At 71.9% G+C, this 57,671-nt stretch carries 49 protein-coding genes and 3 pseudogenes (1 of these 52 running past the window's edge); 26 read left to right on the forward strand and 26 right to left on the reverse strand.

Features of this window, described 5'->3' with window-relative positions; translation table 11 throughout:
• On the forward strand, positions 1-321 hold a 321-nt coding region (locus CXR44_RS40685; protein WP_245898903.1), incomplete at its 5' end, for a helical backbone metal receptor.
• 45 nt (positions 322-366) lie between these two features.
• Here the strand turns inward: CXR44_RS40685 and CXR44_RS07060 are convergent.
• From CXR44_RS07060 to CXR44_RS07080, 5 genes are read right to left on the reverse strand one after another with little or no spacing between them, the layout of a single operon-like run.
• Entirely contained in the window at positions 367-1,545 is a 1,179-nt protein-coding gene (locus CXR44_RS07060) for an ROK family transcriptional regulator (protein ID WP_101784049.1), read from the reverse strand.
• Between the two features lie 3 nt (positions 1,546-1,548).
• Positions 1,549-2,397, reverse strand: a complete 849-nt coding sequence (locus CXR44_RS07065; protein WP_245898905.1) for a carbohydrate ABC transporter permease — start codon at positions 2,395-2,397, stop codon at positions 1,549-1,551.
• Positions 2,381-3,298: a carbohydrate ABC transporter permease gene (locus tag CXR44_RS07070; RefSeq protein ID WP_101784050.1), complete on the reverse strand. Its 918-nt coding sequence runs from the start codon at positions 3,296-3,298 to the stop codon at positions 2,381-2,383. Before CXR44_RS07070 ends, CXR44_RS07065 begins: the two co-directional genes overlap by 17 nt.
• A 37-nt stretch (positions 3,299-3,335) precedes the next feature.
• The gene (locus tag CXR44_RS07075) at positions 3,336-4,700 is read right to left on the reverse strand and encodes an ABC transporter substrate-binding protein (protein ID WP_101784051.1); all 1,365 of its coding nucleotides are present in this window, start codon (positions 4,698-4,700) and stop codon (positions 3,336-3,338) included.
• 31 nt (positions 4,701-4,731) lie between these two features.
• On the reverse strand, positions 4,732-5,619 hold the full coding sequence (locus CXR44_RS07080) for a sugar phosphate isomerase/epimerase family protein (RefSeq protein ID WP_101784052.1): 888 nt from the start codon (positions 5,617-5,619) through the stop codon (positions 4,732-4,734).
• Between the two features lie 112 nt (positions 5,620-5,731).
• Between CXR44_RS07080 and CXR44_RS07085 the strand changes: the two genes are divergently transcribed.
• The 3 genes and pseudogenes from CXR44_RS07085 to CXR44_RS42100 all read left to right on the forward strand — a co-directional run.
• Positions 5,732-6,760, forward strand: a complete 1,029-nt coding sequence (locus CXR44_RS07085; RefSeq protein WP_101784053.1) for a zinc-dependent alcohol dehydrogenase — start codon at positions 5,732-5,734, stop codon at positions 6,758-6,760.
• A 3-nt stretch (positions 6,761-6,763) separates the two neighbouring features.
• A complete protein-coding gene (locus tag CXR44_RS07090; protein ID WP_101784054.1) occupies positions 6,764-7,549 on the forward strand; it encodes a sugar phosphate isomerase/epimerase family protein in 786 nt (261 codons plus the stop codon).
• Between the two features lie 20 nt (positions 7,550-7,569).
• Positions 7,570-8,724 (forward strand): annotated as a pseudogene (locus CXR44_RS42100) (MGH1-like glycoside hydrolase domain-containing protein); the annotation flags it as partial.
• Positions 8,725-8,733: 9 nt separating this feature from the next.
• Here the strand turns inward: CXR44_RS42100 and CXR44_RS07100 are convergent.
• The 3 genes and pseudogenes from CXR44_RS07100 to CXR44_RS42105 form a co-directional block, all read right to left on the reverse strand.
• A complete protein-coding gene (locus CXR44_RS07100; protein WP_101784055.1) occupies positions 8,734-9,837 on the reverse strand; it encodes a zinc-dependent alcohol dehydrogenase in 1,104 nt (367 codons plus the stop codon).
• On the reverse strand, positions 9,834-10,466 hold the full coding sequence (locus CXR44_RS40690) for a Gfo/Idh/MocA family protein (protein WP_245898907.1): 633 nt from the start codon (positions 10,464-10,466) through the stop codon (positions 9,834-9,836). Before CXR44_RS40690 ends, CXR44_RS07100 begins: the two co-directional genes overlap by 4 nt.
• A gap of 69 nt (positions 10,467-10,535) precedes the next feature.
• Positions 10,536-10,892 (reverse strand): annotated as a pseudogene (locus tag CXR44_RS42105) (Gfo/Idh/MocA family protein); the annotation flags it as partial.
• A gap of 105 nt (positions 10,893-10,997) precedes the next feature.
• Here CXR44_RS42105 and CXR44_RS07110 point away from each other — a divergent pair.
• From CXR44_RS07110 to CXR44_RS07120, 3 genes are all read left to right on the forward strand, one after another.
• Positions 10,998-11,972, forward strand: a complete 975-nt coding sequence (locus CXR44_RS07110) for a glucosyl-3-phosphoglycerate synthase (protein ID WP_101784056.1) — start codon at positions 10,998-11,000, stop codon at positions 11,970-11,972.
• Positions 11,969-13,108 (forward strand): glycosyltransferase, encoded by a 1,140-nt coding sequence (locus CXR44_RS07115; RefSeq protein ID WP_101784057.1) that lies wholly within the window; start codon positions 11,969-11,971, stop codon positions 13,106-13,108. Before CXR44_RS07110 ends, CXR44_RS07115 begins: the two co-directional genes overlap by 4 nt.
• Positions 13,109-13,329: 221 nt before the next feature.
• On the forward strand, positions 13,330-13,890 hold the full coding sequence (locus CXR44_RS07120) for a phosphatase PAP2 family protein (protein ID WP_180903214.1): 561 nt from the start codon (positions 13,330-13,332) through the stop codon (positions 13,888-13,890).
• Here the strand turns inward: CXR44_RS07120 and pip are convergent.
• The 3 genes from pip to mscL form a co-directional block, all read right to left on the reverse strand.
• Positions 13,844-14,815 (reverse strand): prolyl aminopeptidase, encoded by a 972-nt coding sequence (pip, locus tag CXR44_RS07125; RefSeq protein WP_101784059.1) that lies wholly within the window; start codon positions 14,813-14,815, stop codon positions 13,844-13,846. The genes CXR44_RS07120 and pip overlap by 47 nt on opposite strands.
• 32 nt (positions 14,816-14,847) lie before the next feature.
• Positions 14,848-15,456 carry a hypothetical protein gene (locus CXR44_RS07130; RefSeq protein WP_245898909.1) on the reverse strand — a complete coding sequence of 203 codons (609 nt, stop codon included), beginning with the start codon at positions 15,454-15,456 and terminating at the stop codon, positions 14,848-14,850.
• Positions 15,457-15,547: 91 nt separating this feature from the next.
• Positions 15,548-15,970 (reverse strand): large conductance mechanosensitive channel protein MscL, encoded by a 423-nt coding sequence (mscL, locus tag CXR44_RS07135; protein WP_101784061.1) that lies wholly within the window; start codon positions 15,968-15,970, stop codon positions 15,548-15,550.
• Positions 15,971-16,021: 51 nt separating this feature from the next.
• Here mscL and CXR44_RS07140 point away from each other — a divergent pair, with 51 nt between their 5' ends.
• The 6 genes from CXR44_RS07140 (at position 16,022) to CXR44_RS07165 (ending at position 25,056) form a co-directional block, all read left to right on the forward strand.
• Positions 16,022-16,537, forward strand: coding sequence for a hypothetical protein (locus CXR44_RS07140; RefSeq protein WP_101784062.1), 516 nt, complete (start codon positions 16,022-16,024; stop codon positions 16,535-16,537).
• Between the two features lie 102 nt (positions 16,538-16,639).
• Positions 16,640-18,733, forward strand: a complete 2,094-nt coding sequence (gene glgX, locus CXR44_RS07145) for a glycogen debranching protein GlgX (RefSeq protein WP_101784229.1) — start codon at positions 16,640-16,642, stop codon at positions 18,731-18,733.
• Positions 18,726-20,864, forward strand: a complete 2,139-nt coding sequence (gene treY, locus CXR44_RS07150; RefSeq protein WP_101784063.1) for a malto-oligosyltrehalose synthase — start codon at positions 18,726-18,728, stop codon at positions 20,862-20,864. Before glgX ends, treY begins: the two co-directional genes overlap by 8 nt.
• 1 nt (position 20,865) lies before the next feature.
• Positions 20,866-22,566: a malto-oligosyltrehalose trehalohydrolase gene (gene treZ / locus CXR44_RS07155; RefSeq protein WP_245898910.1), complete on the forward strand. Its 1,701-nt coding sequence runs from the start codon at positions 20,866-20,868 to the stop codon at positions 22,564-22,566.
• A 148-nt stretch (positions 22,567-22,714) separates the two neighbouring features.
• Positions 22,715-23,713 carry a hypothetical protein gene (locus tag CXR44_RS07160; protein WP_101784065.1) on the forward strand — a complete coding sequence of 333 codons (999 nt, stop codon included), beginning with the start codon at positions 22,715-22,717 and terminating at the stop codon, positions 23,711-23,713.
• A gap of 380 nt (positions 23,714-24,093) precedes the next feature.
• Complete coding sequence (locus tag CXR44_RS07165) at positions 24,094-25,056, forward strand: DUF8094 domain-containing protein (RefSeq protein ID WP_144069885.1); 963 nt, start codon at positions 24,094-24,096, stop codon at positions 25,054-25,056.
• Between the two features lie 151 nt (positions 25,057-25,207).
• Here CXR44_RS07165 and CXR44_RS07170 read toward each other — a convergent pair.
• Positions 25,208-26,107, reverse strand: a pseudogene (locus tag CXR44_RS07170) (winged helix-turn-helix transcriptional regulator); the annotation flags it as partial.
• Positions 26,108-26,175: 68 nt separating this feature from the next.
• On the opposite strand from CXR44_RS07170, the gene CXR44_RS07175 reads away from it, so the two are divergent.
• The 3 genes from CXR44_RS07175 to CXR44_RS07185 all read left to right on the forward strand — a co-directional run bounded on the left by CXR44_RS07175 (position 26,176) and on the right by CXR44_RS07185 (position 28,870).
• Positions 26,176-26,967 (forward strand): ABC transporter permease, encoded by a 792-nt coding sequence (locus CXR44_RS07175; RefSeq protein ID WP_219601692.1) that lies wholly within the window; start codon positions 26,176-26,178, stop codon positions 26,965-26,967.
• Positions 26,968-27,897 carry an ABC transporter ATP-binding protein gene (locus CXR44_RS07180; protein ID WP_101784069.1) on the forward strand — a complete coding sequence of 310 codons (930 nt, stop codon included), beginning with the start codon at positions 26,968-26,970 and terminating at the stop codon, positions 27,895-27,897.
• 151 nt (positions 27,898-28,048) lie between these two features.
• Positions 28,049-28,870 (forward strand): ABC transporter permease, encoded by an 822-nt coding sequence (locus CXR44_RS07185; RefSeq protein ID WP_219601693.1) that lies wholly within the window; start codon positions 28,049-28,051, stop codon positions 28,868-28,870.
• 140 nt (positions 28,871-29,010) lie between these two features.
• Here the strand turns inward: CXR44_RS07185 and CXR44_RS07190 are convergent, their stop codons facing one another.
• The 7 genes from CXR44_RS07190 to CXR44_RS07220 all read right to left on the reverse strand — a co-directional run bounded on the left by CXR44_RS07190 (position 29,011) and on the right by CXR44_RS07220 (position 35,394).
• Positions 29,011-29,301, reverse strand: a complete 291-nt coding sequence (locus CXR44_RS07190) for an MTH1187 family thiamine-binding protein (protein ID WP_101784070.1) — start codon at positions 29,299-29,301, stop codon at positions 29,011-29,013.
• Between the two features lie 78 nt (positions 29,302-29,379).
• Positions 29,380-29,703 carry a hypothetical protein gene (locus tag CXR44_RS07195; RefSeq protein WP_101784071.1) on the reverse strand — a complete coding sequence of 108 codons (324 nt, stop codon included), beginning with the start codon at positions 29,701-29,703 and terminating at the stop codon, positions 29,380-29,382.
• Between the two features lie 10 nt (positions 29,704-29,713).
• On the reverse strand, positions 29,714-30,391 hold the full coding sequence (locus tag CXR44_RS07200) for a uracil-DNA glycosylase (RefSeq protein ID WP_101784072.1): 678 nt from the start codon (positions 30,389-30,391) through the stop codon (positions 29,714-29,716).
• Between the two features lie 125 nt (positions 30,392-30,516).
• Positions 30,517-31,425, reverse strand: a complete 909-nt coding sequence (locus tag CXR44_RS07205; RefSeq protein WP_101784073.1) for a carbohydrate ABC transporter permease — start codon at positions 31,423-31,425, stop codon at positions 30,517-30,519.
• The gene (locus CXR44_RS07210) at positions 31,422-32,804 is read right to left on the reverse strand and encodes an ABC transporter permease (RefSeq protein WP_245898911.1); all 1,383 of its coding nucleotides are present in this window, start codon (positions 32,802-32,804) and stop codon (positions 31,422-31,424) included. The genes CXR44_RS07205 and CXR44_RS07210 overlap by 4 nt, the downstream gene beginning before the upstream one ends.
• A 12-nt stretch (positions 32,805-32,816) precedes the next feature.
• Entirely contained in the window at positions 32,817-34,139 is a 1,323-nt protein-coding gene (locus tag CXR44_RS07215) for an ABC transporter substrate-binding protein (RefSeq protein WP_101784075.1), read from the reverse strand.
• Positions 34,140-34,146: 7 nt separating this feature from the next.
• Complete coding sequence (locus CXR44_RS07220) at positions 34,147-35,394, reverse strand: ABC transporter substrate-binding protein (protein WP_245898912.1); 1,248 nt, start codon at positions 35,392-35,394, stop codon at positions 34,147-34,149.
• Positions 35,395-35,521: 127 nt separating this feature from the next.
• Here CXR44_RS07220 and CXR44_RS07225 point away from each other — a divergent pair, with 127 nt between their 5' ends.
• The 3 genes from CXR44_RS07225 to CXR44_RS07235 are packed head-to-tail and all read left to right on the forward strand — an operon-like array spanning position 35,522 to position 39,020.
• Positions 35,522-36,028 (forward strand): PadR family transcriptional regulator, encoded by a 507-nt coding sequence (locus CXR44_RS07225; protein ID WP_101784076.1) that lies wholly within the window; start codon positions 35,522-35,524, stop codon positions 36,026-36,028.
• Positions 36,025-36,753 carry an ABC transporter ATP-binding protein gene (locus tag CXR44_RS07230; protein WP_101784077.1) on the forward strand — a complete coding sequence of 243 codons (729 nt, stop codon included), beginning with the start codon at positions 36,025-36,027 and terminating at the stop codon, positions 36,751-36,753. Before CXR44_RS07225 ends, CXR44_RS07230 begins: the two co-directional genes overlap by 4 nt.
• Positions 36,750-39,020, forward strand: coding sequence for an FtsX-like permease family protein (locus CXR44_RS07235; RefSeq protein WP_101784078.1), 2,271 nt, complete (start codon positions 36,750-36,752; stop codon positions 39,018-39,020). The genes CXR44_RS07230 and CXR44_RS07235 overlap by 4 nt, the downstream gene beginning before the upstream one ends.
• 61 nt (positions 39,021-39,081) lie before the next feature.
• Here the strand turns inward: CXR44_RS07235 and treS are convergent, their stop codons facing one another.
• Together treS and CXR44_RS07245 are read right to left on the reverse strand one after the other, a co-directional pair.
• Entirely contained in the window at positions 39,082-40,770 is a 1,689-nt protein-coding gene (gene treS / locus CXR44_RS07240; RefSeq protein ID WP_101784079.1) for a maltose alpha-D-glucosyltransferase, read from the reverse strand.
• Positions 40,771-41,034: 264 nt separating this feature from the next.
• The gene (locus tag CXR44_RS07245) at positions 41,035-42,669 is read right to left on the reverse strand and encodes an asparagine synthase-related protein (RefSeq protein WP_101784080.1); all 1,635 of its coding nucleotides are present in this window, start codon (positions 42,667-42,669) and stop codon (positions 41,035-41,037) included.
• A 70-nt stretch (positions 42,670-42,739) separates the two neighbouring features.
• Here CXR44_RS07245 and CXR44_RS07250 point away from each other — a divergent pair, with 70 nt between their 5' ends.
• From CXR44_RS07250 to CXR44_RS07265, 4 genes are all read left to right on the forward strand, one after another.
• On the forward strand, positions 42,740-44,596 hold the full coding sequence (locus CXR44_RS07250) for a hypothetical protein (protein ID WP_245898913.1): 1,857 nt from the start codon (positions 42,740-42,742) through the stop codon (positions 44,594-44,596).
• Between the two features lie 4 nt (positions 44,597-44,600).
• Positions 44,601-45,257 (forward strand): DALR anticodon-binding domain-containing protein, encoded by a 657-nt coding sequence (locus CXR44_RS07255; RefSeq protein ID WP_245898914.1) that lies wholly within the window; start codon positions 44,601-44,603, stop codon positions 45,255-45,257.
• Between the two features lie 124 nt (positions 45,258-45,381).
• On the forward strand, positions 45,382-46,764 hold the full coding sequence (gene lysA / locus CXR44_RS07260) for a diaminopimelate decarboxylase (protein WP_101784081.1): 1,383 nt from the start codon (positions 45,382-45,384) through the stop codon (positions 46,762-46,764).
• On the forward strand, positions 46,761-48,062 hold the full coding sequence (locus CXR44_RS07265) for a homoserine dehydrogenase (protein ID WP_219601694.1): 1,302 nt from the start codon (positions 46,761-46,763) through the stop codon (positions 48,060-48,062). The genes lysA and CXR44_RS07265 overlap by 4 nt, the downstream gene beginning before the upstream one ends.
• A gap of 52 nt (positions 48,063-48,114) precedes the next feature.
• On the opposite strand, the gene CXR44_RS07270 is transcribed toward CXR44_RS07265, so the two are convergent.
• Positions 48,115-48,750, reverse strand: a complete 636-nt coding sequence (locus CXR44_RS07270; protein ID WP_101784082.1) for a TetR/AcrR family transcriptional regulator — start codon at positions 48,748-48,750, stop codon at positions 48,115-48,117.
• A gap of 55 nt (positions 48,751-48,805) precedes the next feature.
• Between CXR44_RS07270 and CXR44_RS07275 the strand changes: the two genes are divergently transcribed.
• The 3 genes from CXR44_RS07275 (at position 48,806) to CXR44_RS07285 (ending at position 51,839) form a co-directional block, all read left to right on the forward strand.
• The gene (locus CXR44_RS07275) at positions 48,806-49,471 is read left to right on the forward strand and encodes a lipase family alpha/beta hydrolase (protein ID WP_101784083.1); all 666 of its coding nucleotides are present in this window, start codon (positions 48,806-48,808) and stop codon (positions 49,469-49,471) included.
• Between the two features lie 213 nt (positions 49,472-49,684).
• Positions 49,685-50,404 carry a polyprenyl diphosphate synthase gene (uppS, locus tag CXR44_RS07280; protein ID WP_101784235.1) on the forward strand — a complete coding sequence of 240 codons (720 nt, stop codon included), beginning with the start codon at positions 49,685-49,687 and terminating at the stop codon, positions 50,402-50,404.
• Position 50,405: 1 nt separating this feature from the next.
• Positions 50,406-51,839: an oxygenase MpaB family protein gene (locus CXR44_RS07285; RefSeq protein WP_101784084.1), complete on the forward strand. Its 1,434-nt coding sequence runs from the start codon at positions 50,406-50,408 to the stop codon at positions 51,837-51,839.
• A 4-nt stretch (positions 51,840-51,843) separates the two neighbouring features.
• On the opposite strand, the gene CXR44_RS07290 is transcribed toward CXR44_RS07285, so the two are convergent.
• From CXR44_RS07290 to CXR44_RS07305, 4 genes are all read right to left on the reverse strand, one after another.
• Positions 51,844-53,631 (reverse strand): glycosyltransferase family 2 protein, encoded by a 1,788-nt coding sequence (locus tag CXR44_RS07290; protein WP_101784085.1) that lies wholly within the window; start codon positions 53,629-53,631, stop codon positions 51,844-51,846.
• Positions 53,628-55,709, reverse strand: coding sequence for a glycosyltransferase (locus tag CXR44_RS07295; RefSeq protein WP_101784086.1), 2,082 nt, complete (start codon positions 55,707-55,709; stop codon positions 53,628-53,630). The genes CXR44_RS07290 and CXR44_RS07295 overlap by 4 nt, the downstream gene beginning before the upstream one ends.
• Positions 55,706-57,199: a glycosyltransferase family 2 protein gene (locus CXR44_RS07300; protein ID WP_101784087.1), complete on the reverse strand. Its 1,494-nt coding sequence runs from the start codon at positions 57,197-57,199 to the stop codon at positions 55,706-55,708. The genes CXR44_RS07295 and CXR44_RS07300 overlap by 4 nt, the downstream gene beginning before the upstream one ends.
• A gap of 66 nt (positions 57,200-57,265) precedes the next feature.
• Positions 57,266-57,671: the 3' portion of a hypothetical protein gene (locus CXR44_RS07305; RefSeq protein ID WP_101784088.1), read on the reverse strand. The gene runs 32 nt beyond the window's last position; only the last 406 of its 438 coding nucleotides appear in the window; its start codon lies beyond the right edge, outside the window — the gene reads right to left on this strand; the stop codon is at positions 57,266-57,268.

Raw genomic sequence — 57,671 nt, forward strand, 5'->3', positions numbered from 1 at the left:
GCGGTCGTCCCGATCTGGCGGCGGCCGTGGATGGTCGTCGGCCGTGACACGTTCACCGGCGACGTGCTGGCGCGGCTGGGCGTCGACAACCTGTACGCGGGCCACGCCGAGCGCTACCCCAAGGTGCCGCTGCCGGAGCTGGTGGCGCGGTCACCCGACCTCGTGGTGCTGCCCGACGAGCCGTACGCGTTCTCCGCCGCCGACGGCCCCGAGTGCTTCCCGGACCTGCGCTGCGTCCTGGTGAGCGGCCGAGACCTGACCTGGTACGGGCCCTCCCTCGTCGAGGCGCGCGCCCGCCTGGAGGCGGCCCTCGCCGGGTGACCCGGCCGCCGGCCCGCCGGCGGACCCGGCCGGGCCGCCCGGGCGTCAGGAGGCGGGGGTCCTGGCGCGGCCGCGGGGCAGGCCGCCCGCGGCCAGGGCGGCGTCGACGGACTCGGGGCTGAGCACGTGCTCCATGACGATCACCGCCGTGCCCACGATCCCCGCGCGCCGCCCCAGGGAACTGGTGGCGATCTCCAGGTTGCGGGTCGTGTAGGGCAGGCTGCGGCTGTAGACGCTCTCCCTGATGCCCGTCAGGTAGTGCTCGCGGGTCTCGGCCATGTCGCCGCCCAGCACCAGCACGCCGGGGTTGAGCAGGCTGACGGCCGTGGCCAGGAGGACGCCGAGCGTGCGGCCCGCCTCCTGGGTGCGGGCGATCGCCGTGGGGTCGCCCGCGTGCACCAGGCGCACCACGTCGCTGCTGGCCTGCTGCCCCAGGTCGCGCGCCAGGGCGTGGCCGCTGGCCAGCGAGGCGACGCAGCCGCGCGAGCCGCAGGTGCACACCCGGTCGTCGCTCATCCGCAGCCGGACGTGCCCGATGTTGCCGGCGGCCTCCTCGGCGCCGCGGTAGATCCTGCCGTCGAGGATGACGCCCGTCCCGATGCCGGTGGAGACCTTGACGAGCACCAGGGCGCGGGTGCGGCGCCACGAGGACCACCACTCGCCGAGCGCCATCGCGTTGGCGTCGTTCTCCACCAGGATCGGCACGTCGAAGTCCGCCCGCAGCGCCTCGCCGATGGGGTGGTCGTCCCAGCCCGGCATCAGGAACGACCTGACGACCTTGCCCGCCGTGTGGTCGACCGAGCCGGGCAGGTCGATGCCGATGCCGCAGACGTGCTCCCGGGGCCTGCCGGCCCGGTCGAGCAGCCGCTGGAACGCCTCCCGCACCCATGACAGGACGGCGTCCGGCCCTCGCTCGATGCGCATCTCGATGCGCTCCTCGACCAGGGGGCGGGCCGCGAGGTCGGTGAGCGCGACGTGCGCGTGGCCGGCGCCGAGGTCGGCCACGAGCACCAGCCGGCTGGTGGCGTCGATGTCGAGCACCGAGGGCGGTCGCCCGCCCCCGGAGCTCTCGACGCCCGACTCGTGGATGTAGCCGGCCTCGATCAGCCGGTCGACCCGGTCGGTGATCGTCGAGCGGGACAGGCCGGTGTGGTCGATGAGTGCCTTGCGGGTACGGCAGGAGCCATCGCGGATGAGCTGGAGGATCTGCCCTGCCGTCAGCATCGATTACCCTTTCTCGGCTCCCGCCGTGAGGCCCTCCGTCAGCAGCCGCTCACTGGCGAAGAATATGATCACGATGGGCAGTGTCAGAACCACCGATCCTGCCATGAGCACAGTGGTCGGGATCTCGATACTGCCCGCGAGCTGGGAGAGCCCCAGGGAGACCGTCCAGCTCTCCCGCCTCTCGACGAGGAAGAGCAGGGCGAACAGGAACTCGTTCCAGGCGATCATGAACGCGTAGAGGCCGGTCGCCATGAGCGCGGGCTTGGACAGCGGCAGCACCACCCGCCAGATGGTCGACAGGCGCGTGCACCCGTCGATCGCCGCCGCCTCCTCCACGCTCTGCGGCACGGTCTCGAAGTAGTTGCGGAGCATGTATACCGTGACCGGCACCGTCTGCGCGATATAGACGAGGATCAGGCCGACCAGAGATCCGCGCAGCCCGAGCATCGTGAAGAGCACGAACAGCGGGATGGCCAGCACGATCGCCGGGAACAGGTACACGGCGAGGAACAGGAAATGCACCTGGCGCCGCCCGAAGAAGCGCAGCCGCGCCACCGCGTACGCGCCCGGGATCGAGATCAGCAGCGTGGCCGCCACCGACACCGCCGACACGACGAGGCTGTTGCGCAGGAACGTGAGGAACCCCTGCCGGGTCAGCACGTCGACGTAGGTGTCGAGGGTGAAGGCGCTCGGCCACAGCGATCCGGGGTCGAGGATCAGCTCCTGGATGTCGCGTACCGACAGCATCACCATGTAGACGAACGGGAACGCGGTGACCAGGAAGAGGACGGCGATCACCAGCGGCCGGAGCACCCGCAGCGCCCCGCGCTCGACCCTATCCCTGCTCGGCACGTTCGCCACCTCCGAAGAACCTCAGGTAGACGACCAGGAAGACCACCAGCACCACCGCGAGCACGATGGCCTGCGCGGCCGAGGCGCCGATGTCGTCGCGGGCGGTGAGGAAGTTGTAGACCCGCACGCTGACCACCTCGGTGCCCGCGCCGCCGCCGGTGAGCAGGTAGACGTCGTCGAACTTGGTGAAGGTGAACACGAAGCGCAGCACCGACAGCAGCGCGATGATCCGCCAGAGCTGCGGCATGATCACGTAGCGGAAGCGCTGCGTCGGCGTGGCCCCGTCCACCACGGCCGCCTCGTCCAGCTCGGCGGGCAGCGCCTGGAGCCGGGCCAGGATGAACAGGAACGCGAACGGGAAGTACCGCCACGCCTCGAACGCGATCACGGTCAGCAGCGCCACCGGCACCTCGATGCCGAGGAAGGTGCCCTTGGCCTGGCTGAGGAAGGCGATCGGCTGGCTGAGCCAGGTGTTGACGATGCCGTACTGGGGGTTGAGCATCGTCTCCCACAGGAACGCCACGGCCACCACCGGCGCCACGTACGGCACCAGGATCGAGGCCCTGACCAGGGTCCGGCCGCGGAATTTGTCGCGCAGCGCCAGTGCGGCCACCAGCCCGATCGCGATGGACAGCGCCGTGCCCGCCACGGTGTAGACGAGCGTGTTGACCAGCGCCGACCAGAAGCCCGGCTCGGCCAGCACGTACGAGAAGTTCTCCAGCGTGTAGCGGCCGAACAGGCCCGCCCGCCGGATGTTGATCAGCCGGACGTCCTGGAACGCCAGCATGATCGCCCAGAGCAGCGGCAGCACCACCACGACGATCGTGATGACCAGGGTGGGGGAGATCAGCGCGAGTCCCGCCCTGCCCTCCTGCTCGCGAAGCGTCCGGACACGCCTCACCGGGCACCTCCTCCGAAGGCGCCCCGTACGCGGGCCGTCACTGGCGGATCCCGCGCTTGATGGTCTCCACGTCGGTCTTGGCCTGCGCGGCGGCCGCCTCGGGGGTGAGGGCGCCCTCCACGACCTGGCTGAGCGCCTTCGGCACCGGCAGCTCGCCCATGGTGGCGCCCACGAGCTTGCCCTGGCCCTGCGCGATGCCCCAGCGGGCGAAGGTGTCGGGGCTGGCGCGCAGCGCGTCGAGCACGGCGGCCGGGTAGACGTCGGCGAGCGGCTTCTTGGTGTCCACCCCGGCGGGCAGCTTGTTCCACGTGTCCGCGAAGCCCTTGCGGGTCGGGAACTTGCCCTCGGGCGCCATCCCGATCCACCGCTCGTAGCCCTCGTTCATGGCGAACGAGATCCACTTGGCGGCGGGGTCCTTGGCCGCCTCACTGGTCACCACCCATGAGACGATCTCGCCGTACTGCGCGGGCTCGCTCGCGTCGGGCCCCTTCAGCGCGGTGACGACCCCGGTGTTCTCGGCCAGCCACTCGGGGTCGGCGCGGCACTCCTGGCAGCTCGGCAGCGCGTCCTTCCGCAGCCCGGCCAGCTCGTCGAGGATGAACGAGGACCAGATGGTCATCGCGGCCTTGCCGGAGAAGTACGTCGCGCGGGTGGAGTCGACGTCCTGCTTGCCCTTGACGGAGTAGTCGCGGGCCAGCCCGGTGTAGAAGGAGATCGCCCGGACGCACTGCGGCGAGCCGAGCGTGACGTTGCCCGCGTCGTCCACGAGCTGACAGCCGTTGGCCAGGGCCACGTGCTCGAAGCTCTGCGCCGTGAACGTGTCCTTGGGGGCGATGGCCAGCGTGATGCCGGCCATCCCGGCCGTGTTGAGCTTCTTCGCCGCCGCCTCCACCGCCTCGTAGGTCTCGGGCGGCTGCAGGCCCGCCTTGTCGAACAGGTCCTTGCGGTAGAGGAGCAGCTGCGCCCAGCCGTCACTGGGCACACCGAGCAGCTTGCCGTCGGAGGTGGTGAGTTCGAGGGCGCGCGGTGAGAACGTGTCGCGCCCGAGCTGGCCGACGACCTTGGCGGGCGTCTCGGTGTCGAGCAGGTCGTTGGTCTCCAGCTCCCGCACGGCCGCCAGCGGCAGGGCCCCGATGACGTCGGGCAGCTTGCCGGCCGCCGCGGCCGAGGTGACGACCTGGCTGAACTGGTCCTCGGCGACGCCCACGAGGTTGACCTTGATGCCGGTCTTCTTCGTGAAGTCGGCCGCCATCTGTTTCTGGACGGCCATCCGGTCCTCGAGGTTCTCCTCGGTCCAGACGGTGATCTCGTTCGCGGCCGTCTCACTGTCGTCGCCGCAGGCGGCCAGCGTGGCCGCGGCCAGCACTGCGGCGGAGAGAACGGCGGTGACCTTGTTGGGCATGGCACGCTCCTCCAGAGGGGATATGCCGCCCTTACCCCCTGACAAGATGGCGCAACGTCCCGTAAGCGATACCGAGACCGGTCTGTACTCTCTCCGTGCTGCCGCTGTGGACGTGGTCCTCGTGCTCGACCGAGACCACGCCGTCGTACCCGCCCTCGCGGAGCGCGCCGATCACCATCCGCCAGTCGATCTGGCCCAGCCCCGGCACCCGGAACCGGTACCAGCCCTTCTCGCCGCTGATCGGCCCGTAGAAGCCGAAGCGGTTGATCGTGCCCGGCAGGATCTCGGTGTCCTTCGCCTGCACGTGCGCGATCTCGGAGACGTACGGCATGACGGCCGCCACCGGGTCGATCCCCAGGGCCACCAGGTGCGACGGGTCGTAGTTGAGCTTGAGCCCGAGCGTGAACATCCACTCCCACAGCTCGGGGGAGTAGGCGAGGTTGCCGGGATAGCCGTCGGGGTGCCAGCTCTTCATGACGCAGTTCTCGATCACGATCTCGACCCCGCGGTCGCGCGCGTACGCGACCAGGGGAGGGAACACGCGGGCGGCCCGATCGAGGTTGTCGCGGACGGACAGGCCGGGGTCGCGCCCGACGAACGTGCCCACGGTCGGGCACCCGAGCGCGGCGGCCGCGTCGACGCATCTGCGCAGGTGGGCGTTCACCTGCTCCCCTGCCTGAGGGTGCAGATTGTTCTCGTAGTAGGCGATCGAGGAAAGGGCGAGTCCGGTCTCTGCGAAGATTCGCCCGACTCGCTCCTGTTCAGCTTGGTCAAAAGTATCTACTCTGATGTGATTTCGGTCGTCCGGAGAAGGCCATCCGGCCACCTCCAAAGCCTCGAAGCCCTGGTCGGCCGCCCATCGGGCGATGTCGGCAAGATCATCTCCGGGGAGACAGGCGGTCAGGAAGCCGAGTTTCACAGGGAACCTCCGTCGAAGTCGTAGACTTACGAGTGTTCTTGGCGCAACTATGGTTTGCAAACAAGCACTAAAGCTTTACCTTCTGCATGATCAGCAAACTGAAGTGTGGGAAATGCACGTCATCACCTTTCAAGAGCCGGGCCTCGTCCACCTTGGCCTCGAGCAGCCCGCCCCGCTGGAGCCGGGCAGCGTGCGGGTCCGCACGATCTACTCCGGGGTCTCCGCGGGCACGGAGCTGACCGCCTACCGCGGCACCAACCCCTACCTGACCCGCAAGTGGGACATCGAACGCCGGCTCTTCGTCGAGGGGCAGACGCATGCCTACCCGCTCGCCGGATGGGGTTATCAGGAGGTGGGCGAGGTGGTGGAGGCGGCTCCCGACGTCGCCGACCCGCCCGTGGGCAGCATCGTGTGGGGCATCTGGGGCCACCGCGCCGAGGCCGTCGTCCCGGCCGCCAAGCTCACCGGTCACGTGCTCCCGCCCGGCGCCGACCCGCTGAGCGGTGTCTTCGCCCGCGTCGGCGCCATCGCCATGAACGCCGTGCACGCGGCCGACCTGCACATCGGCGACCAGATCGCGATCTTCGGACAGGGCGTCATCGGCCTGCTCGCCACCCGCATGGCCGTGCTCAGCGGCGCCCGGGTGGTCGCGGCCGACGCCATCCCGGCCCGGCTCGAACTGGCCCGCGACTACGGCGCCGCCGAGACGTTCGACGTGCGGGCGGGCTCGGTCGCGGAGTTCATGCGCAAGCGCATCGAGGGCGCCGACACCGTCATCGAGCTGAGCGGCAGCCACCAGGGCCTGCACGAGGCCATCAGGACGGTCCGCAAGGGCGGCCGGGTCGTCGCCGCCGGCTTCTACCAGGGCGACGGCATCGGGCTGCGCCTCGGCGAGGAGTTCCACCACAACCAGGTGCAGCTCGTCTCCTCCCAGATCGGCGGGGTGGCCTCCTGGCTGGCGCACCGCTGGGACGTCGAGCGCATGCAGCGCACCTTCATGGAGCTGGTGCACCGGGCCGAGATCGACGTCCTCGACCTGGTCAGCCACGTCGTCCCCGTCGCCGAGGCCGCCGCCGCCTACGAGCTGCTCGACAAGCACCCGTCAGATGTACTCCAGCTCGTCTTCCGATTCGAGGAGTGACACGTGAAGCTTTCCGTCCAGGAGCAGCTTCTGCCCGGCCGCACCCTGCAGGAGAAGTTCGCCTTCGCGGTGGAGGCCGGCTTCGACGCCATCGAGCTGCGCGGCAAGGGGGACTTCCACTTCGCCGGTCGCTTGACGGAGCTCAAGCGGGCGCTGGCCGACGGCGTGGTCATGCCGACGGTGTGCGTGGACATGCCGCACTTCATCGGTGACTTCGACCCGGCCAAGCGGACGGACGCGATCCAGCAGCTCCGGTCGCAGCTCACCGTCATCGCCGAGCTGGGCGGCATCGGCGTGATGACCCCCGCCTCCTGGGGGCAGTTCTCCCGCCGGCTCCCCCCGTTCGAGCCGCCGCGCAGCGCCCACGAGGACCGCGAGGTGCTCACCGAGGCCCTCGGCGTGCTCGGCGAGCACGCCCAGCGCAACGGCGTGCTGATCATGCTGGAGCCGCTCAACCGGTACGAGAACCACATGGTCAACACGCTGGCCGAGGCGGTCTCCTACTGCGCCATGGACTCCATCCGGGTGGTCGGCGACACCTACCACATGAACATCGAGGAGGACGACCCCTGCCGCTCGCTGCTGGAGGCGGCGCCCTACCTCGCCCACATGCAGATCAGCGAGTCCAACCGCAACCAGCCGGGCACCGGCCACCTCGACTGGGGCGCCCAGCTCGCCGCGCTGGACGCCGCCGGCTACGACGGCTACCTCGCGCTGGAGTGCCGCCTGCGCGGCGAGCCCGAGATCGTGCTGCCCCAGACCGCAGCGTTCGTCAGGAAGTTCCTGTGATCCTCCGTGACGCCGTGCGCGTGCTGGTCGCGAACTGGGACGGCAGCTACACCGTTCCCTCGCGCCGCCTCTACCCGCACCAGTGGAGCTGGGACTCCGCCTTCATCGCGATCGGCAACGCCCGGTGGTCGCCGCGCCGGGCCAGGGCCGAGCTGCTGACGCTGTTCGGCGCGCAGTGGCGCGACGGCCGGGTGCCGCACATCGTGTTCAACCCCGCCGTGCCCGACCGCGCCTACTTCCCCGGCCCGGAGTTCTGGGACGTGCGCGCGCCCTCCGGCTCGGCCACCTCGGGCATCGTGCAGCCGCCGGTGCACGCGCTGGCCGCCTGGCGGGTCCACCTGGCCGAGCCCGACCCGGCGTTCCTGCGCCGGATCTATCCCCGCCTGGTCGCCCAGCAGGAGTTCCTGCGCGGGGCGCGCCGCTCGGCCGAGGGCCTGATCTCCATCGTGCACCCCTGGGAGTCGGGCATGGACAACAGCCCGGCCTGGGACGAGCCGCTGGCCGCCGTGCAGGTGGGCACGTCCGACGTCCGGCGCAGGGACCTCGCCCACGTCAGCGCCGACGAGCGGCCCACCGACCGCGACTACGCGCGTTACGCCGCGCTCGCCCGCGGCTACCGCGACACCGGCTACCGCCGGGCGGGTGCCTTCCGCGTCGAGGACCCCCTGTTCAACGCCGCGTACGGCGTCGCGGAGCACGCGCTGGCCAAGATCGCGCAGGTGTGCGGAGGCGACCCTGAGCCGCACCGGCGCGAGGCCGCCGCGATCACCGAGGCGATGGTCGAACACCTCTACGACGACGGCCTCTTCCACGCCCGCGACGTGCTCACCGGCTGCCTGCTGCGCTCCAACAGCGCCGCCGGACTGGTGCCGCTCATGCTGCCCGGCCTGCCGCGCGACCTGGTCAACGAACTGGTCGGCACCGCGCTCGACAGGTTCGGGCTCAAGGACGGCGTCGTGCCGAGCTTCGCGCCGGCCGCCCCCGAGTTCGACCCCGTCCGCTACTGGCGCGGCCCGAGCTGGATCAACCTGAACTGGCTCATCTGGCAGGGGCTGCGCCGCCGCCGCCCCGACCTGGCCGGGCCGCTGGCCGAGGGCATGGTCAGGGCGGTCACCGAGTCGGGCTTCCGCGAGTACTTCGACCCGTTCAGCCTGCAGGGGCACGGCTGCCACGACTTCAGCTGGTCAGCCGCCCTCATCCTGGACGTTGTCGCAGAGCACGGCCTGGACGGCGTGCCTGCGCCGGGCCGCGAGGTCGGCGAACAGCTGGGGCGCCTCCGGGAAACCGACGACATCGGTGATCACGTGCTCACGTAGCAGCGAGCCGCGCCGCCTCAGCAGCGCGATCGTCTCGTGCGAGAGCCGCTCGCGGTCCCACGCGTGGGCCAGGCCGCGCGGCACCCTGCCGATCTGGGCGCAGCGCAGCGTCAGCCCGTTGTGGTGGAACTCCTCGCCCAGCCGCACCTCGTCGGCGCCCCGGGTGTAGAAGGCGAGGTCCACCACGGTGCCCTGGGGCCGCAACACCCGCAGGGCCAGGGCCAGCGCCCTGGTCTGGCCGCGGCACTGGAACACCACGTCGGCGCCCCGGTCGCCCAGGCCGTGCCGCCAGCGCCGTTTCAGCTCGACCGCCGGGTCGTCCTCGAAGTCCAGCGTGCCGGCGCCGAGCGCCTCGGCGATGGCCAGCCGCGACGGGGTCTCGTCCACCACCACGACCTCCGCGGCGCCGTACTGGAGGGCGAACGAGGCGACGAGCAGGCCCACCACGCCGGCGCCGACCACGACGACCCGCCGGCCGCGCACCCCGTCGCCGAGGTCGCGGACGGCGGGGCCGTGCAGGTCGGCGGCGGCGTGCAGCAGGCCGTTGGCGCAGATCGGCCCCATGTGCGCGACGTAGACGCCGAGCAGCGGGTCGAGGTCGTCGGGCAGCTCCACGAACCGGTCGGCCATCGGGTCGGCCACGTAACCGGTGCGGTGGCCGTAGGTCATGGCCACCAGCGTGCCCTCGCGCACGGCCCGGCTGCGGGTCTGGACCACCATGCCCACCTGCATGTAGCCGATGCCGCGCACGGGGTAGGTGACCGACGGCCGGCCGGGCACGAACAGGCCGAGGGCCTGGTCCCAGGAGGCGTTCAGGTAGGGGTTGTCGCCCTTGACGTAGGTGAGCTCGGTGCCGGCCGAGATCCCGCTGTGGGTGGTGGCCACCCGGAAGCCGCCCTCGGGCACCTCCGGCAGCGGCTCCTCCACCAGCGCCACCTTGCCCGGCTCCTCGATGCTGAGCACCTCGATCATGCGACCCCCTGCCCGCCGAACCTTCCGTCGCGCTGCCCGTGCAGTTGCCCGTCGAGCTGCCCGTCGAGCTGCCCGTCGAGCTGCCCGTCCGGTGGGCCGTCCAGCACGACGGGCCTGCGCTCCGCCGCCGACCGGGCGACCGCCAGCGCGAGCTCGTGCGTCCTGAGCGCCTCGCGGTACGTCACGCGCACGTCGTCGTCCCTGCCCCGCACGGCGTCGATGAACGCCCGGGAGACGCGGGTCTTGGCCTGGCCGTCGTCCTGGACGATCGTCTCGCCGTCCACCGTGAGCCGGGTCTCGGTGAGATCGAGCGCGATGCCGTCGGCGTGCACCTCCAGCCCCACCCGGTGCTTGTGGTGCAGCAGGCAGGTGGTGGCCAGCATCCCGGCCGCCCCGTCGGAGAAACGCAGCACGGCGGCGACCGCGCGGTCCACCTCGCCGTCCGCCCCCTCTCCCGGAGGGTTCGCCGCCGGCACCGCGTGCACCATCTCCACCTCGCCCACGAGCAGCCGCGCCAGGTCGAGGACGTGGACGGCCTGCTCGACGACCTGCCCGCCGGACAGGGCGGGATCGAGCCACCACCCGACCGGCGGCACCTTGTCCAGCCAGTGCCCGATGGCGAGCCGCACCGGGCGGCCGTCCAGGAGGTCGCGCGCCCGCTCGACGATGTCGAGGTAGCGCCAGTGGTGGCCGACGGCCGAGGGGAGTCCGCGCCTCTCGATTTCGGACGCGATGTTTTTTGCGGTTTCGAGGTTAAGTGACAGTGGCTTTTCTACGAAGATGGGCAGGTCGCAGGATAGAACGTCGTGTTCCGGTTTACCGTGCGCAAAAGGTGGCACACATACGTATACAGCGTCCAGATCGCCGGCATCCAGAAGATCGGCATGGCCGCCATAAGCGGGGGTGCCGTGCCGTAAGGCGAGGGCTTCGGCCCTTCGCAGATCAGTGTCGGCGATCCCAGCGATCGTCACATCGGGAAAGCCGGACAGTACGTCTGCATGGCGAGCGGCTACGTTGCCGGCACCGATGATGCCGACTCGGATGATTGGGGACACGTTCCGGCATATCCCACGACAGCGCGCGCTCAAACAACGATGTTCGAACTCTCGCCCTCAGGGAATATGTCGCCGACCGTGACGACGTCAGATCGGGGCTACTGCATGGAGAGAGATCTGCGGGCCTTGGCCAGGGCAAGGGAATGGTACGGACCTCACTCGAGCACCGCTGAGGACTGGTCTCCCGACGCCCTCCTCCGAGCCAAGGGCACGACCACGGTGAGCGTCGTACTACCGGCTCGTAACGAAGAGAGCACAGTCGGTGACATCATCACCGTGATCCGCCGCGAGCTCGTCGAGCGGACACCGCTCGTGGACGAGATTCTCGTCGTCGATTCCAACTGCACCGACGCGACCGCCGCCAAGGCGGCCGCGGCGGGGGCGCGGGTGGTGGCGCAGGACGCGGTCCTGCCGCACCTGCCACCACTCACCGGCAAGGGAGAGGCGCTGTGGAAGGGGCTGGCCGCCTCCCACGGTGACATCGTCGTGTTCGTCGACTCCGACCTGCGCGACTTCGGCGCCCACTTCGTGACCGGCCTGCTCGGGCCGCTGCTCACCGATCCACGCATCCACTTCGTGAAGGGCGCCTACGAGCGGCCCCTGATCGGGGAGGACGGGATCGCGCGGCGCGGCGACGGCGGGCGCGTCACCGAACTGGTCGCCAGACCGCTCATCAACCTGTTCTGGCCCGAGCTGGCCGGCTTCCACCAGCCGCTCGGCGGAGAGTACGCCGCCCGCCGGGACGTCCTGGCCCAGGTGCCGTTCGTCACCGAGTACGGCGTCGAGTTCGGGATGCTGGTCGACCTGCTCGACCTGGTCGGCCTGGACGCGATGGCCCAGGTGGACCTCGGCACCCGGACGCACTCCCACCAGTCGACCACCGCGCTCGGCCGGATGGCCGGGCAGATCACGCTCACCGCCTGGTCGCGGCTGGAACGGCAGGGCCGGGTCCTGTCGTCGGGGCCGCCGTCCCGGACGCTCCTGCAGTTCGGGATCGACGGCCGGCCGGACCTGGTGGACGTGTCCGTGGCCGAGCGGCCTCCGCTCGCCTCCCTGCTGCTCGAGGAGGATGTCGCGTGAACGTGCTCATCAACGCGGGGCCCTGGCTGGAGGTCCCGCCCCCCGGTTACGGCGGGATCGAGAACGTGGTCGCCACCCTCGTGCCCGCCCTGCGCGAGCGGGGCGTACGGGTCATCCTGGCCTCCGTCGGGGCCAGCGACCTGGAGGTGGACGAGCTCCTCAGCGTCTACGACACCGGCCAGTTCGGCGACCTGCAGAAGCCGTACAACCAGGTCATGGGCATCGCCCACGCGCACCAGGCCCGCCTGGTCGAGGAGTTGCGCCGCCGCGACGACGTGGACCTCGTCCACGACCACCTGGAGGTGGTCGGGCCGGCCGTGCTGTCCGCGTTCGACGGGCCGCCCGTCCTGCACACCCTGCACTGGGACCTGCGCAAGCATCCGGCGTTCTACGGAAGCTTCCCGCAGTCGATCGCCGTCAACGGCGTCTCGGAGTCGCAGTTGCGCCGTGCCCCCGAGGCGCTGCGCGACGCCGCGCTGGGCGCCGTCCACCTCGCCACTCCGCTCGCCGGCCGCGACGTGCGGGCCGAACGCGGCGAGCACTTCGTGGTCATGGGCCGCGTCTGCCGGCTCAAGGGCCAGCACGTCGCCGCCCGCGTCTGCCAGAAGCTGGGACTCCCGCTGGTCCTGGCCGGGCCGGTGAGCGGTCTCGGCACGCAGGCCGACCTGGAGACCGTGACGCAGGACCCCTACCACCCGCTGCACGGGCATCCTGACGTGCGCTACCACGCCGACGTGGTCGCGCCCTACCTCGACGGCGACATGGTCAGGTGGATCGGCGCGGTCGGCGGACAGGAACGCGACGACCTCTACGCCTCCGCCCGTGCCGCGCTCTTCCCCATCCAGTGGGACGAGCCCGGCGGCACCGCCGTCGTGGAGGCGCTGGCCCTCGGCGTGCCGCCCGTGGGCCTGCGCCGCGGCTGCCTGCCCGAGATCGTCGAGCACGGCCGCACGGGGCTCCTCGCCGACACCGAGGAGGAACTCGCCGAGTGGCTGCTGCGGGTCGACGAGATCGACCCCGAGGAGTGCCGCCGCGAGGCCCGGCGCCGCTTCTCGCCGTCCGTGATGGCCGAGCGTTACCTGGAGCTGTACGAGCGGACCATCAGCCGGTCGCGCTCGCGGCGGGGCTCCGCCTGAGACGAGTCCGGGCCCGCAGGGCGGTCGCGACCGGCGCGGGCGCGCCCGCGACCGCCCTTCGGCCGCACCCGGGACCCCGAGCCCCACCGCCACCCTGTCGATCGTCAGCCTGGAGCGCACCCGGGATCGGCCGGATGGCCGATCCCGGCGGCGGCGGAATGAGCCGGTGAGCCGACGCGACCACTCATGATCTTTCGTAAGGTCGTGTCCACGCCTCATTCATGGATTGGACATCTGTGTACCGCGACATCGTCGACTTCGCCCTGAGCACTCCCGGTTGGCTCCACACCTTCGCCGAGGTGGGGACGGACGCGGGGCTGTTCGTCTTCGCGGGGTTGTTCCTGCTGTGCTGGTGGCGGGCGCGCAACGCCCCCGCGCGCGACCTGGCCATCGCGATCGCCGGGCCGGCCGGCATCGTCGGCGCGTACGTGGTCAGCGAGCTGGTGAAGCTCGTGGTGCGGGAGGACCGGCCCTGCCGGGGCGTCACCACGATCGCCGTCTGCCCGCCGACCGACGACTGGTCGTTCCCCAGCAACCACGCCGTGATCGCCGCCGGGGCGGCCGGCACGCTCATCCTGGCCCGGCGGGCCCTGGCCTGGGTGGTGCTGCCGCTGGCGGCGGTCATGGCGTTCTCGCGGGTGTTCGTCGGCGTGCACTACCCGCACGACGTGGCCGCGGGCTTCCTCGTCGGCCTGACGCTGGCGCCGCTCTTCGCACTGCTGCTGGTCGGTGCCGTCACACCGGCGGTACGGCTCGCGCGAAGCCGTCTGTCGCCTCGATGAGCCGGTGCACGATGCCCGGCTCGGTGGCGGCGTGCCCCGCGTCGTCCACGACGCGGAACTCCGCCTCCGGCCACGCCCGGTGCAGGTCCCAGGCGGTGGTCATGGGAGTGCAGGCGTCGTAGCGGCCCTGCACGATCACCGCCGGGATGTGGCGGATCTTGCCGACGTCGCGGATGAGCTGCTCGGGCTCGAACCAGCCCAGATGGGTGAAGTAGTGGTTCTCGATCCGCGAGAAGGCCAGCGCCATGCGCTCCTCGCCGAACTGCTCGACCAGCTCCGGATCGGGCAGCAGCGTCACCGTGGCGGCCTCCCACTGCGCCCACGCCCTGGCGGCCGTCAGTCGCGCGTCGAGGTCGTCGCCCTCCAGCCGCCGCCGGTAGGCCGCGAGCAGGTCGTCGCGCTCCTCCTCCGGGATCGGCGCCGTGAACGCCTCCCACCGGTCGGGGAACAGGTAGGAGGCGCCCTCCTGGTAGAACCAGCGCAGCTCGTGCGGGCGCAGCGTGAAGATGCCGCGCAGCACCAGCTCGGTCGTCCGTTCGGGGTGCGTCTGGGCGTAGGCCAGGGCGAGCGCGCTGCCCCACGACCCGCCGAAGACCTGCCACCGGTCGATCCCGAGGTGCTCGCGCAGCCGTTCCATGTCGGCGACCAGGTGCCAGGTGGTGTTGCGCGCCAGCGAGGTGCCGGGGTCGGCGGCGTGCGGCCGGCTGCGCCCGCAGTTGCGCTGGTCGAACAGCACCACGCGGTAGCGTTCGGGGTCCCACTGGCGGCGGTGCGTGGCCGTGCAGCCGCCGCCGGGCCCGCCGTGCAGCATGACGGCCGGCTTGCCGTCGGGATTGCCGCACACCTCCCAGTAGATCTGCTCACCGTCGCCGACGTCGAGCAGCCCGGAGTCGTACGGCTCGATGGGCGGGTAATGCGTTCTCATGCCGCCCGATCCTGCCACGCCACGGCGGCGGGTCAGGACCACGCGTGGCGTGACAGGAACGCCCGGTCCCCGGTGGCGTACTCGTGGAAGGCCCGCCGCACGTCGGCCAGGTCGGTCAGCACCGCGCGGACCATCGTGCCCTCCTTGTACTCCACCTCGTAGCCCTCGGTGTGGTCCCCGCCGAGGTGCCCGCCGTCGAGCGGCGACACCTGCAGGAAGTGCCGCCCGAAGGCCACCAGCGCCGCGAAGGGGTTCTGCGCCGAGAGCGTCCCCAGGACGTCGTGCACCAGGCCCAGGTCGGGATCGTGCACGATCATGCCGTCGCCGGTGTGGAGCTGCATGCCCTGGTAGATCCCGAGCGGCCCCACGTTGTGCACGAGGTCGCGCTGCGGGTCGTAGCAGACCATGCCGTGCGCGCGGGCCACCGCGAACACCTGACCGGAGATCTCGTCCATGGCCTCCAGGTCCATGGACACCAGCACGTGCCCGGGGAAGACGGTGACGAGCCCCGGCAGCTCCTTGGCCACCTCCGGCACCGCGTCCGTCACGGGGCGGCTCTTCCTGACCGCCAGGTAGGTGGCCCGCGCCTGATCCCTGGTGATCGGCACGGGCTCGTCCCAGACCATCAACTCAACGCTCACCCCGCCCATCCTGCCCAACCCTTGGTCGCCTTGAAGCCCACAACCTGCCAAAAGCCCCCATCGCCGGTATGGCAGGCGATCCCGCTGCGAACTAGGCGAGAGGTTTCTCCGACCGGGGCACCAGCTCGACCGTGCAGTGAGCGCACCTGCTCGCCTCCGCGGGCACGTCGCTCAGGCACTCCGGGCACTGCTTGGTCGTGGCTTCCTTGTCCCGGTCGAACAGGCTGACCAGCCGGGTCATCGGCAGCACGACGAGCCAGTACACCACCGCAGCGATGATCATGAAGCTGATCAGGTGGTTGAGGAAGTCGCCGTACTTGAACTCGCTGCCGTTGACGGTGAAGGAGTACTGGGCGAAGTCGGGTTCCCTGCCTCCGGTGACCGCCCCGATCAGCGGGGTGATGAGATCGCGGACGAGGGCCTGCACCAGCCCGCTGAACGTGGCGCCCACGATCACCGCGACGGCCAGTTCGACGATGTTGCCGCGTAACAGAAACTTCTTGAAACCTCCCATGGCGTCGTAAGTGACCTGTCATGGCAGGGTCAAACCGGGGAAGGCGGGCCCGTGCTGACGCCGCTGCTGGAGGAGCTGACCCGCGCCACCACCCCCGTCTCCCGGCCGAGCCCCCTCGTCGTCCTCTGGCGGTGGCGGTACGAGGCCGGCGCGCTCGTGGGCGTCCCGCTGACCGGGCACGTCCTCGTGGACGCCTACGGCCCGCTGTCCCTGGCGCTCCTGCTCCTCCCCGCCGCGGTCACCGCCTGGCCGCCGGCCCGGACCGAGGCGTGGGGACGGATCCGGTGCGTGGTGGTCGCCCACAGAGTCCGCGTCGGGTTCGCCGAGGCATACGTCGTCAGCAGACGCGGCAGGATCCCGGTCGTCGTGTGGTGCGCGCCCACCCCGTACGGCGAGCGTGTCGGGGTGTGGTGCCGGGCCGGGACGACCGCGGCGCAGATCGAGCGCGGCCGCGAGGTCATCGCCGCCGCCTGCTGGGCCGCCGACGTGGTGGTCCGGCCGTACGACGGAGGCTCCCACCTCGTGCTGCTGGAGATCGTCCGGGGTGCGTCCCGGCGATCGGGCTAACCCGCCGACTTCGGGGGAAGAACCTGTTCGGCCCACGGAGCTGGGGGCTTGTCGGGCAGAGCAGAGGAACACACCATGGGGAAGAACGGCAAGGGAGCCTCGATGATCGAAGTGTGGCCGGGAGACCCCTATCCTCTCGGCGCGACCTACGACGGCGCCGGCACCAACTTCTCGCTCTACACCGAGGTCGCCGACCGGGTGGAGCTGTGCCTGTTCGACGACGACAACACCGAGCGCAGGGTGACGCTCACCGAGGTCGACGGCTTCATCTGGCACGGCTACCTGCCCGGCGTCGGCCCGGGCCAGCGCTACGGCTACCGGGTGCACGGCCCGTACGACCCGGCGCGCGGCCTGCGGTGCAACCCCGCCAAGCTGCTGCTCGACCCCTACGCCAGGGCCATCGAGGGCGACGTCACCTGGAACGAGGCCGTCTACGGCTACCGCTTCGGGCACCCCGACTCGCGCAACGACCTCGACTCGGCGCCCTACATGCCGCGCTCCATCGTGATCAACCCGTTCTTCGGATGGGGCCACGACAGGCCGCCGGCGGTGCCGTACCACGACACCGTCATCTACGAGGCGCACGTGCGCGGCCTGACGGTCCGGCACCCCAAGATCCCCGAGCACCTGCGCGGCACGTACGCCGCACTCGGCCACCCGGAGATCCTCGACCACCTCACCAAGCTCGGCGTCACGGCGCTGGAGCTGATGCCGGTGCACCAGTTCGTCACCGACCACGTGCTGGAGGAGCGGGGGCTCACCAACTACTGGGGCTACAACTCGATCGGCTTCTTCGCCCCGCACAACCGCTACTCCAGCCAGGGGCAGCGCGGCGGCCAGGTGCTGGAGTTCAAGGCCATGGTCCGCGCGCTGCACGAGGCGGGCATCGAGGTGATCCTCGACGTCGTCTACAACCACACGGCGGAGGGCAACCACCTCGGGCCGACGCTCGGGTTCAAGGGCATCGACAACCCCGACTACTACCGGCTCGTCGACGGCGACCCGCGCCACTACATGGACACCACGGGCACCGGAAACAGCCTGCTCATGCGCTCCCCGCACGTGCTCCAGATGATCATGGACTCGCTGCGCTACTGGGTGACCGAGATGCACGTCGACGGCTTCCGCTTCGACCTGGCCTCCACCCTGGCGCGCGAGCTGCACGAGGTCGACCGGCTGAGCGCGTTCTTCGACCTGGTGCAGCAGGACCCGGTGCTGTCGCAGGTCAAGCTGATCGCCGAACCGTGGGACGTGGGGCCGGGCGGCTACCAGGTGGGCAACTTCCCCTCCCGCTGGACCGAGTGGAACGGCCGCTACCGCGACACCATCCGCGACCTGTGGCGCGGCCGGCCGGCCACGCTGCCCGAGTTCGGCTCCCGGTTCACCGGCTCCAGCGACCTCTACCAGGACGACACCCGCCGCCCGGCCGCCTCGATCAACTTCGTCACCTGCCACGACGGCTTCACCCTGCAGGACCTCGTCTCCTACGACCACAAGCACAACGAGGCCAACAAGGAGGGCAACCGCGACGGCACCGACGACAACCGCTCCTGGAACTGCGGGGCGGAGGGCCCCGCCGACCTCACCATCGAGTCGCTGCGCGAGCAGCAGAAGCGCAACTTCCTGACCACGTTGTTCCTGTCGCAGGGCGTGCCGATGCTCTCGCACGGCGACGAGCTGGGCCGCACCCAGCACGGCAACAACAACGGCTACTGCCAGGACAACGAGCTGACCTGGGTCGACTGGTCCGACGTGCGCGAGAACTGGCTGCTGCTGGAGTTCACGCAGCGCCTCGCGGAGCTGCGCAAGAAGCACCCGGTGTTCAGGCGCAGGAGGTTCTTCTACGGCAAGCCGGTACGCGGGCTGAGCGACATCGCCTGGCTCACCCCCTCCGGGGAGGAGATGACCGACGCCGACTGGAACGTCGGCTACGCCAAGTCGCTGGCCGTCTTCCTCAACGGCGACGCCATCACCGAGCCCGACCGGCGGGGCCGGCCCATCCGCGACGACTCGTTCCTGCTGCTGTTCAACGCCCACCACGACACGATCGCGTTCACGATTCCCAAGGACTACGGAGACATGTGGCAGACGGAGATCGACACGGCCATGCCGATCACCCTGGACATCCGGCTGAGCCGGGCGGGCGAGGCCGTGGACGTGCCCGGCCGCAGCGTGCGGGTGCTGCGCCGTGTCTAGGCCCATCTCGACCTACCGGGTGCAGCTGACCCCCGACTTCGGGTTCGCGCAGGTCGCCGAGATCGCGGGCCACCTGCGCGACCTCGGCGTCAGCCACGTCTACCTCTCGCCGATCCTGCAGGCCAATCCCGGTTCGTTGCACGGCTACGACGTCACCGACCACTCCCGCATCCGCGAGGAGTTCGGCGGCGCCAAGGGGTTCCGCGAGATGGCCGAGCAACTCGCCGCCCACGACCTGGGCGTGGTGGTCGACATCGTGCCCAACCACATGAACACCACCAACCCGCGCTTCTGGGAGGTGCTGCGCGACGGGCCCGACTCGGCGTACGCGAGCTGGTTCGACATCGAGTGGGACGCCGGCAGGGTGGCGCTGCCGGTGCTGGGCGACGACACCGAGCCCGTCGTGGACGGCGACGTGCTGCGCTACCACGAGCACACCTTCCCGCACCCCGGCCACTACCGGCTCGTCGACTGGCGCGAGGGGCCCGGATACCGGCGCTTCTTCGACGTCTCCACGCTGATCGGGCTGCGGGTCGAGGACCCGGCGGTGTTCTTCGCCACCCACGAGGTGATCTTCTGGCTGCTGGACGAGGGCCTGATCGACGGGCTGCGCGTCGACCACCCCGACGGCCTGGCCGACCCGCGCGGCTACCTGCGACGGTTGCGCGCCCGCACGGGCGGCGCCTGGACGGTGGTCGAGAAGATCCTCATCGGTGACGAGCGGCTGCCGGCCGACTGGCCGTGCGACGGCACCACCGGCTACGAGGCGCTCAACCGGATCAACGGTCTGTTCGTCGACCCGGCCGGAAAGGAGCCGCTGGTCGAGCTGTTCACCCGGCTGACCGGCGAGACCGGCGACTACCGGCAGGTGGTGGCGCGGGCCAAGCGCGAGGTGCTCGACCTGTTCTTCGGGGCCGAGGTGAAACGGCTGGCCCAGCTCGCCTCGTGCGAGCCGGACACGGTCGCCGAACTGCTCGCCGCCATGCCGGTCTACCGCGCGTACGTGGTGCCCGGCGAGCCGCCGCCGCCCGAGTCGGTCGCGATCGTCGAGCAGGCCGCCGCCTCGTGCTCGCCGGCCGCGCGCCGGCTCGCCGAGCAGGTCCTGCACGGCGAGCCCGAGTTCGTCACCCGGTTCCAGCAGGCGTGCGGGCCGGTCATGGCCAAGGGCGTCGAGGACACCGCCCTCTACCGGTGGTATCCGCTGTCCTGCCTGAACGAGGTCGGCGGCGAGCCCGACGCGTTCGGGACCGACGTGGCGGAGTTCCACGCGTTCTGCGCCGCCATGCCGCCCCACTCGATGACCACGCTGTCCACGCACGACACCAAACGGTCGGAGGACGTGCGGGCCCGGCTGTCGGTGCTGTCGGAGCTGCCGGGCGAGTGGGCGGAGACGGTCACCCGCTGGTCCGGGGCCGTACGGCTGGACCCGCGCCTCGACTACCTCGCCTGGCAGAACCTCATGGCCGCCTGGCCCATCTCCGCCGAGCGGTTCGCCGGCTACCTGCTCAAGGCGGCCCGCGAGGCCAAGACCGCCATCTCCTGGGTCAACCCCGACCCGGCCTACGAGGAGCGGCTGCGTGAGTTCGCCGAGGCGGCCGTGCGGCTGCCCGTCGGCGAGTTCGTCGAGCGGATCGAGCCGTACGCGATGTCCAACTCGCTCGGAGCCAAGCTCGTGCAGCTCATGATGCCCGGCGTGCCGGACGTCTACCAGGGCAACGAGACGACCGACTTCTCGCTGGTCGACCCGGACAACCGGCGGCCGGTGAGCCACCCCCGCTCGCCCGTCTCGGCGTGGGACGCGGCCAAGCTGCTGGTCACCGGCCAGGCGTTGCGGCTGCGGCGCAGGCTCGGGCCGGCGGCGCCGTACACGCCGCTGCGGGCGGACGGGGAGGCGGCCGAGCACGCCGTCGCCTTCGCCCGCAGCCAGGGGGAGCGGGCCAGGGCGGTGGCGGTGGCCACCCGGCTCCCCGTCGGCCTCGAACGGCGTGGCGGATGGGGGGCCACCACGCTCACCCTGCCGCCGGGCAACTGGCGTGACCTGCTCACCGGCGGCCTCTACACCGGCCGGGTGCCGCTGGCTCACCTGCTCCACCAGTATCCCGTCGCACTCCTGGAGAGACATGATCTTTGAGGTGTGGGCACCGAAGGCCACAGCCGTCGACCTCGACGTCGAGGGCGCTCGCAGGGCCATGTCCCCGCTGCCGGACGGCTGGTGGGCGCTCGACGTCCCCGAGGCCGCCCACGGCACCCGCTACGGGTACGTGGTCGACGGCGGCGGGCCGTATCCCGACCCGCGCTCCCGCCGGCAGCCCGAAGGGATCTTCGGACCCAGCGCCGTCTACGACCACGACCGCTACACCTGGTCCGACGACGAGTGGACCGGCCGCGACCTGCGCGGAGCCGTCATCTACGAGCTGCACATCGGCACGTTCACGCAGGACGGCACGTTCGAGGCGGCCGTCGACCGGCTGGAGCACCTGGTCGAGCTGGGCGTCGACTTCGTCGAGGTCATGCCGGTCGCGCCGGTGCCCGGCGGGCGCAACTGGGGCTACGACGGGGTCGACCTGTACGCGGTCAACGAGACGTACGGAGGGCCCGACGGGCTCAAGTCGTTCGTGGACGCCTGCCACCGCCACGGGCTGGGCGTCATCCTCGACGTGGTCTACAACCATCTCGGACCGTCGGGCAACTTCCTGCACCCGTTCGGGCCGTACTTCTCCGGGTTCGCCGGGAGCTACTGGGGCGAGGCGGTCAACCTCGACGGGCCCGGCTCCGACGAGGTGCGCCGCTACTTCATCGGCAACGCGATCCAGTGGCTGCGCGACTACCACATCGACGGGCTGCGGCTGGACGCCGTGCACGCCCTGCACGACAAGCGGGCCACCCACCTGCTGGCCGAACTGTCGCAGGAGGTCGACGCGCTCGCCTGCGCGGTCGGCCGCCCGCTGTCGCTGATCGCCGAGTCCGACCTGAACGACCCGCGCATGGTACGGCCGCTCGACGCCGGCGGGCTCGGCATGACCGCGCAGTGGAACGACGACGTCCACCACGCCCTGCACACGGCGGTCAGCGGCGAGACGCACGGCTACTACGGCGACTTCGCCGGCCTGCACACCCTGGCCAAGGTGCTCACTTCGGGCGTCCTGCACGACGGCGGCTACTCCAGCTTCCGCCAGCGCGCGCACGGCAGCCCGTACACCGGCGTGCCCGGCCACCGGCTCGTCGCCTGCCTGCAGAACCACGACCAGATCGGCAACCGCCCGGCCGGCGACCGGCTGCCGCACTCCGCGCTCAAGCTCGGTGCCGGACTGCTGCTGACCTCGCCGTTCACTCCGATGCTGTTCATGGGGGAGGAGTGGGGGTCGCGCTCGCCGTTCCTGTTCTTCTCCGACCACGTCGAGCCGCACCTGCGCGAGAGCGAGGGCGGGCGCAGGGAGACGGAGTTCGAGGGCTTCGGGTACTCCTGGGAGGCGCCCGACCCCTCCGACGAGGGGACGTTCCTCATGTCGAAGCTCGACTGGTCGGAGCTGAAGGAGGAGGCGCACTGGTCGCTGCTGTGCTGGTACCGCGACCTGATCGCGCTGCGCAAGGCGCTGCCGGAGCTGTCGGACCCGCGCCTCGACCGGGTACGGGTGGAGACGGACCCGGCGGGGGAGTGGCTGGTGATGTGGCGCGGGCCGGTGTGCGTGGCGGTGAACCTCGGCGTTGAGTCGGCGACGGTGCCGGTGCCCGCGGGGACCGTCCTGCTCGCCTCGGACGATCCGGTCTCCCTCAACGAGCACGGCCTACGGCTCCCCGCCCAGAGCCTCGCCATCTGCCGCCCCGCCTCCTGACCAGGGCGGGGCCCCGCATCGGATGGCCCGGAGGGTCGTCCACAGGTGACGCCTCGCCGCCGCCCGCCATCCACAGAACCGCGTTCGCCCACATCGCCCCGCCCGCACGTTCCCCATGCTGAGGCCCTGACACTTCCCGGAGGCCCCCATGAGGATCGCTCTCGCACTGCCCCGCACGCTGCGCTGCCTCTTCGTCGTCGCGGTGCCGCGCCTGCCCTGTCCCGTCGAGTCCGTGGTGCCCTGGCGCGTCGGCCCGCCCTACCGGAGGGCGGCGACGAGCGCCTTCGGCACCCCGTGGCTCAGCGTCACCCACCACCGCGTCCCCTGGACCCCCGGCGACCTGGCGCTCACCGACGACGAACGGCGCCTCCTGCGCCGCACCCGCCAGCACGTCGTGGTCACCTCCACGGCCGCACCCCGCACGCTGCCCGCCAGCGCCCAGGTCGCCCGTGCCGCGGCCCGCGCTCTGGCCCACACCGGCGGCGGCCTGGTCATCGACCCGCTGACGGGCACCACGGTGCCGCTGTGCGGCCACTGCCCGGACGAGCCGTCCGGGTTCCGGCCTGCCGACGACTGGCTGGGCTGGGACGTCCGCCCCGCCTCCGCGCAGGGCCTGCGCGTCACCTCCCGGGGGCTGCGCCGTTTCGCCCTTCCCGAGATCACCCTCGACGGCGGCGCGTGCTCCCACACCCTGTGCGCGACAAGCCTGCTGGGGGCCGTGGCCGACCGGCTCCTCGGCGGGCACCTGGCGTTCCTCACCGCCCACCCGCACGCGACGACGCGGCTGATCGACGACCACCTCCAGATCGCCCCCGTGGACCCTCCCCGCCCGCCCGGCCTGCCCCCTTCGCCCTTCCCGGACGGCACCGCCTCCTTGAGGATCCGCCTCACTCCCTGCGACGAGCACCCGCTCCTCCCTTCCCCCGGCGCCCGCGTCCGCCGATCCCTGCCGGCCGGCGCAGGCCCGGCCCGGATCACGCGCCTCAGGGTGGACCCGCTCCCGGGCACGGGCCAGGTCACCTGTCTCAAGGTCGGCCCGGCGGCCGGTTCGCCGACCAGGCTCACGTCGGATCGGCGTCCGTCGCGCAGACCCGCGATCCCGGTCGCCCACCACCCCCGCGACCCCTCGCAAGCCTGGGCCGCCTGAGGAGCCATCCTCGGTCCGCTCGTCCCTTGTTGCCGGTTCGCCCGTCGCTCGTTGCCGTGGCTCGTTGCTCGTCGCTCGCGGCTCCTTACTTGTCGCTCGTCGCTTGTCGCTCGTCGCTCGTCGCTCGGGGGTCGTGGGTTGTGGGTCGTGGCAAGGGGGTGCCGCCCGCGCGTGCGAGCGGCACCCCGGGGCGTCGCGTCAGACGAGCTTGCGGTAGATCGGGGACGGGGGTTGCCTGGGCCGTGCCCTCCCGTCCGGCCTCCTTCAGCGCGTTCACTCAGAACTGCGACTGCAGTCGTCTCGGCGATGCTGTCCCAAAACCCGTCCGGTACGGTCTCTCTATTGTCGTTTGTCGCAATAATCCGGAAGGGACGTCCACCGTGCGAGGCACGAACACCGCGCGTAAGGTGCCGCTCATCGTCGCCTTGACCCTCGGCCTCGCCGGTTGCTCAGTGGCGGACAACCCCGTCGTCCGATGGGCCGCCCCCGCGAAGAGCCCCACGTCACCGCCCTCCCCGCAGGTGTCCCGCGAGTCCGGCGCCGCCCAGGAGTCCGGCACCCCCGTCCCCACTCCGTCGCCGTCCAGCCCGGCGGCGGGCGTCCGGCTGACCGTCGCCGACGCCAAGAAGGAGGTGGCGGCCTGGGTGGCCAGGCACAACAAGCTCATCAAGGACCCTGACTGGTGGGACGAGCAGGCGCGGGCCGACACCCTGTTCGCGGAGGGGACCCGGCACGAGGTCGTCATCGACCGCGGCCATGTCAGAGACGGCAGGAAGGGCCGCGCGCGCAAGCCCATCCGGCTGACCGGCAGGCAGACCTACTACGTCCCCCGTGACCAGCCGGACATCGGCGAGTGGTTCATGCTCCAGGCGACCTACCAGGGTCAGGACCGGGCGCACCTGCTGGCCTTCTGGCGGGCCAGGGGCGAGTCGTTCAAGCTGGCCGCGAAGACCCCGCTCCACTACGGTCAGCGGGTGCCCGCACCGCGCCTGGACGCCGAGGGCTACGCCACCGCCGCTCCCATGGCGACCGGAGGGGCCGTCGCCCGCGAGTACATGATCTTCTGGGACTACGACCAGCACAAGCGTGCAGGCAGAAACGGCTACCGGCTGGCCAGGGACAACTTCAGCCGCAAGGCCTACGCCACCATCTCCAAGGGGGTGTACGCGGGCTACCAGTCGTTCAGCACCCCCTGGGGCTTCGTCACCCGCGACGGCGGCTCGGTCTTCCTGTTCAGCCTGCTCAACCACCCGAAGTCGATCTGGCAGGTCCTCACCGTCGCCACCTACGTCCGCAAGGGCAGCGAGGAGATCCAGGAGCTCGCCGGCGACTGGTACGCCTGACCTGCCCGCACCGGTCCGGTCCGGCGGGACAGCGGCGGCGGGTCACGCCGACCCCGGCGGCCGGTCAGTGGAGCAGAGACCGGGCGGCTCGCAGGGACTCCTCGACCGCCTGGGGGATGTCGAGGACCGGAAACGCGACGTGCCGGATCACCCGGTGCCGGTCGATCACCAGGACGGTGCGCTTGAGCCGGAGCGCCTGCCCGGCCCGGAACGTGGGCAGCCGGAGCGCCGCCGCCAGCCGCAGGTCCATGTCCGAGAGCAGCGCGAACGGGATGTCCTCGGCGGCGGCGAAGACCGCCTGTTCGTCGGGCCGCTGCGTGCTCACCCCGTGGACGGCGACCCCCATGGCGGCGAACTCGGACGCTCTGTCCCTGAACAGCCGGTTCTCCAGCGTGCAGCCCACCGCGCCCGGTACCTGGTCCCAGCCGGGCGGCAGGGGGGCGGGCACGCCCGTCGCCGGGTAGCAGAACAGGACGGTGGCCGCCGCGTCCGCGACCACGTCGAGCGCGAGAGCCGCCCACGTCCCACTGGCCGCTCCTCGGTCGGCGGTGTCTCCGGCACCGGCCGCCCCGCCCGCGCGGGCGCCGTGTTCCGCCTCGCCGGCTGAGCCGCCGGACGTCCTGCCGTGGGCAGGGAGGGTCAGGGGAGCGGGTACGCGGGTGCCGAGAAGCGCGTGGACGCGGGTCGCCTCGGCGCTCGCGGGTTCGGCCAGCCCGGTCAGGGAGCCGTCGCCGAGCAGCCACCGGTCCGCCCAGTCCTGCATGGTGATCAGCAGGGGCGCCAGCGCCCAGCCGGCGTCCGTGAGCACGTACTCGTGGCGCACCGGCCCCACCTGGTACGGCTCGCGGGCGAGCACCCCGTGCTCCACCAGGTGGCGCAGCCGTTCGGTCAGCACCTTGCGTGAGATGCCGAGCTCCCCGAGCAGTTCATCGAAGCGGCGATGCCCGCGCGCGACCTCGCGCACGACGAGCAGGCTCCACCAGTCGCCGACGACGGCGGCCGCCTGGGCGATCGAGCACCGGGTGTCCTGGACACGTAGCTCACGGGGCATGACCGAACTTTACCCCGTTGTGAGTCTCTGATAGAAACTCAGTCAGTTCCCAAAGGAGACTTATGGTGGTGGCGTGGGCGACCCTCAGACGGTCGTGGCTGGTGACCAGGCGGGCCTACCCCTGGTCGTACTTCATCGGCACCCTCTTGCTGGGTGTCTTCACCATGGGGGTGGCATACCTCGGACTGCGGGCCATCGCCGGAGACCAGGTGTCGGCGGAGTTCGCCGGCCGGGCGGGGACCGCCGACTATCTCGGCTACATCGCCGTGGGCGCGACGGCCTACATGTTCGTCGTGCACGGCATCCTCTGGATCGGCAAGGCGCTGATCCAGGAGCAGCGCGAGGGCACGATGGGCGCTCTGGTCGTCGCACCGGCGCGCCGGCTGCCCTACCTGCTGGGCTTTGCCGCGTTCGCGTTCACGGCGGTCGCCCTGGAAGTGGCTGTCCTGCTGGGATTCGCGCTGCTGCTCGGGGTACGGCCGACGGCCACGGGCGCCGTGGACGCCGTCCTGGCCGTCGCCGCGCTGGCCCTGGCCGTGTTCGGGATGTCGGTCGTGCTGAGCAACGTGATGATCGTCGCTGGGGAGGCGCACATCACGCAGAACACCGTCTTCCAGGCGATGGCCGTGCTGTCCGGCTTCACCTTCCCCAGGGACTACCTGCCAGAGGCGCTGCGGTGGCTTGGCGAACTCATCCCGATCACGGCCGCCATGGACGTGATCCGGGGGGTCTTCACCGCCGGCACCGGCCTGGACCCCGCCCGTCTCGGCGTGGCCGCGCTGATCGGCTTCGGCTACGCCGCCGCGGGGCTGCTCACGATGCCCTGGGCCGAGCGCAGGGCCATGGAAAGGAGCTTCTGAATGATCGAGACTGTGCACCTGCGCAAGGAGTTCGGCACCAAGGTCGCCGTGCACGACCTGAACCTCACCGTCCCACTCGGCCGCGTCACCGGGCTGCTCGGCCTGAACGGAGCGGGGAAGACCACCACGATCAAAATCCTCGCCACCCTGCTCAGGCAGACGTCGGGCACCGTCAGCGTCGGCGGGCTCGACCCGGTCCGGCAGCCGCGCGCCGTACGCAGGAGGATCAACCTCATCGCCGGCGGCGAGCGCATGGTGTACGCACGGATGACCGGCCGGGAGAACCTGTGGTACTTCGGGCAACTCTACGACGTTCCCGGCAGAGTGCTCCGGCCGCGCGTCGCCGAGCTGCTCGACCTCGTCGGGCTGGCCGAGGCCGCCGATACCAGGGTCGAGCGCTACTCGCGCGGCATGGCGCAGCGGCTGTCCATCGCCCGCGGCCTCGTCAATGACCCCGACTACCTGCTGCTCGACGAGCCCACGCTGGGCCTGGACGCGCCCATCGCCCGCGACCTGCGCCGGGTGGTGGCAGCGCTGGCCGAGCGCGGCAAGGGCGTGCTGCTCACCAGCCATTACCTCGCCGAGGTCGAGCAGCTCTGCGCGCACGTGTACGTGATCGGCGACGGCCGGCACCTGGCCGAGGGCACCCCGGCCGAACTGGTGGCCCAGAGCGGCTGCCACCGCACGGTGCGCGTCGCCGTCGTCGAACTCACGCCCCGGGTCGAGGCCGCCGCGCGCGCCTTCGCCCCGGCAGTCCGGATCGCGCCCGGCGGGGTCGTCGAGCTCAGCGGCCCCGGAGACGTCGCCGGAGCCCTGACCTCGACGATCATCGAGGCGGGCGGCGCGCTGAAGGGCCTGGAGATCGCCGAACCGACCTTGGAGGACGCCATCCTCGCGCTCAACGACCGGCCCGCGGCGGTGATCGCGTGAAGTGGCGGTGGCGGCGCCCGGCGGAGACGGACGAGGTCAGATCGCACGTGCGGGCCTGGAGCCCGCGGCGGCTCGGCGCCGGGTGCGCGAGCTGTGCCCTCGACCCAGGTGAGCCCTGCCCGTGCCTGATCCGGCTCTGGCAGGTGACCCGGTGAGGCACGCCGCGCGGATCTTCCGGGCCGAGGCGCTCAAACAGCACCGCAGGGTCTTCGGCAGCAAGCTCGTGGTCTTCTCGATGCTGATCTGGCCGCTGCTCACGCTGGCGCAGTCGTACTACACGCTCCGCCCGCTGGCGGCCACGCCCGGCATCGCCGAACGCTGGCCGCTCGCCGCCGACCCGGAGCGGCTGCTGGCCTTCCTCGCCACGGGGGCGCTCGGGTTCACGTTCTTCTTCTCGTTGGTGCAGTCGGCCTGGCACTTCACCTTCGAGCGGCAGACCGGCACGCTGGAGCTGCTCTTCCTGTCTCCGGCCAACCGCCTGGTCGTGGTCGTCGCCAACGGGTTCGGCGCGCTGGTGCAGAACGTCTGGTTGTTCGCCTGCTTCGCGGTGGCCGGGTTCACGCTGTTCGATGTGGCGCGCGTGGCCCACCTCGGCATGTACGCGGTCGTCTTCCTGGCCCTGCTGGTGCCCGCCGTTGCGTGGGGGGCGCTGTTGAACAGCCTGTTGATCTTCTCCAGGGACGCGGCATTCCTCTACACGCTGCTGGACGATCCCATGTGGTTCGCCGCCGGGGTGCGGCTGCCGACGTTCGCGCTGCCGGGCTGGCTGCGGGCGGCCGGCTCGGTGCTGCCGCTCACCGGGAGTCTGGTGGTGGTGCGCGGGGCGTTGCTCGACGGGCGGGGAGTGGGTGAGCTGGCCGGGGAGCTGGCGGCGCTCGCCGTCCTGTCCGCTGTGCTGCTGCTGACGGCGGTGGCGGCGCTGCGGCTGGGCGAGGCCCGCGCCCGGCGGACCGGCCAGCTAGGTCTTTTCTGACCCGCTCGGGGTGCGGGCCGGCTCGGCCTCTTCCGACCCGCTCGGCGTGCGGGCCGGTTCGCTGTGGGCCGGGCTCGCCGCCCTGGCCGGCGCCCTCCTGACGCACGGGTCGGCCGACCGCCGCGGGAAGGCCGGGCGGGTCAGGAGAGGTGGCGTTCCAGGGACTCGAGCTTGCTCGTCATCCCGTCGGTGACGCCCTCGCGGACGTCGGCCTTCAGCACGAGGCTGACCCGCGGCGCGACCTCGGCCACCGCCTCGACGGCACGCCTGACCACGTCCATCACCTCGTCCCACTCGCCCTCGACCGTGGTGAACATGGCGTCCGTCCGGTTGGGCAGCCCGCTGTCCCGCACGACCTTGACGGCCCGGGCCACCGGCTCGGCGACCCCTTCGCCGACACCGAGCGGAGTGATGGAGAACGCGACGATCACGGGGAGACCTCCTCGGCCGAACGGGACGGGGCGGGCCACGGCGCGGAACGCGTCCGGTGCCGTGGCCCGCGCTGGACGTCAGTCGTGGTCATGCCCCTCGTGGTCCTCGTCCTCACTGGGCCCTTCGGAGGGCTCGACCCCCAGCACGGCCTCGCGGGGCTCGATCTCGTCGATGTGGTTCACCAGCTGCAGCACGTGGTCGGGCTCGATGAGCCACTGCAGCGCGGAGGCGCCCGTGTCGTCGGAGGTGACCAGCTCGGCCTGCTCGGCCCGCTCCTCGTCGGAGAGCTCGGCGTCGGGATGCCGGATCTCGGCGAGCGCGGCGGCCTGCAGCGCGTCCACGTCGAGCACCTCCACGGTCAGCTCGACCGTCAGGCGCAGAAACTTCTCGTTATCGCTCATGGCGACGATGCTAGGGCAGCTTCCACTCGACAGGCGTCGCGCCTTGCTGGACGAGCAGCTCGTTCGCCCTGCTGAACGGCCGCGAGCCGAAGAAGCCGTTGCGCGCCGACAGCGGGGACGGGTGGGCCGACTCGATGCGCGGCACGCTGCCGAGCATCGGCGCGAGGTTGCGCGCGTCGCGGCCCCACAGGATGGCCACCAGCGGCGTGTCACGGGCCACGAGCGCCCGGATCGCCTGCTCGGTGACCTCCTCCCAGCCCTTGCCCCGGTGCGAGGCGGGCTTGCCGGGCATCACGGTCAGCACCCTGTTGAGCAGCAGCACGCCCTGCTCGGCCCAGGGCGTGAGGTCGCCGTTGGCGGGCCGGGGCAGGCCCAGGTCGCTCTCCATCTCCTTGTAGATGTTGAGCAGGCTGCCCGGCAACGGCCGGACGTCCGCGGCCACGGAGAAGGACAGCCCGATGGGGTGTCCGGGGGTCGGGTAGGGGTCCTGCCCGACGATCAGCACCTTGACCTCGTCGAAGGGCTGGTTGAAGGCGCGCAGCACGTGCGCGCCGGCGGGCAGGTACTGCCTGCCCTCGGCGATCTCCTTGCGGAGGAACTCGCCCATCTGGGAGATCCGCTCGGCCACGGGCTCAAGAGCCCGTGCCCATCCGGCTTCGACGATTTCGTTCAGGGGACGACCGGCCATGACCGACGAGCTTATCCAGGTCTGGTACGGCCTGCGCCCGGATCCGGGATGCCGGCCGTACCAGAATGATCACGACGGAGCCCCGCACCCCCCCGAGGAGTGCGGGGTTCCGCCGTGGGCGGTGCCTACTTGACCGAGCCCGCCATCATGCCCTGCACGAAGTAGCGCTGGAACGCGAAGAACAGGATCAGCGGGATGATCAGCGACAGGAAGGCACCGGAGGACAGGATGTCCACGTTGGAGCCGAACTGCCGCATCTGGGACTGGAGCGCCTTGGTCATCGGCTGGTTGCCGGCGTCGGCGAAGACCAGCGCGATGAGCATGTCGTTCCACACCCAGAGGAACTGGAAGATGCCGAGCGAGGCGATCGCCGGTTTGCCCAGCGGGAACACCACCGTGGCGAAGATCTTCCACTCCGACGCGCCGTCCATCCGGGCGGCCTCGAGGAGCGAGGACGGGATGCCGACGAAGAAGTTGCGGAGCAGGAAGATGGCGAACGGCAGGCCGAACGCGACGTGGAAGAGCACCACGCCGGGGATCGTGCCGAAGATCTGCAGATTGCCGTAGAGCGAGGCGATCGGGATCAGCGCGATCTGGATCGGCACGATGAGCAGCCCGATCACGACGAGGAACAGCGTGTCGCGGCCGGGGAAGTCCATCCAGGCGAAGGCGTAGGCCGCCATGGCGGCGATGCCGATCACCAGGATCGTGGTGGGCACCGTGATGGCCACGGTGTTCCAGAACGACGCGGTGAAGCCGCTGGACAGCAGGTTGGCGTAGTTCTGCAGGGTCAGCTCGGCGGGCTTGGTGAAGACGGTCCACCAGCCCTCGGCGTTGTTGACCTCGACCGAGCGCATCGAGACGACCAGCAGGCCGAGCGTCGGCACCAGCCAGAACAGGCCGAGCAGCACCATGATGACCTGGATGGCGCCGCTGCCGACCCGGTCGACGATGCGGCTGGCCAGGCCCCGGCGCGGGGTGCCCGCGTGCAGTCCGGAGGCGGGGGGAGCAGCCGGGGCTGTCGCGGTGGTCATGCGTTCTCCCTCCTGAACCTGCGGATGTTCATGATCATGAAGGGCAGGACCAGGATGAGCAGGAAGATCGCCAAGGCGCTGCCGAGCCCCTGGTTGTTCCCGCCGCCGAACGAGACGCGCCACATCTCCAGCGCGACCACGTTCGCCTCCGGTTGGACCGACGACGGCGCGATGATGAACACCAGGTCGAACACCTTCAACGTATTGATGATCATCGTCACGAAGACGACGAGCAGCACCGGCGAGAGCAGCGGCACGGTGATCTTGCGGAACACCTGCCACTCCGTCGCGCCGTCGATGCGGGCCGCCTCCAGCGCGTCACGCGGGATGGCCGCCAGGCCCGCCGCGATCAGCACCATGGCGAACCCGGCCCACACCCAGACGAACGCGCCGATGATCGCCGGTGTGATGAGCGTCGGGCCGAGCCAGGTGAGGCCGTTGTAGGCGGCCTCGAAGTTGCTCTGCGGCAGCCGCACGACGTAGGAGCCGGCGGCCAGGCCCTCGAACCGGAACGAGCCGTCGTCGGCCGTGGTCGCGGTCGCGGCCACCTGCCCGTCACTCCCGACGGCCTCCACCGTCATGCCCGGCAGGCCCTTCTCGGTGGCGTCCACGGCGTTGCTCTGGCCGCCGCCGCCCGGCGTGAAGTCGAACCAGACCGTGCCGGCCAGCTCGTCGCCGCCCTGCGGGGTCTTGGCCGGCTGAGCGTCGGCGGGCATGACGGCCGGCTTGACGCCGACGATCGGGATCAGCACCGGCCGGCCCGTCTGGACGGGCTGCTTGGTGACGACCGCGCCGCCCTGGGCCGCGACCGGCGACTGGTCGCCCTCGCGGGCGCGGGCCTCCGGGTAGCCCTGGGAGGAGGAGAACGTGTCGTTGATGGTGGTGAGCACGGCGTTGGCCACGCCCTTGTCGGGGTCCTCGTCGTACACCAGGCGGAAGATGACGCCGGCGGCCATCAGCGAGACCGCCATCGGCATGAAGACGATCAGCTTGAAGGCCGTCGCCCACCGGATGCGCTCGGTCAGCACCGCGAAGATGAGACCCAGCGTGGTGATGACGATCGGCGCCACGACGACCCAGATCAGGTTGTTCCTGATCGTGGTGAGCATTCCGCCGTCGGTGAAGATCGTGACGTAGTTGCCCAGGCCGACGAAGCCGGTGCCGGCGGCGTCGAAGAGGCTGCGGAAGATCGAGAAGACGATCGGGTAGACCACCCAGACTCCCAGCAGCAACGCCGCCGGGAGAAGGAAGGCGAGCGCGACCGCAGGAGAGGGGCCGAGGCGCAGTTTCTTGTGGGGGGTATCAGCCGGTCCGGGGGAGTCCCCGCGCGAGTCGCTTCCCTCGCGCGGGGCCACCGGGCCGTCCAACCGTTCGGTCACGGCCATCCCTCTTTACTTCCAGGCCTTCTTGGCCTCGGCCTCAAGGGCCTCCTGAGCGCCCTTGACGTCGCTGGGGTCGCGCAGGAAGTCCTGCAGGACCTTCCACTCGCCCTTGCCGTCGGTGCCGCCGAAGGCGCTCGGCGCGAGGTCGGACATGTCGTAGCGGACGGCGTCACCGGCCTCGACGATGGTCTTGCCGAGCTGCTTGGTCAGGTCGTCCGGGTAGTTGTCGGGGGAGACGTTCTTGTTGGGGGACAGGTAGCCGGGGAGCTTGGCCCAGACCTCGCCGCCCTCCTTGGAGGCGAGGAACTCCAGCAGCGCCATGGCGCCGGGGGAGTCCTTCATCGCCACGGCGACGTCACCGCCGAGGACGACCGGGGCGGTGTCGCCCGCCTTGGGGAACGGGAAGTACTTGGCGTCCTCGCCGACCTTGGCGCCGGCCTGGACGACCGGGGTGGCCACGAAGTCGGCCTCGATGACCATGGCGGCCTTCTTCTGGCCGAAGACCTTGGTCACACAGGTCGGGAAGTCGGTCTGCAGGGCGCCGGAGTTGCCGTCGGCGACGAACTCCTTCTTGCCGGCGATCTGCGCGATCTTCTCCAGCGCGGTGGCCACGCTGGGGTCGGTCCACGGGATCTCGTGCTTGGCGAGCTGGTCGTACTTCTCGGGGCCGGCCGAGGAGAGGTAGACGTTCTCGAACAGGTCGGTCAGCGTCCAGCCGGAGGCGCCGCAGAAGGAGAACGGCGGGGTGCCGGAGTCGGCGATCGTCTGGGAGGCCTTGACGAGCTCGTCCCAGGTGGCGGGCGGCTGCACGCCGGCGTCCTCGAACGCCTTGGCCTGGTACCACACCAGCGACTTGTGGGCGGCCTTGACGAGCACGCCGTAGACCTTGCCGTCGGCGGAGCCCAGCTCCTTCCAGTACGGCGTGTAGTTGTCGTCGATCTGCTTGGTGACCGCGTCGGTGAGCGGCTTGAGCGCGTTCTGCTCGGCGTACTGCTGCACCAGGCCCGGCTGCGGCAGGATCGCCACGTCGGGCGGGCTGCCGCCCTGGATGCGCGGGCCGAGGTAGGCGCCGGTGTCCTCACCGGTGGAGGCGTAGGTGACCACGGCGCCGGTCTTCTCGGAGAAGGCCTTGAGCACCTGCTCGAAGTTCTTCTGCTCGTCGCCGGTCCACTTGGCGGCGACCTCGAGCTTGACGCCCTCCAGGGTCTTGGCGCCGCCGCCCGTGGCGGCCGAACTCGACGTGGTGGGCTGCGTGGTGGTGGGGGCGTTGCCGCAGGCGGCGACTGCTACCGCGAGCCCGGCCAGGACCGCTGCTGCTCTGGCTGATCGCATAATGACCTCACTGGGTTCTCAGGATCTCTTCGAGTTCGGTTTTCATGGAGGCCGCCACGTCGCGGGCGGACTCCTGATAAGGGGGGCTGAGCGCCTTGGAGACCGAACTGGCGATCACCAGGCTCAGCTGGTTGTAGTTGGCGCTGACCGGCCGCGGCTTGGCGGCGAGGATGCTCTCCTTGAGCACGGGCAGGTAGGGGAAGCGCCTGACGAGCTCGGGGTCGTCGTAGAGCTCGGTCCACACCGGCGGGAACGACCCCTCGGTGAGCACCCGGCGCTGGTTGTCCAGGCCCGTGAAGTAGCGGATGAACTCCTGTGCGGTCTGCTGGTGCTTGGAGGAGGCGCTGACGGCGAGGTTGGCCCCGCCGAGCGTGCTGGACCCCGGCCCGTCGAGACCGGGGAGCCTGGTGACTCCCACCTTGTCGCCCAGCTCGCCCCTGGCCGGGCCGTAGGCGTGCGGCCAGTTGCGGGCGAAGGTGAGGCGGCCTTCCTGGAAGGCCAGCCGTGACTCCTCCTCCTTGTAGGTCAGGGACTCGGTGGGGATCCAGCCCTCCCGCAGGCCCTGGCGGAGGAAGTCGAGAGCGGTGCCGGCCTTGGCCACGTCGAGCGTGACCTTGGCGCCGTCGGGGCTGACGACCTGGCTGCCGGCCGACTGCACAGCCTCGGAGAAGTTGACCGTCAACCCCTCGTACGCGAGGAACTGTCCGCCGTAACCTCCTATATTGTGCTTTTTGGTTACTTCTAGTGCTTGTTCACGAAGTTCCGCCCAGGTTCGCGGCGGCTTCTTCACCAGATCGGTCCGGTAGTAGAGCAGTCCGGCGTTGCTTGTGTACGGGACGGCCCACAGCTTGTCCTTGTAGACCGCGGTCTCCACGACGGGCGGCAGGAACCTGTCGAGCGGGAAGAGCCCGCGCTCCAGGGGGATGATCCAGCCGTTCTCCGCGAACTCCGCGGTCCACACCACGTCCAGGCCGAGCACGTCGTAGCGGGTGCTACGGGCCTGGAGGTTGGCGACCATCTGCGCGCGCTGCTCGTCCGAGGCCTCGGGTAGTTCGAGGAGCGTCACCTTCTCGGCCGGGTGGGCCTGGTTCCAGCGGTCCAGCAAGGGTTGCAGGTACGCCGTGGTGTCGCGTCCGGTGGCGAACGTGATGGGGCCTGTTCCGCCCGTCTCCGCGTCGCCGCCGCCCTCGTCGCCCGCGACCGCGCACCCGGCCGTCAAGATCACGGCCATGGTGAGCGAGAGCGCGCGAAGCACCGTGTTACCTCCATGTTCAATGGGGTTACATACGTGTTAGGTAGATGCATTCATGTTATGCACACAGGTAATCTGTGGGTCAACGGATTGCGATGTAACGCCTACGTAACACAAGGGGAGGTGAGGCGTGCGGCTACACCTGCTGGCGCTTCTGGCTAAAGAGCCCGCCCACGGCTACGAGCTGAAGCAGGCACTCGAGCAGACCTTCGGCAGCGCCTACCCGTCCCCCAACATCGGGCAGATCTACGTCACGCTCGGCAGGCTGGAGAAGGACGGCCTCGTCAAGGCCGTCGACGTGGAGCAGTCCAACCGGCCGAACAAGAAGGTCTACTACCTGACCGCCAAGGGCCGTGAGACCCTCACCCTCTGGGTGGACGAGCCCACCGAGGGTCCTCGCGTGCGCGACGAGTTCTTCATGAAGCTGGTGCTGGCCCCGCTCACCGGGATCGCCGACCGCATGGCGCTCATCAACCGTCAGCGACGGCACTATCTTTCCCTCATGGGCGACCTCAACGATCTCCTCTCCCGCACGGCGCCTGACGACCATGTGCAGGCGCTGCTCATCGAAGGCGCCATGCTGCACCTGCAGGCGGATCTCGACTGGCTGGAGCGCTGCCAGGAGGACCTGACATGACCCCCGTCCTGAAGACGGTCCACCTGGTCAAGATCTACTCCGACGGCGCGGTGCCCGTGCCCGCCGTCCGCGGGGTGGACCTGCAGGTGGAGCCGGGCGAGTTCGTCGCCGTCATGGGGCCCTCCGGCTCGGGCAAGTCCACGCTCGTGCACATGCTCGGCGGCCTCGACAGCCGCACCAGCGGCGAGATCTGGCTCGACGGGCAGCGCGTCGACACCCTCTCCGAGAGCGCCTGGGCACTGCTGCGGCGCAAGAAGATCGGGTTCGTCTTCCAGTTCTTCAACCTGGTCGGCAACATGACCGTGGCCGACAACGTCGAGCTGCCCGCCCTGCTCGCCGGCGCCTCCCCCAAGGAGGCCCGCGAGCGGCGCGAGAGCCTGCTCGGCGCGCTCAACCTGACCGAACGCGCCGACGCCGCCCCCGGCCAGCTCTCCGGCGGCGAGCAGCAGCGCGTCGCGCTGGCCCGGGCGCTGGCCAACCAGCCCAGCGTGCTGCTGGCCGACGAGCCCACCGGCAACCTCGACAGCCGCAACACCCGCGACGTGCTCAAACTGCTCAGCAACGTGCACAAGGAGGGCCAGACCATCGTCATGGTCACCCACGACGCCCGCGTGGCCGGCCTGGCCGACCGCCTGGTGTCGCTGTTCGACGGCGAGATCGTCGACGACGGCCGCATCGCGCGCAAGCGCACCCGCACCGCCGGCGCGGTGATCGACCTCAGATGAGCACGATGCGGGCAGGCGGCCGCTGGATCAGGGCCGACCTGCGGGCCAGGAAGGGGCAGGCCGCCCTCACCGTGCTGGCGGTGGCCGGCATCGTGGCGGCCCTGATCGCCGCCGTCACCCTCCTCGAGGACGGCACCAACCCGTGGCGCGGGCTGTTCGCCCAGACCAACGGCGCCCACGTGTGGTTCTACACCAAGGACAGCCCCACCGTCGCGGTCGGCGCCATCGACGGCGTCACCCACGTCGCCGGGCCCTACCGCTCGGCGCCGGTCACCGTCGCCCAGGACGGCAAGAAGGAGCCCACCTCGCTGCGCGCCATGCCGTCCGCACCGGCCGGGGTGGCCAGGCCCGTGGTCGCCGAAGGCCGCTGGCTCGACCCCTCGCAGGCCGACGGGGTGGTGGTCGAGCGCTCGTTCGCCTCCGCGCTGCGGGTGAAGGTCGGCGCGCCGTTCACCGTCATCGCGCTGAGCGGCGAGCGTCACACCCTGTACGTGCGCGGCATCGCCGACTCGGCCGAGCAGGGCTTCTTCCCCGAGTGGACGCCCGGCCTGGCCTGGGTCCTGCCGGGCACCCTCGACCGGATCGAGCCGATGCTGGGCCGCAGCGAGTGGGTCACCGGCCTGCGGCTGACCGACGCCGACGCGGCGCAGATCGTCTCCCAGCGCGTCGTCGTCATGCTGGACGACCAGCTCCAGCGCGTCTACACCTGGCGCGAGGTGCGCGCCGCCATGGAGCTCGACAACCGGCTGCTGGGCACGCTGCTGGCCCTGTTCGGCGTGGTGGGGCTGGTCGCCGCCGCGCTCGCGCTGGCCAACGCGGCGGGCGGCCGGGTGCTCGGCCAGCTCCGCGACCTGGCCACGCTCAAGTCGATGGGCTTCACCCGAGGGCAGGTGGCGCTGCTGCTGCTCACCGAGCACGGCTCGCTCGGGCTGCTCGGCGTCCTGCTGGGCGCCGTGGCCGGCTGGGCGGCCACCGTGGCCGTGCTGGGCGCCTCGCTCGTCGCGCCGATGCCCGTCCTCACCATCGTGGCCAGCACCGCGCTGGTCGTCCTCGCCGCGGTCGGCGTGCCCGCCTGGCGCGGCGGCCGCACGCCGCCCATCCCCGCCGCCCCGGCCGTGCCGCCGCGCGGCCACCTGTCGCGGCTGGCCCGGCTGGCCCTGCTCGTCCGGCTGCCGCCCGCGCTGATCCTCGGCACCCGCGACGCCTTCACCCGGCGGGTGCCCGCGTTCCTGACGGTCTTCGGGCTGGCCGTGCCCATGATGATGATCACCATCGGGCTGGGCGTGTGGGCCACGCTCGACAACTTCCTCAGCCATCCCGAGCAGGTCGGCCAGCACGCCGCCCTGCACGTGCGCGCCGGCAAGCTGGAGCCGGCCCAGGCCGAGCGGCTCGTCAGGCGCGACCCCGGCGTGCTCGCCGTGTATCCCGGCGCCGAGGTGAACGCCCTGGCGCCCGGCGAGGCCCGTTCCATCCGGGTGCGCGCGCTCGGCGGCTCCGCGAGCGGGGCCTACCCGTTCCCGGTGGTCGAGGGCCGCCTGTACGGCCAGCCCGGCGAGGCCGTGGCCGGGCAGGGGCTGTTCGACCTGCTGGGCGCGAAGATCGGGGACCGGGTGCGGCTGACCGTGGGCGGCTCGCCGCTCATCGTGCGCATCGTCGGCCGCACCGTCGAGCCCGACCTCGACGGCGAGGTGCTGTCGGTCGGCCTCGACAGCCTGGCGGCCAAGGACGCGGTCCCGCCCGAGTTCTACGCGCTCGCGCTGCGGCCCGGCGCCGACCCCGCCGAGGTGCGGGCCAGGCTGCTGGCGGCGTCCGGGGAGGGGCTCGACGTGCAGCGGGTCGTCAACCCGGCCGACCGGCTGACGATCATCCGCGTGGTGATCGTGGCGCTCATCGTGCTGCTGTCGCTGATCGGCCTCGCCAACCTGCTCACCGCCTGCGCGCTCGGCCTGCGCGACCACGCCTTCGACCTGGCCGTCCTCAAGGCCATGGGGCTCACGCCGCGGCAGGTGATGGCCACGCTGGTGACCGGGAGCGGGCTGCTCGTCGTCCTGGGCGTGGCCGTGGGCACGGCCGTGGGGGTGTCCGTCGTGACCGGTCTCATCGACCTCCAGGGGCACACCAGCGGCGTCGGCGCGGGCATCGGCCGCCCGCCGTCGCCCCTGACGTTGACGCTGGCCGTCCTGGCGGCCGTGGGGGCGGCGCTCGCGGTCGCGATCATCCCCGCCCGCCGCGCCGCCCGCGCCCAGGTGCCGATCGCCACCCGCTGAACACGCGAGAAGGCGGTGCCCGCCCCGCGAGGGGACGGACACCGCCTTCAGGCGGGCCCGCCTACGGCTTGAGCGCGAACCAGTAGAAGCCGTGCCCCGGCAGCGTCAGCAGGTAGGGCACCTCCCCGATGACCGGGAAGCGCACCCCGCCCCGTGCCTCCACCGGCGTCATGCCGGCGAAACGGCGCAGGTCGAGCTCCACGGGCTGGGGGAACTTCGACAGGTTGTTCACGCACAGCATCACGTCGTCCCGCTCCTCGCGGACGAAGGTGAGGACGGAGCTGTTGGAGGACCACATCTCGGTGTAGGCGCCGGTGCCGAACACCGGGTGGTTGCGGCGGATCTCCAGCATGCGGCGGGTGAAGTGCAGCAGCGAGCCGGCGTGCTTCTGCTGCGCCTCGACGTTGACCGCCTGGTAGCCGTAGATCGGGTCCATCACGGCCGGCAGGTAGAGCCGTCCCGGGTCGGCCGAGGAGAAGCCGGCGTTGCGGTCGGGGCTCCACTGCATCGGCGTGCGCACCGCGTCGCGGTCCTCCAGCCAGATGTTGTCGCCCATGCCGATCTCGTCGCCGTAGTACATGACCGGCGAGCCCGGCAGGCTCAGCAGCAGCGCCGTGAACAGCTCGATCCGGTCACGGTCGTTGTCCAGCAGCGGAGCCAGGCGGCGCCGGATGCCGAGGTAGGCCCGCATGCGCGGGTCCTTGGCGTACTCGGCGTGCATGTAGTCGCGCTCTTCCTCGGTCACCGTCTCGAGCGTCAGCTCGTCGTGGTTGCGCAGGAAGATGCCCCACTGCGCCTTCTCCGGCAGCTTGGGGGTGCGCGACATGATCTCGGAGATCGGCTCGCGCGTCTCCTTCTTCACCGCCATGTAGATGCGCGGCATCAGCGGGAAGTGGAAGGCCATGTGGCACTCGTCGCCGCCCGTGGTGGGGTCGCCGAAGTACTCGACCACGTCCTCCGGCCAGCCGTTGGCCTCGGCCAGCAGCACCCGGTCGGGGTAGAGCCGGTCCACCTCGGCGCGGATCTTCTTCAGGTACGCGTGCGTCTCCGGCAGGCCCGCGCAGGCGGTGCCCTCGCGCTCGAACAGGTAGGGCACGGCGTCCAGCCGGAACCCGTCGATGCCGAGGTCCAGCCAGAACCTCAGCACCTCGATCATCGCTTCCTGGACCGCCGGGTTGTCATAGTTGAGGTCCGGCTGGTGGTGGAAGAAGCGGTGCCAGTAGTACTGCTTGCGCACCGGGTCGTAGGTCCAGTTGGACTCCTCCGCCCCGATGAAGATGATGGGCGCGTCGGGATAAGCCGTCGGCTCGTCCGCCCACACGTAGAAGTCGCCGTACGGCCCCTCCGGGTCGTGCCGGGAGGCCTGGAACCAGGGATGCTTGTCACTCGTGTGGTTCATCACCAGGTCGGTGATGATGCGCAGACCGCGTTCGTGGGCCGCCTCCACGAGCTGCACGAAGTCTCCGAGGTCCCCGAAATCGGGCAGGATCTTCATGTAGTCGGAGATGTCGTAGCCGCCGTCACGCAACGGAGACTCGTACAACGGCAGCAGCCACAGGCAGTCGACGCCCAGCCACTCCAGGTAGTCGAGCTTCTCGATGAGGCCACGGAGGTCTCCGGTGCCGTCACCGTTGGAGTCCTTGAACCCCCGGACGAGAATCTCGTAGAACACCGCCCGCTTGTACCAGGAGGGGTCCTCCGAGACGAAGTCCTCGGAGATCGGCTCCGGTGATGGGGATGCGTTGATCATAGGTCGCTCACAGAAGGAGATGTGGGCAGGACGGAGTCACCGGTTCCCCGGCGTTTACATGTGGTGACCGCGCCGCCTGGGGTCGTCATCCCTGCAACCCCAGTGCCCTTGACGGGACCGGATTTGTGATCCGGGTGCTCCCGCTCGATGCGGCGCTTACGGGCCGAACACTATCAGCCCGGTGGCTTTCCGGAACCTGCTTATGCGGTGATCTCTTCGTACCCTGGATACCTCAACGTAATCACCCTGTTACCCACAGTTCATCTAGAACGGGGGCGAGACGTCGCCGAGGTCACCCTCGAAGTCGCTCAACCACAGCCCGAACAGCACCAGCCCGCGCACCCAGAACCTGTCGTTCCATCCGGTGAAGCGGGTCAGCGCGTCAGGGCCGTCGAGGACGACCTGATGCAACTCCTCCGACAGCAGCGCCGGCACCCGCTCGGCCACCGTGCGGAGCATCTGGTGCGCGTACACGCGCGCGGGACCGGCCGTCGAGCGCAGCGGCACCCGCCGCAGCGGCTGCTTGACCACGTTGGTCGACGGCAGCGCGGCCACCCGCGGATTGGCGGCGTGCAGCAGCTCCCGGTAGAAGCGCCCCTTGTCCTTGCGGGCCACGCCCACCGACAGCGCCGCGTCGAAGAAGTCGGGGTGGATGAACGGCGCGGCGAACGACGCCTCCGGCCCGACCAGGTTGACCGCCGAGCGGGCGATGCCCCGCACCGTGCGGGTGTGCAGCACCGACAGCGGCAGCTCCGCCCGGTGCCCGTGCAGCATGGAGGTGGCGGCGTGGAACTGCTCCCTGACCGCCTCCTCGATCCACTCCTGGGCCCGGGGCGACAGGAACGGCTGCGACGGCGCCCCCAGGCTGAGCGAGCCGAGCACCGCGGCCGACCGCTCGGCCTGCGAGGTGGCCTCCAGCGCCGCGCCGCTGACCATGAAGTTCTTCAGCAGCGGCCCGCCCGCCAGGCCGTCGACCAGCATCCGCCCCGACCGGTGCACCTCCTTGGCGAACGGCGCGTACCAGGCGTGGTGCGGCGTCAGGTACTCGAGCCGGCGCGCCACCTCCTGGGCGTCGCCCGGGTAGTCGGCCGGGTCCTGCGTGATCACCCGGTGGTCGACGCCCAGCTCGCGGGTGATGGCGCGGGCGAAGGCGATGTCGGTGTCGGTGCCGTCGTCCGGGCTCGTCGTCCACGACTCCACGTCGGCGCCGCGCGCCACGGCCACCGCGCACAGCAGCCGCGAGTCGTAGCCGCCGCTGACCGGCACGAGCAGCCGGCGCCCCTCGTAGTCCTTGTAGACCTCGTGCAGGATCTCCAGCAGCTCGCCGGCGCTGGTCCACGTCTCGTACGGCTCGGTGCGCAGCCAGCGCGGCAGCCGGCGCTCGGTGCCGAGCATCCCCCGGTCGTGGACCAGGGCGCTGGAGCCGGGCAGCCGCTTGACCGCCGGGTAGGGGGTGGCCTCGCCGAGGGGGAAGGTCACCTGGATGATCGACGCCCACGCAGCCCAGTCGATCCCGGCGGGCACCAGCGACAGCAACGGCTGGATCAGCGACGAGAAGTAGACAGCCTCGCCCAGCCGCACGTAGTAGACGTCGACCAGGCCGAGCGCGCCGGCGTGCAGCGTGACCCGCTCGCCGTCGCCGATCAGGCCGGGCGTCTCGTACGTCTCCGCCACGGCCATCCAGTCGTCGTGCCCCGCGGGCCTGCGCTCGCCCCACGAGAACGCGAACGAGCCCTCGGTGCGGTGGTAGGGAGGCAGCGGCGCGGAGCTGAACAGCGCCGCGTCCGCCGTCTGCAGGGCGGGCCGGACCCGCGGCCCCGCGCCCGTCAGCTTCCCCAGCACGACGGTGTCGATCCGGCCGAGAGCGCCGCAGACGTAGGGCCGCACGTTGAACTGCACCGGATCTCATCCCTTCGAGACGCTTCCCGGGCAAGAGTATCCTTTGCCGGGCTAGGAATCGGAGGTGCCGGTGAGCACTGAGCTGGAGAGCACGAGGCGCGCGCTGCGGGATGCGATCGCCCAGGCGGAGCACGCGGCCGAGCTGGCGAGGCTGCTGAGCGACGCCCAGGCGAGGCTGGCCGAGGCCGAGCGCAACGCCGAGGAGGTCAAGGCGCTCGCCGAGCGGCTGGCCGAGGCCGAGGAGCGGCTCGAGGACGAGCGCACCGCCGCCGACAAGCTCCGCAAGGAGCTGGCCGAGCAGCGCTACCAGGCCGAGGTGGCCCACTGGAAGCTCTCCTCCATCAAGGTCGCCCGCTGGAACCGGCTCGGCGACGCCATCAAGACCGGCAAGAGCAACCCTCTCCTGCTCGCCAAGGGCCTCAAGGGGGCGGCCAGGCCGGTCAAGCGGCCCACCGCCCCCAAGCGCAGGCCCGTGGCCGCCAAGCAGGCCAGGCAGGCCGCCGACGAGCGGCCCGGCGCCGCCTACCAGGCGACCACTTCCACCCGCACCCTGGAGGGCGCCTCCTTCAGGCTCAAGCCGTACCGGGTGCCCACGGGTCCCAACACGCGCCCGCACCTGACGGCGGCGGTGATCGCCGACCCGCACGTCGAGGCGCTGCTGCGCTACGAGTGGCGGCAGACCACCGGCTTCACGCCGCGTGACTTCGCCCGGGTGCTGCCGCAGGAGGTGCCGCACCTGCTCGTGGTCGAGTCCGTCACCGCGGGGCCGTGGGCCGCGGAGATCATCGGGGAGCCGGGAGAGGGGCTGCGGGCGCTGCTCGCCTGGTGCGCCGACCGCGGCATCCGCACGGTGTTCTGGCACACCCAGGGCGACGCGGCCGACTACGGCGCGGCGGCGGCGCTGTTCGAGCACCGGTTCAGCACCGACCCGGCCACCGGCTGGCCGCGCCTGTCGTTCGGCGTCCAGCCACGGGTGCACAACCCGATCCCGCTGTCGGGTGGGCGCATCGACCGGGTGCTCACGCTGGAGCAGCTGCTGCCCGGCCATCTCAGCTATCCCGACGTGCTCACCTCCTACCGCTGGCCGGCAGCGGTGCGGTGCCCGGCGGGCACCCCTCCGTGGCGGCTGGCCGAGCTGGCGGCCTGCGGCACCTCGATCGGCGACGAGCCCGACTCGCGCCGGGCGCACGTGGCGCTGCGCCGCGCCTACAACAGCGGCACCATGACCGAGCGGGTCGACGAGCTGCTGGAGGCGATCGGCCTGCCCAGCGCGCGCGCCACGCTGGAGGTCTCCCTGCTGCTGCCCGTCACCGACCGTTCGCTGCTGGAGCACGCCCTCGCCCAGGTGGCGCGGCAGTCCAAGCCGGTGGCGCAGCTCGTCGTGTTCGGCCCGCCGGAGGCCGAGGCACGCGCCCGCGAGGTCGTGCCGGACGCCGAGGTCGTCTTCCGCCACCTGGACCCGGCGCTGTCCACCGGCGAGACGCTCAACCGCGGGCTCGACCTGTGCGAGGCCGACCTGGTCGGCGTCATGGACCAGCGCGACGTCTACGGCACCCACTACCTCGCCGACCTGAGCCGGGCCTTCCTGTTCGCCACCGCCGACGTCGTCGGCAAGGCCGCCTACTACGCCCACCTGCGCAAGCCGCAGGCCACCCTGCTCAAGCAGCCGGACGCCGAGTACACCTACCTGCCGGAGATCGCCGGCGCGACGCTGCTCGCCCGCCGCGCCGCGATGCGCCAGCTCGGCTTCGCCGACCTGACCGACGGCTGGGACGACGTGCTCATGCGGCGTTGCCGCGCCGACGGGGTGAAGGTGTTCTCGGCCGACCGGTTCGGCTACGTCCGGGTCCGCGACGAGGACCGGTGGCTGCTGGGCGCCGCCCACCTGGTCGAGTACGGCTCCGCCGAGCCGCACGCGCTCATCTGAGCCGGTGGTGCGGCCCGGGCGGCTGGCCGAGGCGCTGGGGGAGCCGCCCGCGCCGGACGGCACGTGGGAGCGGGAGGCGGTCTACGTCTCGGCCGCCGCGCTGCGCCGCGCCCGTCGCCCCGGTGCCCGGGCCGCGCCGGTGGGCCGGGTCGCGGCCGAGCTGGCCGACCGGGTGCGGCCGGTCGAGGGGGTCTCGCGGGTGGAGGCGCTCGCGAACGGGTTCCTGCGCATCACGGTCGAGACGCCGGGGGAGCTGGTGGCGGAGGTCCGGCCGCTGAGCCTGCCGGACCCGTGGCCCGACCTGCCCCGCACGTGGGACAACCCCGGGTTCGTGGTCCGCTACGCGCACGCGCGGGCGGCCGCCGTGCAGCGGTGGGCCCGCGACCTGGGCGTGCCCGCCACCGGCTTCCGGCCCGAGCTGCTGGACGACCCGCCCCACCGGGCCGTGCTGCGGGTGCTGGCCGAGCTGCCGGGGCGGCTGGCCGGCCGGGCGCCCGCCTGGGAGGCCTACCTGGTGCGGCTGGCCACGGCCTACCACGACGCCCACGAGCTGGCCCCGGCCGTCCCCGCCGGCGAGGAGGAGCCGTCCCCGGCGCACACCGCCCGGGTGCGGCTGGCGCGGGCCGTACGGGACGTCCTCCCGGGACCCGAACGCCTATGATTGATCGCAAAATATCCGGCCAAATGGCGAATAAGCGTAAAAATATCCCTGTAGAGGCGTGATCGCGTCTCGATACGTGAGCAGCCGGTCCAGGGATGACGACGCTTCCGATAGCCTCGATCGGGTGAGTCGATTCGCCCATCCCGCAGGGGACCGGCATGCCGAGATGCTGCCCCACGAGCGCCCCCCGCTGGCGCCCGCCGACCTCAACCGGATCAACCCCGCGATCTGGCCCCGAACGTCCGGCCGCACCGAGGGCGCGCTCACGATCGGCGGCGTCGACGTCCGTGACCTCGCCCGCGACCACGGCACGCCGCTGTTCGTGCTCGACGAGCACGACGTCCGCTCGCGCATGCGCGACTACGCCACCGCCTTCGCCGGGTCCGAGGTCCACTACGCCGGCAAGGCCTTCCTGTGCAAGGAGATCGTCCGCTGGCTGGACGAGGAGGGTCTCGGCCTCGACGTGGCCAGCGGCGGCGAGCTGGCGGTGGCGCTCAGTGTGGGCTTCCCGGCCGAGCGCATCACCCTGCACGGCAACAACAAGTCCGTCGCCGAGCTGACCCGCGCCCTGCAGGCCGGGGTCGGGCACATCGTGGTCGACTCGTTCGAGGAGATCGCCCGGCTCGGCCACCTCGCCGACGAGCAGGGCAAGCGGCCCAAGGTGATGATCCGCGTCACCACCGGCGTCGAGGCGCACACCCACGAGTTCATCGCCACCGCGCACGACGACCAGAAGTTCGGCCTGTCGCTCAACTCCGGCGCCGCGGCCGAGGCCGTGCACCGCATCCTGGCGATGCCGTCGCTGGAGCTGGTCGGCCTCCACTCGCACATCGGCTCGCAGATCGTCGACACGGCCGGCTTCGAGGTCGCGGCGCGCCGCCTGGCCACCCTGCTCGTGCAGATCAAGGAAGAGCACGGCGTGGTGCTGCCCGAGCTCGATCTCGGCGGCGGCTACGGCATCGCCTACGTCGACGACGACGAGGCCCCCGGCGTCAAGCTCATCGCCGACGGGCTGCGCGAGATCGTCACCAAGGTGTGCACCGACGCCGGGCTGCCGGTGCCCCGGCTCACCGTCGAGCCCGGCCGCGCCATCGTCGGCCCCGGCGGCGTCACCCTCTACGAGGTCGGCACCGTCAAGGACGTCGAGGGGCTGCGCACCTACGTCAGCGTCGACGGCGGCATGAGCGACAACCTCCGCACCGCCCTCTACGGCGCCGAATACACCACGGTGCTGGCCAGCCGCGAGAGCTCGGCCGAGCCCATGCTGAGCCGCGTGGTCGGCAAGCACTGCGAGAGCGGCGACATCGTGGTGCGCGACTGCTTCCTGCCGGCCGACCTCGCGCCCGGCGACCTGATCGCCGTCGCCGCGACCGGCGCCTACTGCCGTTCGCTGGCGAGCAACTACAACTACCTGCCCAGACCCGCCGTCGTGGCCGTCCGCGACGGCCGGGCCCGGGTGATCGTACGGGGCGAGACCGAGGACGACCTGTTGAGGGGGCAGCTGTGAAACCGCTGAAGGTCGCGCTGCTGGGCTGCGGCGTCGTCGGCTCGCAGGTCATCCGGCTCATCCACGAGCAGCACGACGACCTGGCCGCCCGCATCGGCGCGCCGCTGGAGCTGGCCGGGGTGGCGGTGCGCCGCCTGGGCCGCAAGCGCGACGTCGAGGTGGACCCGGCGCTGTTCACCACCGACGCCGAGGCGCTGGTCACCCGCGACGACGTGGACATCGTGGTCGAGGTCATCGGCGGCATCGAGCCGGCCCGGTCGCTGATCGTCGCCGCGCTGTCCCGCGGCAAGTCGGTGGTCACCGCCAACAAGGCCCTGCTCGCCGAGGACGGCGCCACCCTGCACGAGGCGGCCCGCGCGGGCGAGGGCGACCTCTACTTCGAGGCCAGCGTCGCCGGCGCGATCCCGCTGCTCCGGCCGCTGCGCGAGTCGCTGGCCGGCGACCACGTCCAGCAGGTGCTCGGCATCGTCAACGGCACCACCAACTACATCCTCGACAAGATGGACTCCACGGGCGCGTCCTTCACCGACGCCCTGGAGGAGGCGCAGACTCTCGGCTACGCCGAGGCCGACCCGACGGCCGACGTCGAGGGGTTCGACGCCGCGGCCAAGGCCGCGATCCTCGCCGGGCTCGCCTTCCACAGCCGGGTGACGGCGGCCGAGGTGCACCGCGAGGGCATCACCGACATCACCGCCACCGACGTGGCCTCGGCCAAGGCCATGGGCTACGTCATCAAGCTGCTGGCCATCTGCGCCCGTTCCGACGACGGCCGCTCCATCGGGGTGCGGGTGCACCCGGCGATGATCCCGCGCACCCATCCGCTGGCCGGGGTGCGCGAGGCGTACAACGCGGTGTTCGTGGAGGCCGAGTCGGCCGGGCAGCTCATGTTCTACGGCAAGGGCGCCGGCGGCGCGCCGACCGCCTCGGCGGTGCTCGGCGACCTCGTCGCCGTGGCCCGCAACCGGCTCGCCCGCACGCGCGGGCCCGAGGAGTCCACCTACGCCTCCCTGCCCGTGCACCCGATGGGCGAGACGGTCACCCGCTGCCACGTGGCGCTGGACGTGGCCGACAAGCCGGGCGTGCTGGCCCGGGTCGCCGACCTGTTCGCCAAGCACGACGTGTCGATCCAGACCGTGCGCCAGGAGGGGCACGGCGACGACGCGCAGCTCGTCATCGTCACCCACCGGGCGACCGACGCCGCGCTGACCGCCACCATGGACGGGCTGCGCGAGCTCGACATCGTGCGGGCCATCGCCAGCGTGATGCGCGTGGAGGGTGACGACCAGAGCGCACGCTGATCCGGCCGTCCCGACCGGCGACGTGCCCTGCGGCAGTGCGGCGCGTCGCCGGTCAGGAGCCGGTGAGGTCGCGTTCCAGGGTCCGGGCGTACGCCTCGATGGCGGCGACGATGTCCACCGCCTCCGGGTCCAGCAGCCACTGCGTCTGCAGCCCGTCGAGCGTGGCGATGATCTCGGCCGCCTTGGCCTCCGGGTCCAGCCCGGCCCGCGTGAGCCCCGTCCGCTGGGCCGAGCGGATGGTGTCGGCGACGATGGCGCGCATCGCGCGGTAACGGGCGACGAAGTGGCCGTGCCCCGGCGCGTCCGGCTCCAGGCTCTCCGCCACCAGCACCGTGAACAGCTTGGCCAGCTCCGTCCGGTGCCTGTTGCGGCGGGCGAACTCCGGCAGTGCCCGCAGCCGGTCGGCCGGCTCCATGCCGAGCAGCTCCATGGCGAACGCCTCGCTGTCGAGGTCGCGCCGCTCGATCACCGCCAGCAGGAGCCCCGCCTTGTTGCCGAAGTGGTGCAGCAGGCCGGGCTCGCTGATCCCGGCCCGGGCGGCCACGTCGGCCAGCGAGGTGCCCCGGTAGCCGCGCTCGGCGAACATCCCGGCGGCGATCAGGATGATCTCCTCACGGCGCAGGCGGGCCCGTTCGCGGCGGCCCGTCGCGGGCCCGTCCCCGTGAGGGGGTTGATCAGCGCGGCTCATGGTGTTAAACCTAGCCCATTCACTTACCGAGCACTAAGTAAGTAAAGGGGCGACCATGGGGCGTCTGCTGGCAGGAGCGGGGGTCGCCGTCTTGACAGCGGCCCTCGGCACGAGTTCGGGAGCGGCCTGGGCACGGCAGTCCCAGGGCGAACCGGTCATCCTCGTCCACGGCTGGAACGGCACCCCCGATTCCTTCGCCCCCATGAAGACGGCGCTGCAGCAGGCCGGGCATCCCGCGTACGCGATCGACCTGCCCGGGGAGGAGAACGTCGCCAACGCGAACGCCATCGCCGCCCTCGTCGAGCAGGTACGCCGGACGCACGGCGCCGACAGGGTGAGCCTGGTCGGTCACAGCATGGGCGGCCTGTCGGCCCGCCACTACCTGAAGTCCCTCGGCGGCACGGCCACGACCCTGAGCTACGTCTCCATGGGCACCGGCCAGCGCGGCTACTGGCCCGCCTGCCTGCTCCCGGCCGCGCAGGGCGGCCAGATGTGCCCCACGAGCACGTTCATGAAGCAGCTCAACAGCGGTGACCCGACGCCCGGCGCGGTCCGCTACACCGTGCTGGCCAGCTCGCTCGACGAGACCCGCGGCGACACCATCGACGGGGTGGCGTGCAGGGCCGAGCTGCCGGGTGTGCCGCACGCGGAGGAGCCCGGGAACGAGGCGTTCGTCCAGGCGGTCCTGACCGCTCTCGGCGGCGGCTGCCCGGCGGTGTGACTCCGCCTCGCCGGGCCCGGACCGCCGTCGCCCGTCCGGGGCGGGAGGCCCGGCGACCGCGCGCCGCCCGTGCCCGCGGGCACACGCGCGCCCGTGCCCGCGCGCACGTGCGCCGCGCCCCGAGCCGCCCGTCCGACTACCAAGAGTGGTTCATCGATCACTCAAGGTGAGCTATAGTCGCTCCGGAGGCGGGGGAGCGGAGGCCATGCGGTGGTGTCGGGTCTGCCAGGCCATGTGGCGTGCGTGATGGACGGCAACGGGCGCTGGGCCGAGCAGCGGTCACTGCCCCGCACGGCCGGGCACCGGGCCGCCGAGGCCGCGGTGATCGAGGTGATCGAGACGGCCTACGCGGTCGGCATCCCGTGGCTGAGCCTGTTCGCCTTCTCCACCGAGAACTGGCGGCGGCCCGGCGGCGAGGTCGGCTTCCTGATGCGGCTGGTCCAGCGGTCCGTCCGCAAGCACGCCATGTCGCTGCACGCGCGCGGCATCCGGTGCCGCTTCCTCGGCGACTCCGACGCCAGGATCCCCGCGTCCCTGGCCGGCGACATCGCCGACCTCGTGACGCTGACCCGGGCCAACACGCGGATGACGCTGACCGTGGCGTTCGACCACGGCGGGCGTCGTGACATCGTGAGCGCCGCCCGGTCGCTCATCCGTGACAAGGTGCCGGCCGAGCGGGTCACCGAGGAGACCTTCGCCCGCCACCTGCCCCATCCCGACACGCCCGATGTGGACCTGGTCATCCGCACCTCCGGCGAGCAGCGCATCTCCAACTTCATGCTGTGGCAGGTGGCCTACGCCGAATGGATGTTCCCCGAGGTGCTCTGGCCCGACTTCCGCGCGGCGCACCTGTGGGAGTGCCTGGACGCCTACCGCCGGCGCGAGCGCCGGTTCGGCGACGTGCACCTGCCGACCACGACCCGAAAGGGCTGAGATGACTCAGACGACCGACGCCCCCACGACCGTCCCGGCGGCGGCGGGGTTGCTGCGCCACTACGTGAGCCAGGCGCGGTGGGGCCTCGCGGCGACCCGGGCCAGCGTCCTGGAGGCCGCCCACCCGCAGATCGGCGCGGCGCTCATCGGCAACTCGACGTTCGTGGCCCGCCCGTGGCGGCGGCTGCGCAACACCCTGCTCAGCACGCGGCGACTGGTCGACGAGGACGAGGAGGTGCGCCTGCGCGAGGCGGCCCGGCTCAACAGGCTGCACGGGCGGATCTCCGGCACCGACGCCCACGGCCGCCCCTACGACGCGATGGACCCCGAGGCGCGCGCCTGGGTGATGGCGACCCTGTTCGAGTCGACGGTCACCATGTGCCGGCTGGGCGGCCGGCCCCTCGACACGCCCACGCAGGAACACCTGTACGACGAGTTCCGGGAGATGCTCGTCCTCATGGGCGACGACGGCACCGGCCTGCCCGCGACGCTTCACGAGTTCTGGCCGTACTACGACGAGACGATCAGCCGCCGCCTGGAGCTCAACGAGGCCGTCCACGCCGTCCTCCACCGGGTGTTCGCCGAGGTCCCCCCGCCGCCCCCGCTCCGCGACCACCCCACGGCGTGGGCCGCGATCCGGGCTCTGGCCGGGCCGCTGGCGGCCACGATCACCGTGGCGTCGCTGCCGGAGGCCTACCGTCGCCAGGCCCGCCTCACCACGCCGCCGGGCGCGCAGGCGCTGATGCACGGCGTCTACCTCGCGGCCGGGCTGGCGACTCACTGGCTGCCGGCCGCCTGGACGCAGGTCGGCGCGTTCATGGACGTCCTCGACCTCGACGATGACGACGACGAAGGTCCGGCCTCGCGGCTGCTCGGGGCGCTCCTGCACCAGGCGAGCCGGGCCGGCGGCCTGCTGCAGCACCTCACCGCGGACACCCGGCAGCCCGCCGTGCCCGCTCGCAGATCCGCCGAGCGGTTCTTCACCGAGGTGCTGGACCAGACCGGCAACGGGCATCTCGAATGGCCCGACCTGGCGGCCATGGCCAGGGAGATCGCGACCCGCCTCGACATGGACGCCCAGACCGAGGCCCGGCTCTTCACCGCGTACGCCGACTGGTGGCGCGAGCTGCAGACCAGCCTCGACAGCGACGGCGACGGGCGGATCACCCGCGACGAGTACGCCACGGCGGCCACCACGCCGTCCGGGCCGGCGCTGATCAAGATCGCCGACGTGTTGTTCGACGCCACCGACACCGACGGCGACGAGGCGATCAGCGCGGGCGAGCACCAGAAGCTGTTCCGCACCGCGTTCGACCGCGAGCCGGCCGCCGGCGGCGACGGGCTCTCCCGGGCGGCGTTCGTCCGGGAGTTCCTGACGTACATGGCGGGCCGCCACCCCTCCGCCGCCTACGACGGCCTCCTGTCCGAAGGCTGACGCCCTACCTGCCGGAGGCGAGGTCACGCATGCGGCGGACGGCGCGGGTGAGGACCGTACGGTCGCGGTCGCGGTCGCGGGACAGCCGGACCGCCTCGCGCCGCCACGACTCGGCCTTCTGCCGCCACCGGGCCGCGTCCCGCTCGCTCTTGCCCGCCTGCCTGCGCGCCTGGGCCAGCTCCGCGCGCAGCGCGTCGGCCCGCTCGCGCAGCCGGGCGATCTCCTTGCGGTGCTGCGCGGCCAGCCGTTCGGCCTCCGGCACCGGACGACGGCGCGGCGGGTAGACGGCGGGCCTGCGGGCGAACCCCCACTCGGCACCGTCCAGCCACTCGACGCCGAACACCTCGTCCAGGACGTCGTCCAGCGGCTCACCCGGCTCCGCCACCAGCGCGGCGCGTGACAGGGCCGAGGTCCGTTCCAGGCGGGCCACCAGCACGCCCTCCTCCGTCTCGGCCAGCGCCAGGCACAGCACCCCGCCGTCGTCCTCCTCAAGGCGCGCGACCAGGCGCTCGACCGTGTCGGCACGCGGCACCCACCCGGGCGGCACCGTCAGCCGGAAGGGCGCCACGACACGCTCCGGCCCGCCCGGTCGCCGCGCCGGACCGGCCGGCGGCGGCCCCACCCGATCGGCCGGACGCGCCGCCGGGCCGGCCGGCGGCGGCGCCGCCTGATCGGCCGGACGCGCCTCCGGGTCGGCCAGCCGCACCCGGGCGTCGTGCTCGAACGTGGCGTGCACGAGGCGCAGGTCCAGATCCGGGTCGCCCAGCGGCGAGCGGCGGCCGGCGCCGAGCGACGCCCACGGGCCCTCGACGGTGACCCGGACGTCCGGCAGGCTGCCGCCCAGCAGGCCGTCCACCGTGGCGCGCACGTCCTCGTACGCCCCCGCCCGCACCACGGCGTCCACGTACGGCACCAGCCACTGCCGGCCGGGGTCCGTGCGCAGGTAGCGCCGGTACGGCACGCGGTCGGCGACGTACGGGTCGTTGTACCTCTTCAGCGCGGCCACGTCGCGCATGGCCGTGGGCAGCCCGAGATGCCAGGCCCGCGCCTGCGGGTCCGGCACGAACACCGCGCCCGCCTGCGTCAGCCGGTAGCCCAGCTCGGTGTCCTCGGCCAGCACCAGCGACGTGTCCAGCCCGCCGACGGAACGCAGCAGCGCCGCCGGGTAGGCGGCCGTCGCCCCCACGTGGATGCGGGTGGCCAGCGAGCTGGGCGCGGTGCGCAGCCCGTCGTGATCGTCGATGATCTTCTCGGCCCAGTCGTGGCGGTGCGGTGACAGCGGGAAGAGGCCGTCCTCCTCGCCGTCCCGCACGGCGGCGCGCACCCGTTCGGGTGACGGCAGGTGGTCGGCGACGGTGAAGTCGATCCAGCCGAGCGTCACCACGTACGGGGCGAGATGGTGCCAGCGCAGCTGGGCCTCGACGTGCTCGCGGTGCGGCACCATGTCGGCGTCCAGCACGAGGACGACCTCACCGGTCGCGGCCTCCAGACCCGCCTGCAGGGCCCAGGCCCGGCCCCAGCCGCCGGGCGGGCTGGAGATCAGCTTGGTCCCGTCGGGGACGGTCTCCGGCAGCCGCAGCGGGACCGTGCTGCCGTCGTCCACGACGACCACGTCCATCAGCTCGGCCGGATAGCTCTGCGCCGACAGCGCCGCGAGGGTGAGGTCGAGGGTCCCCTGTCGGTCGTGGGCGGGGATGACGACCGTCACGGTCAGCGCCGGGTCCCAGCCGCCGAGCGGCGGTGGGGTGAGGACGCCGTAGTCCTGCCTGCGGATGCGGGGGACGCGGGTCATGGCGCGCTGCTCCGGTCGAGCTCCATCAGGGCGCTGGGCCGGAAGCCGCGCCACTGCCGCCTGTTGCGCTGCAGGAACGTGCCGATCGGCTCCTGCCACGTGTGGTCGGCCGCCGGGCCGCGGCGCAGGATGTAGCCGAGGCCGTGGGTGCGGTAGATCTGGCCGCCCGCCGCCTGCAGCGCCTCCTGGAACTGGGTGTCCACCGAGCGGCGCAGCGGCCGGAAGCCGCCAACCGCCTGGAAGGCCGAGCGTTCGACGAGGATCGTGCCGCCCGCGACGAAGCTGGTGATCTGCTCGGTGACCTGCCTGCGGTGCACGGTGACGTCGATCGAGGCGAGGTAGACGAACTCCGGCACGGTCCCCACCACCTGCGCCCCCGAGTAGGAGTGGGCCAGCAGCAGATCCGCCAGGAAGTCGGGGCCATACCAGTCGTCGTCGTCCATCTTCAGCAGGAACGATCCCGACGCCCGGGCGGCGGCGTGGTTGAGCACCTCGCCGAAGATCTCCTCCCGGCCGGCCTCGTACACGGTCAGCGGGCGGTCGAACGCGGCGATCGCCGCCGCCACCTCGGGATGGTCCCGGGGCACGTCGTGCAGGGCCAGCACGACTTCGAGCTGTGCGCCGCGCTGCCTGGCCGCCTGGTCGAGGGCGAACCCCACCATGGCGGGTCGGCGGGTGGCGAGGAGCACGGACGTCAGCGGGGCGGCCGGGGCGGGCGCGCCGAGCTGCTCCCAGCGGGCGGCCACCCCGTGCGTGCGCAGCGCCTCGCGGCGCAGCCGGATGCTGTGCTCCTCGCGCCGCAGGTCGTCGGCCAGGTCGGGGCGGCTCGTCAGCAGCGCGATCAGCTCCTCGCCGAGGCCGTGCGCCCAGCGCGGCACCGACTCGCAGACCAGCGGCACCCCGGCGGCAGCGAGGCCGGCGAGCACCCGGACGGCGGCGATCGGCCCGCTGTGGGCGTGCCGCCAGTCGACCTCGACCCCGCGAACCTGCCTGAGCCGGGCCACGTCGGCGTCCGTCACCCCGCCCGACTCGGCGAACGTCGTCACCGCCGTCCCGTCGAGCACCACCGCCCAGCGCCCGTCGCGCTCGGCCAGCGCCGCCATGCCGCGCGACGGCGTGGTGACGAAGCCCTGCGGGTTGACCAACCGCTCGTCCACCGGCGGGATCATCGACGGCTCGCCGAGCACGTCAGGATCGGCGAGCGGCAGGTCCGCGCCGCCGGGCCGGCCCAGCGACTCCCAGGTGGCGGCCCGGTGGGCCGGCCGCTCGACGGGTGTCTGCGCGCCCTCCCAGTCCGCCGTGGTCACGAGGGCGGGCGCGTCGCCGGCCCGCGGCCCCTCGCGCCCGGCGTCGGGCGCGGGGTCGAGGACGGCCGGGTCGCGGAACGTCCGCAGCACCACGTCGCCGCCCGGCGCGCCGACTCTCTCCGGCACCGGCCCGGACACCTCGGCGGGCGTGGCGTTGGGGTCGCCGGGCCGCCAGTCCGCGGCGCCGACGCCGGCGATCGCGGCGGCGGGCGCGGCGATCACGTCGAGGCGGTGGCCGACGAAGGCGCGGGCCGTCGCGGCCACGGTACGGCCGGCGGGCACCGGCGCCGAGAACCTGGCGTCCACCACCCACACCCGATCCTTGGGCCGGTGCACCCGCAGGTCGGACAGTGCCCGCCACCGGTGCGCGGGGGTGGGCGTGGGCACCGGCGCCGGGTGCGCGGCCGGTGTGTCGAGCACGGCCACGACCACGCGCGCCGCCTCGGGCAGCAGCTTGTGCAGGGTGGCGGCCCGCCTCAGATCGGCCGGGGTGCGGGCGAGGACCAGCACCTCCCGCACCTGCTCCGTGGCGGACGGTGGCTCCAGCAGGTCACGGTCCAGGTCCACCGGCAGGGGAGCGCCCGCCGCGCCCCCGCGGCCCGCCGTCTCGGCACGGCCTGCCGCGCCCGCTTGTCCTGCCGCGCCGGCCTGGCCCGTGCCGGTTCCGTGGTCCCCGGCGTCCGTCCGGCGCAGAGCCGGGACGGTGGCCGGGTCGATCCCGGCGAGGTAGACGCGGGCCGAAGGCAGCTCCGCCAGCAGCTCGCCGATCAACCGGCGCTCCGCAGGTGCCTGATGAGGGAGCTGAACCGTCCGGTCCCGGCTTCGTCCCGCGACTCCGCCGACAGCCGCGCCACCTCCGCCGACAGCCGTTCGACCGTGCCGCGCAGTTCCTTGACCTCCTCCAGCCGCCGCGCCGCCAGCGCGCGCCACTTGGCCGCGTCGCCGGTGGGCGGCTCCGCCTCGGCCACGGGGACGATGCCGTACTCGGCCCCGCCGACCCACAGCGAGCCGAACATCTCGTCCACCAGGTCGTCCGGGTCGCCGTGGAAGAACGCGGCGCGGGAGAACGCCGCGGTCCGCTCGAACCTGGCCGCCACCACCCCGTCGGCGGTCTCGGCCAGGACGACGCAGACCAGGCCCAGCCCGTCGGCGTCGGCCAGCCGTACCAGCCGGGACACCGTGTCGGGGCCCGGCGCCCAGCCGGGAGGCAGCGACAGCAGGAACGGCGACGGGGCGGCGGAGAGCGGCTCGGCCGCGGCGAACGCGACGCGCGGCTCGTACCGGTAGAGGTTGCGGAGCAGGCGCAGGTCCAGCAGCGGCTCGTCGAGGCTGGCGCGGCGCCCGTCCGTGAGGCGGTCCCAGGGCCCGACGACGGTGACGGCCGTGTCGCTCACGGTGCCGGCCAGCACCGCGTCCACGGCGGTGCGCGTCTCCTCGTAGGTGGTGCCCGGCACGACCACCCGCACGTACGGCACCCGCCAATGGCGGCTCGGATGGGTGCGCAGCCAGCGCAGGTCGGGGATGAGGTCGCCGAGGTAGGACCAGTTGTGCCGGTGCACCTCCTTCTCCCGGCGCATGACCGTGGACGGGCCGACGTGCCGGCCGCGAGCCTGCGGATCGGGGATGAACACCGCGCCGGCCTGCGCCAGGCGGTAGCCCAGCTCGGTGTCCTCGGCCATGTTCAGCTCCACGTCCACGCCGCCCGCCGCGTGCAGCAGGTCGGCGCGGACGGACGAGGAGGCGCCGGTGTGCAGCAGGTACGCGGTGGAACCGGCGTCCCTGAGCATCCGGGTGGACTCCAGGGTCCTGCGCGTGTAGGGGGACTGGACGCCCTCCTCGTCCGGCGCGTCGACGAACCGGGTGTCGCCGATCACCACGGCGTGGTCGATGAGGTGGTGCCAGCGCATGTGCGCCTCGAGGTGGTCCTCGGCGAGGATCATGTCGGCGTCGAGCCAGTGGATCACGTCGCCGGTCGCGGCGAGCCGGCCGGCCTCCCGGGCCGCGCCCCGGCCCCAGCCGTCGCGCACCCGCACGACGCGGGCGCCGGGCAGCTCGATGGGCGGGTCGCTGCCGTCGTCGGCGACGACCACCTCGGTCAGCTCGGCGGGGTAGGTCTGCCGGGCCAGCGCGGCGACCGTCCGCTCCAGCTCTCCACGGCAGTCGCGGGCGGGGATGACGACCGAGACCGTCAGGGCGGGCCGCCACGTCCCGATGGGCGGGGGAGCGAGGACGCCGTAGTCGTTGTGCCTGACGCGGGTCATGCCCGTCCCTCGCCGCGTGCCGGGTGGGGCCGGTTCACCGCCCGGTCGCCGTGGGTCCGCGCCACGTCAGACCCGGCCCTCGGCCAGCGCGCGGACCTCCGCGCGCAGCTCGTCCAGCTCGCGGGCGCGCACCATGGCGTTGACGCGGTCCTCCCCGAGGGAGGCGAGGATCGCGGCGAGGTCCTCGTCGCGGCGCGCGCCCGTCGCCTCGACCGCCGCCGCCACGCGGTCCAGCTTCGCGTCGATGCGCTTGAGCGCCGTCGCGGTCCTGGCCAGCTCGCTCTCGTGCTTCTTGACCCGCTGGTCGATGCGCTGGGCCTTGCCGTCCAGGCGGCGCACGCTCATCAGCAGCACGGCGAGGACGGCCAGGGCGGCGGCGAACGCCGCCGTGACGGCCGCCGCGCCCAGCGCCACCAGGTCGCCGAGGACGAGCGCCGTGAGCACCACGACCACCAGAACTCCGAGGAATGCG

The sequence above is a fragment of the Nonomuraea indica genome (genome assembly GCF_002850745.1).
GTDB lineage: Bacteria > Actinomycetota > Actinomycetes > Streptosporangiales > Streptosporangiaceae > Nonomuraea > Nonomuraea indica.

Coding starts and splice junctions, on each gene's coding strand:
- CXR44_RS07060 (WP_101784049.1), bottom strand. CDS start 1,545: ATGCTGACGGCAGGGCAGATCCTCCAGCTCATCCGCGATGGCTCCTGC.
- CXR44_RS07075 (WP_101784051.1), bottom strand. CDS start 4,700: ATGCCCAACAAGGTCACCGCCGTTCTCTCCGCCGCAGTGCTGGCCGCG.
- CXR44_RS07085 (WP_101784053.1), top strand. CDS start 5,732: ATGCACGTCATCACCTTTCAAGAGCCGGGCCTCGTCCACCTTGGCCTC.
- CXR44_RS07100 (WP_101784055.1), bottom strand. CDS start 9,837: ATGATCGAGGTGCTCAGCATCGAGGAGCCGGGCAAGGTGGCGCTGGTG.
- CXR44_RS07110 (WP_101784056.1), top strand. CDS start 10,998: ATGGAGAGAGATCTGCGGGCCTTGGCCAGGGCAAGGGAATGGTACGGA.
- CXR44_RS07120 (WP_180903214.1), top strand. CDS start 13,330: ATGGATTGGACATCTGTGTACCGCGACATCGTCGACTTCGCCCTGAGC.
- pip (WP_101784059.1), bottom strand. CDS start 14,815: ATGAGAACGCATTACCCGCCCATCGAGCCGTACGACTCCGGGCTGCTC.
- mscL (WP_101784061.1), bottom strand. CDS start 15,970: ATGGGAGGTTTCAAGAAGTTTCTGTTACGCGGCAACATCGTCGAACTG.
- glgX (WP_101784229.1), top strand. CDS start 16,640: ATGATCGAAGTGTGGCCGGGAGACCCCTATCCTCTCGGCGCGACCTAC.
- CXR44_RS07160 (WP_101784065.1), top strand. CDS start 22,715: ATGAGGATCGCTCTCGCACTGCCCCGCACGCTGCGCTGCCTCTTCGTC.
- CXR44_RS07180 (WP_101784069.1), top strand. CDS start 26,968: ATGATCGAGACTGTGCACCTGCGCAAGGAGTTCGGCACCAAGGTCGCC.
- CXR44_RS07195 (WP_101784071.1), bottom strand. CDS start 29,703: ATGAGCGATAACGAGAAGTTTCTGCGCCTGACGGTCGAGCTGACCGTG.
- CXR44_RS07200 (WP_101784072.1), bottom strand. CDS start 30,391: ATGGCCGGTCGTCCCCTGAACGAAATCGTCGAAGCCGGATGGGCACGG.
- CXR44_RS07205 (WP_101784073.1), bottom strand. CDS start 31,425: ATGACCACCGCGACAGCCCCGGCTGCTCCCCCCGCCTCCGGACTGCAC.
- CXR44_RS07215 (WP_101784075.1), bottom strand. CDS start 34,139: ATGCGATCAGCCAGAGCAGCAGCGGTCCTGGCCGGGCTCGCGGTAGCA.
- CXR44_RS07230 (WP_101784077.1), top strand. CDS start 36,025: ATGACCCCCGTCCTGAAGACGGTCCACCTGGTCAAGATCTACTCCGAC.
- CXR44_RS07235 (WP_101784078.1), top strand. CDS start 36,750: ATGAGCACGATGCGGGCAGGCGGCCGCTGGATCAGGGCCGACCTGCGG.
- treS (WP_101784079.1), bottom strand. CDS start 40,770: ATGATCAACGCATCCCCATCACCGGAGCCGATCTCCGAGGACTTCGTC.
- CXR44_RS07270 (WP_101784082.1), bottom strand. CDS start 48,750: ATGAGCCGCGCTGATCAACCCCCTCACGGGGACGGGCCCGCGACGGGC.
- CXR44_RS07275 (WP_101784083.1), top strand. CDS start 48,806: ATGGGGCGTCTGCTGGCAGGAGCGGGGGTCGCCGTCTTGACAGCGGCC.
- CXR44_RS07285 (WP_101784084.1), top strand. CDS start 50,406: ATGACTCAGACGACCGACGCCCCCACGACCGTCCCGGCGGCGGCGGGG.
- CXR44_RS07290 (WP_101784085.1), bottom strand. CDS start 53,631: ATGACCCGCGTCCCCCGCATCCGCAGGCAGGACTACGGCGTCCTCACC.
- CXR44_RS07300 (WP_101784087.1), bottom strand. CDS start 57,199: ATGACCCGCGTCAGGCACAACGACTACGGCGTCCTCGCTCCCCCGCCC.